Source organism: Streptomyces sp. NPDC051041, assembly GCF_044456065.1.
GTDB classification, from domain to species: Bacteria; Actinomycetota; Actinomycetes; order Streptomycetales; family Streptomycetaceae; genus Streptomyces; species Streptomyces glaucus.
Window position 1 is genome coordinate 156,886 of the sequence record NZ_JBITFM010000002.1, and the last position, 54,215, is coordinate 211,100.

A 54,215-nucleotide genomic window follows, 5' to 3' on the forward strand; every position below is an offset into this window, starting at 1 on the left:
TGGCCGTTCTGCCGGAGCAGGCCGACCACGCCCTGGCCGACGAATCCGCGGGCGCCCACCACGGCGATGGCCGGCCCGTCCTGCGCGTACGGTTCGGTGACCCGGTAGATGCCCTCGGCGGTGGCGCAGGCCCGGTAGGGGGAGCGGTCCTTGAGCAGGGCGTCGATGTCCTTGGCGGGGTCCATACGGGCGACAAGGGGTGCCAGCTGTTGTGGCGGCGGATACTGCACGATGATCGCCCGCGTACTCGGGTCCTGGCTGTAGTAGTCGAGGACGTCCGCGAAGTGTCCGATGCGCGCGCCGGGCGGCATGACGACGTGATCGGCACGGAACCCGAGGTGCTCGAAGGCCTTCACCTTCTGCTCGGCCGAGACCCGTGAGGCCTCCAGGCGCGTTTGCCACTCCGCGGGGTCCTCAGGCGAGGCAGTGAAGCGGATGATGGCCACTCGCATGCCGGTCGGTTCGACGGCCGGCCGGTAGTGCTGGTACAGCGAGCGGGCCTGCGCGAGCACATCCCTTCCGGAGACGAGCTCGGTCACCTCTGGTAACCCAGCCGTGTGAGGATCTCCGGCACCGGTGCCAAGGGGTGGCCCTTCAGCAGGGCCGTGACCTCTTGAGCCGTGACCGGCTCATGACCATGCAGGTTCTCCTGGTGGACGCCGCCGACCTCGGTGACGTCCATGCGTGTGAAGGTCTCCGGGCCGCCGGGATCGTAGGACGAGAAGTCACCGAAGTGTGCGATCCAGACCACGTGGCCCAGGTCCGGCGACAGATGTCGCCGCAGTACAGGAAGAGCGGCGTCCGCGACGCTGGGGAAATCCCCGGTGATGCCGCGGTCCGTAGGGTTGTCCGCCAGCTCGGACACGATGACCACGGTTTCCCGGGTGGCGGGGTCGTGGAAGGCGCGTAGGAGCGTGTGCGCCGGACCGGACCAGCGGTTCTGCCAGCGCAGCAGCCGGGTGAGCTGGGGAAGGGACATGTATTCCTCCGGGATCGGTCGGTCCGGGGCGTCACTTGGTGCGGAGCGCCGAGATCAGCAGTCCGCCGGTGTGGTGCGGGGTCAGGAAGACGCCCGTGTCCTTCAGGGTCAGGTCGGGGACGCGGGTGCCCTCGGGGAGGAGCCGGGGGGTGCCGGTGGACAGGTCGACCTCGGCCGTCCGCTCGTTGTCCCTGCGGGTGTCGTCGAGCGTGCCGTAGGCGGTGCCGCCGTCGGCGATCGACCAGATGTACACGCTCGCCTTGCGGTCGTCACCGGCGTCGAGGCAGAAGCCGCTGCGCTGCTGGAGATCGAAGGCGACGGTGCCGGCGGCGACGAAGCGGCCGTCGGGGGAGGCGACCGCCTCGCTTCCGCGCGGATCGTCGCAGACGACGCTGGTCTCCAGTTCGCCGGTGGAGGCGTCGTGCAGGGCGGTGAGGGAATGCAGGACGCTACCGGACTCGGCCTTCCACCGCGTGAAGAGGTGGCCGCCGGTGACGCCCACGAACTCGTTGCTGGCCGCGTCCTCCGGGTACTTGGCGCCGGGCGGGGCCGCGTCGCGGATGTCCCAGCCGCCGGGCATCGACACGGCGTCCTGGGAGTAGTCGGAGACGATCCAGCCCCGGTCGGTCCTGATGCGGCCGATGCTCTCGGCGCAGGCGTCCGCGCAGCGGTCGAGCGTGCCGTTGGTGACGTCCACGGCGACGGCCTTCTGGGCGGTGTCCTCCGCCTCCCAGTGGACCTCCAGGCCCGTGCCGAAGTCGGCCACCCGCAGGTACTCCCTGCCGGGCGCCAGCACCTCGACCGGGATGTCGATCTCGCGGGTGGGAGCCACCGCGCTGCCCGACGCGTCGGCCGGGAAGACCAGCAGGCGGACGGACTGCTCGCCCTTGCTGAGGGCGTCGCCGCCGGTTTCGCCGTGGGCCCACAGCACGACGTACTCACGGCCGTCCTGGACGGTCGTCGCCACCGACGGCAGCTGCACCGAGTGCCCCAGCAGGCCGTTGCCCTCCAGGGGGGCGGGCGGCTCCCAGGGCCGGCTCGTGAAGCGGACCGTGCCGGTGGAGGCGTCCCGCACCTGGACGACGTACCCGTCCTCGGCGGTGTCCACATAGGCGACCGTGTCGCTGCGGGTGCCGACGGCCACCAGGGGCTGCGCCGAGTAGTTCTCCGGCATCCAGTCCAGCGTGTGCTGCCAGCCCCGCTCCGGGTCGTAGGCGGAGGGGACCGTCAGCAGCACCGACGGGCCCTTCGGACCGGGGGAGGCCTCGGCGGAGGGGGTGGCGGAGCGCCCCTTGCCGCCGTCCTCGGCGTCCGGGGAACCGCCCCCGCCGCAGCCGGCCAGCACCAGCGCCGTCAGCGCGATACTCACCACGGATCTCGTCCTGCGCATGTCCCGCACGTCCTCTCGGTGGATCAGTACGGCTCCACCACCGGGATCGCCTTGTCCCGGTGGGAGCCCTCCTTGCAGCCGGCGAACGGCCCGGCGGGGTCGCGCAGTTCGCTCAGCGCCGGGGCCAGGTGATCACGGTGCCATACGGAGGGACCGGTCGCGCCCGCCAGCGGATCGGTCAGCTCCTGCCAGGCGAGCCACAGGGCGTGCAGCCGGGCCACCGCCTCCAGGTGTTCCCACCAGCGCGGACACCAGGGCGCGCCGGAGTGGGTCTCCCGGCCGTACACGGGCAGCAGCAGCGAGTGCACCCAGGTCACCAGCATCCGCAGCTGCTCCTCGTACGCGTCGCCGTCCAGGTACAGGATGAACAGCGGCGCCTGCGGGGCGGGCGGGGCCTGCTCGGGAAGGGGTTCGGACATCAGTGGATGCTCTCCTTGCCGGCGGCGCGTGAGGTGATCGCCTGGATCTCGGCCTGGGCGGCGGACCGGATGCGGTCGGCGTCCGGCTCCTGGTACCAGGGCCGCAGCCGCAGCAGGGCCGGCTTGATGCCGGTTGCCAGCAGCAGGGCGGTGCCCTTGGGCAGGGCTCGGATGCGGTCGGCGGGCAGGATGCGTTCGAGCCGGTAGGACGTCGAGCGGGACCGGCCGTCCTTGCTGCGGGAGTAGCTGACCGTGCTCACATCGTGCTCGCCGACCAGCCGGGAGACCTTCTCGACGAAGTCGGCGTCGTCCAGGCCCGCGCCGAGCAGCTTGATCGTGGCGGCGCCCCACAGCGCGTCCATGCCCGGCTCGCCCCACACCCGTACGCCCTGGCGGTAACTCTGCAGCAGGGTCACGACGTTGATGCCGCGTGAGCCGAAGTGGCTGTAGAGGTCGGGCAGGTCGGAGATCCGGCAGACGTTGGCGGCCTCGTCGAGCACGGCCGTCATGGGCGGGTCGAGCCGGCCGCCCATCCGTTCGGCGGCGACGACACCCGCGCGCAGCACCGAGTCGGCGGCGGCCGCGATCACTCCGGCCGCCGAGCCGCCCCCGTCCTTGGAGAGCAGATAGAGGGTGTCGCGGCTGAGCACATGCGTCTCGGGCCGGAACTGCGGCAGCCGCGGGTCGGGGCTGACCCAGGCCGAGATCCGCGGGTCCAGCAGACAGGCCACGCACTGGCGGGCGGTCTCGTAGATGCCGTCCCGTGTCTCGACCGCGCCCTGGACGGTGCCGCGCAACTGGTCGGCCAGCGCGGTCATGCCCGCGTCGCGCAGCAGGTCGATCGGGGTGCGGTCGGCCGGGTCGGCCAGCCACGCCAGCACCTCGTCGATGCGCCGGCCGCCCCGGCTGGCGGCGTGGAACAGGGCGGTCAGGGTGTTCTGCGCCGCCGAGATCCAGAAGTCCCGCTTGGAGGCGTCGTCGTTGACCGCCCCCACGAAGTGGCCGGCGAGCCGCCGGGCGCCCTCGATGGTGGACGCGTCGGCGAGCATGTCCCACCACATCGCGCGTGGGGTGTGCGCGATGCCCTGCGGGTCGAACGTCCACACCCTGCCGTGGCGTTCGCGCTCGGCCCGGGTGACGCTGTAGACGTCGGCCTTGTTGGAGGTCAGCAGCACGCTGCCGCGGGCACGCAGCACACGCGGCACCGCGATGCCGGTGGACTTGCCGGCCCGCGGGGCCATCAGATGCAGCTCGACGTCCTCGTAGCTGGAGCGCAGCTCGGGGCCGCCCGGCTCCAGGTTCCCCAGCAGATTGCCGGTGTCGTCCGGGTCGAGCCGGCCCGTCCTCGGCAGTGAGGGCCGCAGCTCGCGGGCCCGGGCGGCGGCGCCCTTGGGCAGCAGCGCGGCCAGCTCCCGGCGCCCGGCCAGACCGGTGGTGGAGGTCCTGGTGAACGCCCTGCGCACCAGCATGATCAGGGCGACCACCAGGGCGACGCACACCCCGAGGACCACGGCCATCCCGGCCAGCACCGCCCCGGCGGGGGCCTCCGGCCACAGCGCGGCCGGTCCCTCCCGGGTCAGGGTCACAAAGCTCGACAGGGCGAACGGCGGCGGGTTCCAGCCGCCCCCGGCGACCGCCGCGCCCAGCGAGCCGCCCAGCCAGGCCGCGCAGCACACCACCCCGGCGAGGGCCGCCACGGCCACGATGAGCCAGGGCAGGACGTCGTCGGGACCCAGGGGACCTGAGCGTTTGCGGGGAGCGGTCATCGTGGTTCCCCCGGTTGTCTCGGCACGATCTGCTCGGTGCCGGTCCAGCGGGTGTTGGTGTTGTGCAGTGCCCGCTCGGTGTCGGTGATGGCGACCTTGATGGGGATGCCCGGCCGGCCACCGACCTTGATGAGGAACCGGCCCCGGCCCGGGGGTTCGTCGCTGTCGCCGGTGCCGGCCCAGCCGGGTGGGGACGACCAGGACGACACCAGCTCGATCTCCCGCTCCGACATGTTGACGATCTTGCCCAGTTCCTGCATCTCGGCGCGGGGCAGTCCGGCGCACACCACCATGCCCGCCCGCTCGACGAAGCCGCGCGCCTTGGCCCGGTCGGCCTCGGTGCCGAGCGCCTCCGCGTCCTTCAGGGTGTGGGTGATCTTGGCGTCGCCGAGGCCCAGGGAGCGGTTGAGCCGGGTGAGGGCGTCGATCCGCTCCACGATGCCGGAGGCGGCCCGCAGCGGACGCCACAGCTCGTCCAGGACGGTGAAGAACCAGCGCTGCGGGCCGAGCCCGGCGTCCGCCAGGGCGTGCGCGGCGGCGACCGTGCCGAGCCCGTCGGACCAGGCGGCGAGCATCGCCGCCGCGGTGAGCTGGGTGTCCGCCTCACCGATCCGGGAGATGTCGACGCACACGGCGGGCGAGCTGGGGTCGATCCGGGTCGACGTCTCGGCGGCGAAGGTGTCGCCGAGCGGCCCGTCGAGCACGCCCAGCAGGGAGCGGTGCAGCGGGTCCACCGCCTGCTGGTAGCGGACCCGGTCACCGCGGTCCAGAGTGACCGCCCGCACCCGGTCCGGGCCCTCGTCGAGCACCTTCAGCAGATCCGGCAGCAGCGGGGGCCGGCCCGGCTTGGTGCGGTCGTTGAGGTGGTGCAGACAGGCGGACAGCACCGACTGCTCATGGTCGTCCATCGGCCGTCCGCGCACGATCGTGACCAGCGCCGCGACCATGTTCAGCACACGCCCGTGCGCCTCGGCGGCCAGCACCCGGCCGGCCTCGCCGCCGATCCGCACCGCGGCCTCGCCCATCGCGCCGGGGTCGAGCACGTTGATGCCGCCGACGCCGCGGCCGATGGAGATGACCTGCCCGCCCAGCGCCCGCACGGTGTCCGCGTAGTCGGGCTTGAGGTCGCCGAGCACCAGCGGCACGATGCCGGTCGCGGCCATGCCGATCAGCATCCGGTTGACCAGGGTGGACTTGCCGAGGCCGGGCATGCCGAGCATGAACAGCGACGGGTTGGAGATGTAACGGGCCCGGGTGAACCAGGAGATGGGATCCCCGCACACCGTCGCGCCGGTGTGCAGATGCTGCCCGAGGGGCACGCCCGTCATCGGCGCGCCCGAACCGGCCGCGAACGGCCACAGGCCGCAGGCCTGCACGGTGGTGGCACGCCACATGGACGGCGGGTCCAGATACCCGACCTGGCCTCCGCCCGGGCCGGGCCAGCCCCGCGCCGGTACGACGGGTTCGCGCGGCGGTCGGGCGGCCGGCCGCTGTCGCCTGCTCACAGGGTCTCCCTGAGCTGGTAGGGGATGAGGGTGTACTCCCACGGCAGCAGGCCGACCGGCAGCGTGCAGGTGAACGCCGACGCCTGCATACGGTCCGCGGGGCGCATCAGGATGCGGGAGGACGCCTGGAGGTTGCGCACGGTGATGGAGGCGTCCTGGAGTTCCTCCTCGTTGTCGACGGTGACCGTCACCATCAGGGAGAACTCCACGAGACCGGCGCCGGCGGCCTCCTCGGCCGCGGTCTGCTCGGCCGCGCGGACCTCCGAGGAGGCACGGGCCTGGACCAGGCCCCGGCGGGAACCGGCCATGAAGTGCGCCGCCCTGCGGTCGGCCTCCACGATCCGCGCCGAGGTCGCCGGGTCGATGGGCCGGTAGACCAGCGACACCCGCTTGCGACGCGTGCCGTGCGCGGGCTCCAGCAGGCCGCGCAGCACGCTGGACCGCACGGTGCCGCGCGGCGCGAGGGTCAGCATCCAGGTGCGGGACACCCCGGAGTCGTGCTTGTAGGCGTCGACCGTCTCCACGGCGGCGGCCGGGCCGCAGTCCTCCCAGTCCAGGCCGGTGCTCGCGTGCTGGGCGCGGACGGACAGCACATCGGGCGCGATGGCCGGGTCGTACGCCACCCGGACGATCTCGGCGATGCGCTCCGCGGACAGCGGGGAGGCCGAGCCGCCGCCGGCCGCGACCAGGCCGGACAGCAGACCCGGCAGGCGCATGGACAGGTCGGTGATGACGTCCTCGGGAGCACGCCGCGGACCGGGCCCGGTGCCGTAGGTGAGGGCGATGTAGGTGTGCATCTCGGAGGACGCGGAGGGGTAGCGCTGCACGACCTCCTCCATCACCGCGCGCGCCGCGGCGGGGGCGTCCGGCACGATGCGGGGCAGCACCTCGGCGGCGAGGCGGGTGCCGGTGTCCGGGGCGGTCTCGACGACCACCTGGGCGCCGCGCAGCCCCGGCTCGTGCGACAGCCGGGCCAGCCAGTCGCCCCAGGCGGCGACCCAGATGTCGACCTGCTCGGGGTCGACCAGCGAACCGCCGTCGGGCTCACAGGTGAGCACGATGGTGTAGAGGTTGCGGCCGGGGTGGTGCAGCACCCCGAAAGGGCGGTCGTAGGCGTCCCGGCCTTCCCGCATCTTCACCCGGGAGAGCAGCCCGGGCGGGTGGAACCGGCCGCCGGGACGCCGCGACAGCGGGCCGGAGACATAGGTGTGCGAGCCGTTGGCCCTGCGCTTGATCCAGCCGATCCGGACGGCCAGCAGCTGGTACACGTTGCGGCCGTCCACGGTGCGCAGGGCCAGCGGGCCGAGGAACAGCGCCAGCGGGACGAGGACGACGACGGCCGCGGCGAGGGACACCAGCGAGGCGAGCAGAACGACCACGAGTCCGCCGAAGGCGACAACGGTACCGAGCAGCCCGAGCGGGCCGAGGCCGGGACGGCGGGGCCGCCGCCAGTTCCCGTACGTGGGACGCGTCATGGCGTCGGTGGACATGGGTTTCCTTTCCGGAGGAGGTCAGAGGCTTCGTCCGGGGCCGGGAGGCCGGCGCGGGACGGGCGGCGCGGCAGTGGCCGGCCGGGGACCGGCGGGCTGGGCCGCGATCCGGCCGGGAGGTGCCGAGCGCAGCCGCCCGGCCTCCGAGATCCGGATGACGGTGTCGTCCTGCCGGAAGGCCGGCGCCTGCGCGAGCGGGTTGCGCGTGGCGGCGTCCTGGGCGAACGCGCCCCGGTCGGAGGTGATCAGCGCGGTGACGAGGCCCTTGTCGGCGAGGCGCTCGGCGTTCTCCCGGCCGATGGAGTAGCCGCGGCCGGAGCTGCCCTGCGCGTACAGGTCGCGGATCATGCCCTCGGGCGCCATCCGGCCGCCGTAGGCGTCCAGGCCCTGCTCGTAGCGGATACGGCCGCTCTCCCAGCGGGCGGCGTTCTGCGCCAGGCACTGCTCCAGAGGGACCTCGACGGACAGGACCACGCGCTGGGCGTAGCCGTCGCGCCGGAGGTCGGACAGCAGCCGGGTGTTCTTGTCGAGGTTCTTCAGGGTGGCGTCGTAGAGGAGGTTGTAGCCCTCGCGGCGTGCCCAGACCTCGAACTGGTCCTGGAGATAAGCGGACTCGCGATGTGTCAGCGAGGCCATCTCCGACGGGGCCAGCTCCCGGCCGAACGGCAGGGCCATGGCCCGGGCGTCCAGTCGGGGCAGTCCGCCGTGCTCGAACAGGGCCACCTTGAACTGGTCCGGGTCGAGGACCACATAGCGGTCGAGGTCCACTCCGTGCGCGCGGGCGAGTGCCCGGCCCAGGTCGGTGTCCTGGCCCTGCCACCGGGCGAGACCGGCCTGGGCGCCGCCCTTGCCCGCGCCGGGCGCGCCGGCGGTGAGCAGGACGGCGTGCCCGTCGCGGGGGTGGTCGCGGTACTGGTCCTTGAACTGCTCCAGGATCGCCCGGTGGAGCTGTTCCCGCTCCCTGGTCCACAGGCCGTCGCGGAAGTGGACGCTGCGGGTGTCCCGCGGGCCGGGGGCGAGGTCGCCCCCGGGAGCGATACGGCGTTGCAGCTCCTGGTAGAGCTGCTGGTATTCGCCGGTCATCCGCGGCGGGCCGTGTGACGGCGGTGGATCTCCTCCAGGTCCTCCCTGGTGATGTCCCCGAGGAGGGCTGCGCCGGCCACGACGTCGTAGGTGTTGTCCTGGTGCGACGGCTCGATGTGCCCCTCCTCCCAGTCCGACTCCTCGAAGTCCCAGGCGGCGACGGTCTCGATCATCTCCTCGCGGGGGATCTCGCCGGCGGCGTAGCGCCGGAGGTACTCGCGCAGGGAACGCTGCTCGGACATGGATCTTCCTCTCCTCGGCAGGGTGGGAGGCCGGGGCATGAGCCCCTCACCCACCGGTTCCTACTGGTTGTGGCCCTTGTTGCCGTCGTTGTCGTCGAGGGAGTTGGTCACTTCGTTCGCGGCGGCCAGACCGGCCTGGGCGACCGTCGCCGCGGCCTGGACGGCGATCGTCGCACCGGCGGTGGCCCCGGCGGCGCCCGCGGAGGCCGCACCACCGGCTGCCCCCGCACCGCCCGTGCCGCCCGGGGGCGAGCCGGCACCCGTGGAGGGCGAGCCGGCCGGCGCCTGGTAACCGCCGCCCCGGCTGCCTCCGCCTCCGCCACCGCCCCCGCCGGACAATCCACCGCTCGCGATGTTGATGGCGCCGGTGGCGATGTTGTTCGCGACGTTCATGGCGACTGTGCCGCCCGAAGTGCCGCCCAGTGCGGCGGTCGCCGGGACGACCAGTTTCAGCAGGGCGGGAAGCGCGAACACCGACAGCACGAGTATGCCCATGCCGGCTATGGACTTCTCGAGTTTGTCGCCGCTCTCGTCCTGGGTCATGGCCGTGGCCGAGTAGATGATCAGTGCGGCCGCCGGCTTGTAGAGCATCCAGGCGACGAGCCAGCCGAGGTGCTTCCTCCACCATCCCTCGCCCCAGCCCAGCATCGAGGACGCGGCCGCGATGGGAAGGGTGCCGATCAGCATGATGAGCACGCCGAGGCGGAGGTACATGAGAATGATCTGGACAAAACTCGCCAGCATGATCAGCAGACCGAAGATCAAGATCAGGCCGGGGCTGGCGAGGGTCGTGAACCCGAGGACCGTCTCGGCGGTCTCACCCAGGTTCGCCTTCTCGTACACCTCTTGCGCATAGGCGTCCGAAGCCCGGTACAGCTGGTTGGCCAGCAGGGGGGCGAGGGCGGAGACGAGGATGACCTTCCACAGCCCCATGAACGCCTGCTGCATGGGCTGACCCTTGCGTTCGTAGGCCATCTTGGCCGCCGCGATGAGGAGCGAGGCTACGGCCACGTAGCCGACGATCCAGTCGGTCTCGGCGAGGATGGTATGGAGCCCGGTTTCCCCCTTGGGGTCGAGAGTGCTTTCGCTTCCGGCCTTCAGCCAGACGCCGTTGAGCGCCTTCAGCACCGCGGAGGCGGCCGAGCCGATGGCATTCGCGAAGGCCCCGACCGCCGAGTCCGCTACCGCCTGACCCGCGCCTCGGGTGGCATCGCCTATACATCCGCCGAGATCGGTGGCGCAGTCGAGTATGTCGCCAGGGCCGGGCAGCTCACGAAGCATCCGGAGCTCCCCAGACCGTGAACCCCTCCAGACCGCCCACGGCGGTGGCCGTCTCCAGGAGGGACCCCGAAAGCGTCGGCCGGAGCTTCCAGTCGCCTTCGTCCCAGACGACGGTCACCGTGCCGGCACCGTAACCCCCTTGCGGAACCTGCATCACGAGCATCACGGTGGCCTGCTCCTCGGAGTAGGAGACGATCGAGTAGCCGGCGTAGGTGCCCCTGCTGCCGGGCGGAGCCTTGACCACCGAGTCGTCGGGTTGTTGTGAACGCTTGCGGATGTACGCGTCCCTGGCCGGCCCGGCAGGCATCTGACGGTCCACGACGTCCCGCCAGTTGGTGTCGTCGAACTGGTTGGGGATGATATGGGCCGCCATGACGGCACCCATGGGAGTGTGTGCGAAGCAGGACCATCCGGGTCCGTCGAACTTCAACGGGCCCGCGGTGGCCGACACCGGGACAAGCGAAGAGTTCAGTTGGCGCCACTGGATGTCGGCCGGCGGTTCCGGGCGGGTGTTCTGGTCGCTGTCGTCCGTACGGCAGCCGGCCGGCCGCTGCTCGCCGGTGTCCTGCGGGGCCTCGGCCGTCTCGTCACCGGTCGCCGGCGAGCGCTCCGCGGACTGCCGGGCCGCAGGCGCCCCGTTGTCGTTCCCTTCGCTGGACAGGACGGCGATGCCCCCGATCAGGGCCATCGCGATCAGGAACGCGGCCGAGATCTGCCAGCCCCGCTGCTGCCAGAAGGGCTTCTCCCACTCTCCGCTTGTCCCTCGTGACCGGCCGGAGGCCATCATGATTCGGGCTCCTTCCGGTTCAGGCGAAGACGAAGGTCACAAGGGGGCCCGCGGTGGCCACCAGGACACAGCCGCCGAGCACCATGCCCAGTCGGCCCATGTGCTCCGAGCCTTCGCCGCGGCGCATGGAGATCGCCATCATGGCGCCGGTGATCAGCACGCCGGCCACACCGGCCGCCGTGCCCACCCATGCCACGATGCCGAGGACGTCGTTGACCTTGTCGGCCAGCTCGGGGGGCGCATTCCTCCCCGGCTGCGGCACGGGATCGGCCAGGAAGTAGTCACGCGCCTTGCTGAACATCTCGTCTCCCCGATTTCGATCGGCTCGTCCGCCGACGGCCTGCTGTGTGGTGGTGCGTTTCGCATGCAACGGCCGGTGCGGCTGCGGCCGTTGATCCTGGTGCGATCATGTTTCCAGTCGCCACTGACACCAAGACATATGGCCGGCTGGGGCCCGGTCGGTGGCATGTTCGTGACGTTTGCTGCGAAGCCGTGTCATGGGCCGTTCAGCGCAGCAGGAACTTCACGAGGGGTCCCGCGGTGGCCCCGATGATGCACGCCCCCATGACGGTGGCGAACTGCACCAGATGCTCGTCGCCCTGTCCGGACCGCAACGAGATCGCCATCCGCGTCCCGACGATCAGCAGCCCGAACACCGCGGCGGCCGTGACCAGCCAGGCGATGTATCCCAGGACCGTGTTCAACGGGTCGGTCACGTTTCGGCCGACGGCCAACATCATGTTCAACTCTTGCTCTCCGGCGGTTGGTTCGTCTCACTGGTCAGTCGGCTCAGCGACGCCGTCTCGCGCGGCGGCGGGACGGTGAGGTCACCGATGCGCCACCCGGGCACCCACGGCACTCGGTGGACCTCGACCACCGAGGAGATCACCTTGACGCGCCGGGTGAGGTCGCGCGGCAGCCGCCCCGGCGCGTCGGCGACCAGCACCGCCCCGGCGACCTCCACTCCGGCCGGGTGCTCACCCGTCCTGATCCTGTCCAGCGCTCTGGACAGAGCCTGCAGCCCCGCGGCGTGCGTGCGGGCGACCAGGAGCACCGAATCCGGCTCGCCGTGTTCCGGCCGAGGCCACTCCCGCCCCAGGTCGACGCCGCCGAAGACGGCCGCCAGGGTGGAGGTGCCCGCCCCTCCGTGCGCACCGACCCAGGCCAACTGCCGTGGCGGCTGAGGTGCTCGATCCGGTCGTGGGGAGGGCGGGGGCGGCGCCGGGCCGACCGGCCCACGCGTCCAGACCTCGGGCCCAGCGGGCACGTGAGATTCCATGCGTGTCCTCCCCCCGGGACGTGTACGCCGCTGATCCTTACTCAGAATCCAACTCCGGTAACTTACCGCGAGTCCCTGGGGCACGTTTGTGACACTGCCGTGACGCGTGCACCTCACTCACGCACAACACTCAACCGGGCAACGGGATCTGCGATGCGACTCTGAGGGGAGCGGATGTCCAACAACGGGGGAGGCGCCCTGCCTTGGGTGATAGGCGGCGCCATCGCGGCCGTCTTCACACCAGTGATCCTCTTCGTCGGAGTGAGCGGAGGCTCCGCCGGTGCGGAGCCTCCGGCTCCCGGCACCGGAGCGCTCGACCCCGGTTCCGTGCCGCCCGAGTACCTGACCTGGGTGCTCAAGGCCGGTTCCATGTGCTCCCAGGTCACGGCACCCGTCATCGCGGCGCAGATCGAGGCGGAGTCCAACTGGGGCCCCGACCGGGTCTCCCCGGTCGGGGCCCAGGGCCTGTCGCAGTTCATGCCCGGCACCTGGCGGACCTGGGGCCGCGACGACGACGGCAACGGACGCGCCTCGCCGTTCGACCCCGGCGACGCGATCATGGCCCAGGGCCGCTACGACTGCTACCTCGCGGGGGAGGTAACCCGCTACAAGAACCAGGGCCGCGCCAGCGGACCCACCCTGGACCTGACCCTCGCCGCCTACAACGCCGGCCCCGGCGCGGTCGAGCAGTACGGAGGCGTGCCTCCCTACCAGGAGACACAGGGCTACGTCGCCAGGATCAAGTCCCTGATACCGAAGTACGAGAGCGTCGACGCCCCGGGCGGTGGCGGCGGACAGCTCCCCGCGGGCAAGCAGATGGCGATGCCGCTCGCGGGCAACCCGCCGGTCACGTCACCGTACGGCTGGCGCATGCACCCGACGCTGCACGTGCGCAAGCTCCACACGGGCATCGACTTCGGGGCGGCGTCGGGGACCCCGGTCCTCGCCGCCCGGGCCGGCACGGTCACCTTCGCCGGCTGGCAGAAGGGATACGGCAACCGTGTGGAGATCTCGCACGGAACCATCGACGGCAAGCGGATCGTGACGACGTACAACCACCAGTCCGCGATCCGCGTGTCCGTGGGACAGAAGGTCCAGGTCGGGACGACCGTCGGACTGGTCGGCTCGACCGGCTACTCCACCGGCGCGCACCTGCACTTCGAGGTCGAGCAGAACGGCGAGTACGTCGACCCGGCGCCCTGGCTGGGGATCGGCTGATGAGAGGGACGGCGATGACGACCAGGAACAGGGCCGTCGCGGTGCTGCTCACCTCCGCGACCGGGCTGGCCCTGCTGGCGGGCTGCGGCCTGCGCGACTACCGGGAGGACCCCCCGGGCGGCGACGGCGGCACGCCCGCCGCGTCCTCCTTCACCCCCAAGGCCCCGCTTCCCCCGGGCAGAGCGCTCGACGCCGACGCCCGCGTGCCGGCCCCGCCCCGGGTGGACGAGTCGGACGCCACCGCCGTGGCCGAGGCCTGGGCCGGGACCGCCTACAGCCACGACACCGCCTACGACACCAGCCCGCACGACGCGGCGCTGCGGGCCGCCCGCTTCCTCACGCCCCAGCGCGCGGCGGCGCTGCGCGAGTACCGGCCGGTGAGCGGCCCGGGCGACCAGTGGAACACCTGGGCCGGCCACCGCGCCTGGACCACCGTCGACGTGGCGGCGGACCTGGACGGCGACGCGCCGCCCGACGCCGCGCGGGAGGCGTACCGCGGGCTGTTCGTCGAGGGAGAGGCCCACGGGCGGGACGGCTGGCAGGGCGAGGGCCCACGGGTCAACGTCTTCGTGAAGCTCACCCGCGTCGGGCCGGGCCGGCCCTGGCGGGTCGCCGACGTCACCGTGGTCGAGGCGGCCGTCCCGCCCAGCGCCTCGCCCTCGGCCACCGCACCGGACAGCAACGAGTGAGGAACCGATGTCCCCCTTCAGCAGGCGCCGGCGGAAGACCGGGCCCGTGCCTCCCGCCCCGGCGCCGATCGATGTCCGTGTCACGGCCGACGGCACCGCGGAGGTGGGCGGCATGCCCGTCGTCGCGGGCGAGGGAGAGCAGCCCCAGGACGCCGTCCTCGACTACCTCCACCGGCTCGCCCTGGCGACCGGCCACGCCGTCCGCGCCTCGGTCCGCGACGAACGCATCCGGTACGTCACCGCGATCCAGGTCCACCTGGACGGCTCCAGCCGGTTCACCTCGCCTCCGATCCCCCTGCCTCCGGCCGGCCCCGGCCCCCTGGGCACGGCGGGCGTGCCGGAGCCGTGGGGCGAGACGGAGCCGCCGGCACGGGTGCCGGCGGCGGGGACCGCGGTATCCGCCCCGGACGCTGGCGCAACGGCACGGACTCCCGCCCGCCCGGAGCGCCGACCGGAGCCCGGGCCGACACCGGACCACCGCCCGACGACGGGCCCGGCGAAGACGCGGGCCGGGGCAGGGGCGGAGGCTGCTGCCCGTCCTGAGCCGCAGCCCGGGTCCGGGTCGGGCGCAGCGGCTCCGGTGCGGGAGCCGGGTGAGGCGCCTGCGGTGCGGCTCCCGGACTCCCCGGGTGAGGGGGAGGCCGCCGCGCGTCCCGAGCCGGAGCAGCCCGGGGCGCATACGGACCAGGGTCCGGGGGCCGCCCCGCCCCGGCCGGCCGTGCCTGGCTCCGAACCGGCCACGCAGGTGCTGTTCGCACGGCAGGTCCCGCCCGTCCCGCCCGCCCTGTCGGTGCTGCCCGCCGTGTCGGTCCCGGCGGCCGGCCCGGCCTCGTCGGACGAGCCGGGCGCACCTGCCGCGCGGGTCCCGTCCACGCCATCGGCCGGACCTGGCGAGCCGGGCCAGGCCCCCGCGCCCCTTCCTCCGGCAACCGGCCCCGCCCCGGCCAGGCCCGAACCCCCCACCCTCGCCCTCGCGCGCGACGCCGCCCCGGCCGCCGCCACTCCGCAGGCGCCCCCCGTGAGCCCCTCCCTCCTCGCCGAGCCCGTCGCCCGTATCAACGAGGCCCTCAGCCGCGGCCGTATCGAGTTCGCCGCCTCGCTGGCGCAGCAGAGCATCGCGGACGCGTCGGCGCGGTTCGGGCACGAGCACCCCGAGGTGCTGCGGCTGCGGGAGCTGGGCGCGTACGTGGCGTACCGGGCGAACGACGGCGCCCGGGCGTTCCGGGCGTCGATGGAGGCGGCCCGCGTGTGGTGGCGCAGGAAGGACCCGCAGGCCCTTCAGAACGTGCTCAACGCGGCGGCGGCCTGGCGCCTCGTGACCGACCCCGCGCAGGGGCTGCTGCTCGGCGAGGAGCTGATCGGCCTCTGGGAGGAGATCGTCGGCGAGCTGCCGGGCAGCGACGACGGCCATCTCGCGGGCGCCCGGGCCCGGATGGAGCGCCTGGCCCAGCGCGCCGGGAGGTCCGCCGGCTGAGCGCCGGTCCCGGGCGGGCGGGGGAGACCCCGTGCCCGCCCGGGACCGGCCCTGCCGCCGGGCGGGACGCCCCGGCCGGGACGCACGGTGGAAGCACGACCGGACCCGGTGGGTCGCACAGCCGGTCGCTCGGGCGGTCGCACACTCGATTCGCGCGGCCGGTCCCACGATCGGACATGCCCCGGTCGGCAGCCGGTCGCACCCTTGGTCGACACCGGTCACCCCCCCGGTCCCGCAGCCGCCCGCACGACGGCAAGCCAGGCTGCGACTGTCCACCGGCCCGCCCGTGGGACCACTCCCGGCGCGAGCCCACCGCACCCCGGACCCCGCGCCCCCGCCCCCGGAGGGCCCCCGCGCGGAGCCCCCGGGCATTTGTTTTGACCCAGATCCATGCTGTAGGTACGCTCAGACCTTGTGCCTGGGGTGTGCCCTGGCTCCGGTGCGTGCCTTCAACCGCATAGGGAGCCGTGACCGGCCACCGTAATCCGTGCCCTTTTCGCCCCTGCGGCGGGAGCCCGCACGATTCGACACACCCGACCGCGTGGGTCGGCGACGTTCCAGGTTAGCTGTACCCATCGGCACACAGAAACCGGAGAAGTAGTGCCTACGATCCAGCAGCTGGTCCGCAAGGGCCGGCAGGACAAGGTCGAGAAGAACAAGACGCCCGCACTCGAGGGTTCCCCTCAGCGTCGCGGCGTCTGCACGCGTGTGTTCACGACCACCCCGAAGAAGCCGAACTCGGCCCTGCGCAAGGTCGCGCGTGTGCGTCTGACCAGCGGGATCGAGGTCACGGCCTACATTCCGGGTGAGGGACACAACCTGCAGGAGCACTCCATCGTGCTCGTGCGCGGCGGCCGTGTGAAGGACCTGCCGGGTGTTCGTTACAAGATCATCCGTGGCTCCCTCGACACCCAGGGTGTCAAGAACCGCAAGCAGGCCCGCAGCCGTTACGGCGCCAAGAAGGAGAAGTAAGAATGCCTCGTAAGGGCCCCGCCCCGAAGCGCCCGGTCATCATCGACCCGGTCTACGGCTCTCCTCTGGTGACCAGCCTGATCAACAAGGTGCTGCTGAACGGCAAGCGCTCCACCGCCGAGCGCATCGTCTACGGCGCCATGGAGGGCCTGCGCGACAAGACCGGCAACGACCCGGTCATCACGCTCAAGCGCGCTCTGGAGAACATCAAGCCGACCCTCGAGGTCAAGTCCCGCCGTGTCGGTGGCGCCACCTACCAGGTCCCGGTCGAGGTCAAGCCCGGCCGTGCCAACACCCTGGCGCTGCGCTGGCTCGTCGGTTACGCCCGCGCTCGTCGTGAGAAGACCATGACCGAGCGTCTGCTCAACGAGCTCCTCGACGCCAGCAACGGCCTCGGCGCCGCTGTGAAGAAGCGCGAGGACACGCACAAGATGGCCGAGTCCAACAAGGCCTTCGCGCACTACCGCTGGTAGTCGGAACCCCTTCGAGAACCGAGAGAAGACTGAAGCCTTATGGCTACCACTTCGCTTGACCTGGCCAGGGTGCGGAACATCGGCATCATGGCCCACATCGACGCGGGCAAGACGACCACCACCGAGCGGATCCTGTTCTACACCGGTGTGTCCTACAAGATCGGTGAGGTCCACGACGGCGCTGCCACCATGGACTGGATGGAGCAGGAGCAGGAGCGTGGCATCACGATCACCTCTGCTGCCACCACCTGCCACTGGTCGCTGGACGACGTCGACCACACCATCAACATCATCGACACGCCGGGTCACGTCGACTTCACCGTCGAGGTGGAGCGCTCCCTGCGCGTGCTCGACGGTGCCGTGACGGTGTTCGACGGCGTCGCCGGCGTCGAGCCGCAGTCCGAGACGGTGTGGCGTCAGGCGGACCGCTACGGCGTTCCGCGCATCTGCTTCGTCAACAAGCTCGACCGCACCGGTGCCGAGTTCCACCGCTGCGTCGACATGATCAGCGACCGCCTGGGCGCGCAGCCGCTCGTCATGCAGCTGCCGATCGGCGCCGAGGCCGACTTCAAGGGCGTCGTGGACCTGGTCCGCATGAAGGCCCTGGTCTGGTCCGCGGAAGCGACCAAGGGCGAGATGTACGACGTCGTCGACATCCCGGCCACGCACACCGAGGCCGCCGAGGAGTGGCGCGGCAAGCTGCTCGAGGCCGTCGCCGAGAACGACGAGGAGATGATGGAGCTGTACCTGGAGGGCGAGGAGCCCTCCGAGGAGCAGCTGTACGCGGCGATCCGCCGCATCACCATCGCCTCCGGCAAGGGCCAGGGCACCACGGTGACCCCGGTCTTCTGCGGCACCGCCTTCAAGAACAAGGGCGTCCAGCCCCTGCTCGACGCGGTCGTGCGCTACCTGCCGTCCCCGGTCGACATCGAGGCCATCGAGGGCCACGACGTCAAGGACCCGGAGACGGTCATCACGCGCAAGCCGTCCGACGAGGAGCCGCTCGCCGCGCTGGCGTTCAAGATCATGAGCGACCCGCACCTCGGCAAGCTCACCTTCGTCCGCGTGTACTCCGGCCGCCTGGAGTCCGGCACCTCGGTGCTGAACTCCGTCAAGGGCAAGAAGGAGCGCATCGGCAAGATCTACCGCATGCACGCCAACAAGCGTGAGGAGATCGACTCGGTGGGCGCCGGCGACATCGTCGCCGTCATGGGTCTGAAGCAGACCACCACCGGCGAGACGCTCTGCGACGACAAGGCCCCGGTGATCCTGGAGTCCATGGACTTCCCGGCGCCGGTCATCCAGGTCGCCATCGAGCCGAAGTCGAAGGGCGACCAGGAGAAGCTGGGCGTCGCGATCCAGCGCCTGGCCGAGGAGGACCCGTCCTTCCAGGTCCACTCCGACGAGGAGACCGGCCAGACCATCATCGGCGGCATGGGCGAGCTGCACCTCGAGGTGCTGGTCGACCGTATGCGCCGTGAGTTCAAGGTCGAGGCCAACGTCGGCAAGCCGCAGGTCGCGTACCGCGAGACGATCCGCAAGTCGGTCGAGAAGGTCGAGTACACCCACAAGAAGCAGACCGGTGGTACCGGTCAGTTCGGTAGGGTCATCATCTCGGTCGAGCCGATCGAGGGCAGCGACACCTCGTACGAGTTCGTGAACCAGGTGACCGGTGGTCGCATCCCGAAGGAGTACATCCCCTCGGTCGACGCCGGCTGCCAGGAGGCGATGCAGTTCGGCATCCTCGCGGGCTACGAGATGACCGGTGTCCGGGTCACCCTGCTCGACGGTGCCTACCACGAGGTCGACTCCTCCGAGCTCGCCTTCAAGATCGCCGGTTCGCAGGCCTTCAAGGAGGCCGCGCGCAAGGCCAGCCCCGTTCTCCTGGAGCCGATGATGGCCGTCGAGGTCACCACGCCCGAGGACTACATGGGCGACGTCATCGGCGACATCAACTCCCGCCGTGGCCAGATCCAGGCCATGGAGGAGCGGGCCGGTGCCCGCGTCGTGAAGGGCCTCGTGCCCCTGTCGGAGATGTTCGGCTACGTCGGAGACCTCCGCAGCAAGACGTCGGGTCGCGCAAGCTACTCGATGCAGTTCGACTCCTACGCCGAGGTTCCGCGGAACGTCGCCGAGGAGATCATCGCGAAGGCCAAGGGCGAGTAACGGACCCCGTCCGAACGCCGTAGGCTTGACTCCGGAGCCTCGTGGGGCAAACACCCGCAATCGTGGGGGTTTGCCCCGGGGATCCGGGCCATCCAGCAAAGATCACCTGGCGCCGATGAAGTAAGGCGTACAGAACCACTCCACAGGAGGACCCCAGTGGCGAAGGCGAAGTTCGAGCGGACTAAGCCGCACGTCAACATCGGCACCATCGGTCACATCGACCACGGTAAGACGACCCTCACGGCCGCCATTACCAAGGTGCTGCACGACGCGTACCCGGACCTGAACGAGGCCACCCCGTTCGACAACATCGACAAGGCGCCCGAGGAGCGCCAGCGCGGTATCACCATCTCCATCGCGCACGTCGAGTACCAGACCGAGGCGCGTCACTACGCCCACGTCGACTGCCCGGGTCACGCGGACTACATCAAGAACATGATCACCGGTGCCGCGCAGATGGACGGCGCGATCCTGGTGGTCGCCGCCACCGACGGCCCGATGCCGCAGACCAAGGAGCACGTGCTCCTGGCCCGCCAGGTCGGCGTTCCGTACATCGTGGTCGCCCTGAACAAGGCCGACATGGTGGACGACGAGGAGATCCTGGAGCTCGTCGAGCTCGAGGTCCGTGAGCTCCTCACCGAGTACGAGTTCCCGGGCGACGACGTCCCGGTCGTCAAGGTCTCCGCTCTGAAGGCGCTCGAGGGCGACAAGGAGTGGACGCAGTCCGTCCTGGACCTCATGAACGCCGTCGACACCGCCATCCCGGAGCCGGAGCGCGACGTCGACAAGCCGTTCCTGATGCCGATCGAGGACGTCTTCACCATCACCGGTCGCGGTACGGTCGTCACCGGCCGTATCGAGCGCGGTGTCCTCAAGGTGAACGAGGAAGTCGAGATCATCGGCATCAAGCAGGAGAAGACCAAGACCACGGTCACCGGCATCGAGATGTTCCGGAAGCTCCTCGACGAGGGCCAGGCCGGTGAGAACGTCGGTCTGCTCCTCCGCGGCATCAAGCGCGAGGACGTCGAGCGCGGCCAGGTCATCATCAAGCCGGGCTCGGTCACCCCGCACACCGAGTTCGAGGCGCAGGCCTACATCCTCTCCAAGGACGAGGGTGGCCGCCACACGCCGTTCTTCAACAACTACCGTCCGCAGTTCTACTTCCGTACGACGGACGTGACCGGCGTCGTGACCCTCCCCGAGGGCACCGAGATGGTCATGCCGGGTGACAACACCGAGATGAAGGTGGAGCTCATCCAGCCCGTCGCCATGGAGGAGGGCCTGAAGTTCGCCATCCGCGAGGGTGGCCGCACGGTGGGCGCCGGCCAGGTCACCAAGATCCTGAAGTAAGTTCCGCTTGCTTTGAGGGTCGCCTGACCTCACAGGCCTGGGAGGGCCCGTACGACTCCGGTCGTACGGGCCCTCTCGTGTTTCCGCGTGCCGGGGTGAGGGCGCGTGCGGGCGCGGATGCCCGCGCGGGGTCCGGGTGCGGTGCCCGCGCGGGCTGCTCGTACGGGCGCCGTCGGTGCGGGTGTCCCGGGCGGGCGCGCGGCCGTACCGCCGCGGGCGGGGACGAGGGCCGGGCGGAGGACGGGGGGTGAGGGACGAGGGGCGGAGACGGCGACGCCCCCGGCTCGTGGGGAGCCGGGGGCGTCGGTGTGGGGGGATGTGGGGGGTGGAGCGTGGGGGTCAGGGGGTCAGCCGACCGTCCACTTCTGGTTGGCGCCGCCGGTGCACGTCCAGATCTGGAGCGGGGTGCCGTCGGCCGCCGAGTTGCCCTTGGCGTCCAGGCACTTGTCCGCGCCGACGTTGACGAGGTCGCGCGCGGCCGTGTGCACCCACTGCTGGGCCCTGGTGCCGTTGCAGGTGTAGAGCTGGACCGCGGCTCCGTCGGCGGTGGATCCGCCGCGCACGTCGAGGCACTTGCCGAGGGCGCGTACGGTGCCGTCGCCGCCGAGGGTCCACTTCTGGGCGTCGACGCCGGTGCAGTCGTGGAGCTGGATGGGCGTGCCGTCGGCCGTCGAGGCGCCGGCGACGTCGACGCACATGCCGCCGATGCCCCTGATGGCGCCGGTCTTCGAGGCGCCCCCGCCGCCGGAGCCGTCGGAGGCCGAGACGCGGACGTAGTCCACGGTCATCGTCTGCGGGAACCGCGTGTTCGCGTCCGGGCTGCCGGGCCAGTTGCCGCCGACGGCGAGGTTGAGGATCAGGAAGAACGGGTGGTCGTAGACCCACTTCTTGCCGCCCAGGTCGGCCGGGGTGCGGGTCTGGTAGGTCTGCCCGTCGACGGACCAGGTGATCTTCTCGGGGCTCCAGTCCACGGCGAAGACGTGGAAGTCGTCGGCGAAGGCCCGGCCGCCCGGGAGCGTGTACGCCGCGCCTATGCCGCCGCCGCCGGAGTAGCCGGGGCCGTGCAGGGTGCCGTGGACGACGCCGGGCTCGTAGCCGACGTTCTCCATGATGTCGATCTCGCCGCTGTTCGGCCATCCGACGCTGCCCAGGTCGTTCCCGAGCATCCAGAACGCGGGCCACATGCCCTGGCCCCGCGGCACCTTGATCCGGGCCTCGAAGTGGCCGTAGGCCTGCGTGAAGGTCCTGGCGGTGTTGAGCCGGGCGGAGGTGTACTGGCAGGCGCCGTACCAGCACTGGAGCCCGGGGTCGGTGTTCTTGCGCGCGGTGATGACGAGGTTGCCGTTGCCGTCGAGGGCGACGTTGTCCCTGCTGTTCGTGTAGTACTGCAGCTCGTTGTTGCCGTTGCCGGAGCCGCCGGTCTCCACGGTCCACTTGGCCGGGTCCGGCGCGCTGCCGGCGGCGCCGTTGAACTCGTCGGACCAGGTCACTGCGGTGGGGGCGGCGGTCGCGGCGTCGGCCTCGTGGGCGGACGGGCCCGCCGTGGTCAGGGCGAGCGCGGCGGCGGAGGCGCAGACCAGCGGGACGAGCCGGCCGAGCGACCACCGGCGTGCGCGATGAGCAGCCATGGCTGAACACACCTTGTCTGTGGGGTTGGTCGTGGGGGGTTCCCCCGGGGTGCCGGGGAGCGGTCGAGGCTGTCGACCGTGGGGGGATGCTACGGACGGCTCAGCGCGCGGCCAACTGCCCGATTGATCCCTCAACTGCCTGTGACCTGGGCGGACTTGGGCGGCACGGGCTGATCGACGGATCGCTTAATGCGTGTTTAAGGCGGCCTTAATCCCGGCCTCGGCAACCCGGGGCGACGCCTGTGCCGCGACCGCGCCCCGCCCCGTCCGCGTCCGCCGCTCCGGCCGCGTCCGCCGCTCCGGCCGCGTCCCGGACCCCGGAGCTTCCGGGACGCGGCCGGACGGCCGGCAATCGCCCGGAGCGCGTGGGCCGGCTCTCCCGCGCACGGCTCAGGAAGGCGGCCGCCCGGCGGCACGCGCCCGCTCCCGGTCGTATACGGCAGCGGGCGCCCCGGTGCGGCGCGATGCCGCCGTCCTGACGCGGGACGGCGGGGCCGTCACCCGTGGCGTGCCCGGTTCCCCGCCCGTCCTCAGGGCCTGTCGGCCCGCGGTCCGCCGTCCCGCGTCCCGTGCTCCGGGTCTCGGATGGCGGACGGATGCGTGAGCTCTTGCCTTTCCGGTTTACACAGGGGTAACACTGGAAAGTCGGCCGCTTCCGGGCACTCGCTCCCGGCGGCCGCTGTCCTGCGCGCGGCAATGGCGCCGAGCGCCCCCCACCGGACCGTTCCCGGTGTCCGCCCGCGCCAGAAAGGGATTCCGTGGCCACACGACCCGACCCCAGGACCATGCTCGACCGGCTGCGCGCCGAGGTCGAGCGCCGCAACCCGGCGGAGCCGGAGTTCCACCAGGCCGCACGCGAGGTGCTGGAGACGCTGGCGCCGGTGCTCGCGGCACGGCCCGAGTACGCGGAGCCCGGACTCGTCGAGCGGCTCGTCGAGCCGGAGCGGCAGATCATCTTCCGGGTGCCGTGGCAGGACGACACCGGCCGGGTGCACGTCAACCGCGGCTTCCGGATCGAGTTCAACAGCGCCCTCGGCCCGTACAAGGGCGGCCTGCGCTTCCACCCCTCCGTGAACCTCGGGATCATCAAGTTCCTCGGGTTCGAGCAGATCTTCAAGAACGCGCTGACCGGGCTCGGCATCGGCGGCGGCAAGGGCGGCAGCGACTTCGACCCGCAGGGGCGCAGCGACGCGGAGGTCATGCGCTTCTGCCAGTCCTTCATGACCGAGCTGCACCGGCACATCGGCGAGTACACCGACATCCCGGCCGGTGACATCGGCGTCGGCGCCCGCGAGATCGGCTACCTGTTCGGCCAGTACCGGCGGATCACCAACCGCTGGGAGGGCGGCGTGCTGACCGGCAAGAGCGCCGGCTGGGGCGGCTCGCTGATCCGCCCGGAGGCGACCGGGTACGGCAACGTGCTGTTCGCGGAGGCGATGCTGCGTGCCCGCGGCGAGGACCTGGAGGGGCAGACGGCGGTCGTCTCCGGCTCCGGCAACGTCGCGATCTACACCGTCCAGAAGCTGGCGGCCCTCGGCGCCAACCCGGTGACCTGCTCCGACTCCAGCGGCTACGTCGTCGACGAGAAGGGCATCGACGTGGAGCTGCTGCGCCAGGTCAAGGAGGTCGAACGCGGCCGGGTGAGCGACTACGCGGAGCGCCGGGGCGCCTCCGCCCGGTTCGTGCCCGGCGGGCGGGTCTGGGAGGTCCCGGCCGACGTCGCCCTGCCGTCCGCGACCCAGAACGAGCTGAACGCCGCCGACGCCGCGATCCTCATCCGCAACGGCGTGAAGGCGGTCTCCGAGGGCGCGAACATGCCCACGACGCCGGAGGCCGTACAGCTGCTGCAGGAGGCCGGCGTCGCCTTCGGCCCCGGCAAGGCGGCCAACGCGGGCGGGGTCGCGGTCAGCGCCCTGGAGATGACGCAGAACGCCTCGCGCACGTCGTGGAAGGCCGACCAGGTCGAGAACGAGCTGGCCCGCATCATGACCGACATCCACACCACCTGCGCCGAGACCGCCGAGCGCTACGGCGCCCCCGGCGACTACGTGACCGGCGCGAACATCGCCGGCTTCGAGCGGGTGGCGGACGCGATGCTGGCGCAGGGCGTCATCTGACGGAATCCGAAGGGGGAGGCCGGGAAGGAGCCGCGGGACAAGGCCCTTCCCGGCCTCCCCGCGGTGTGCCGGGCGGGCACCGGGGCGGCGCCGGGCGCGGCGCTCGGGCGGCGGACGGGCGCTGGCCGGTCGCCGGGCGGCACCCGGGTGCGTTCGCTCCTGAAGCGGGCCCTGAGCGTCCTGGCGGACATCCCCGACGGTCCCGGGACGCCCGCCGACGCCGGGTTCCGGCGCAAACGGGCCGACATCCCCGACACCGACCCGCCCCCGTGTTTGACCCACCGCGCGCTCGGGGTAATCTCTCCGGCTCGATTGGCATCAAGGCTGCCCCATATGGCAGACTGTCCGAGTTGCTCGGTCGAGTGTTGATGCTGCGCGCCTCCCGCCGGGAGGACCGGAAGCGAGTCCCACAGTACTCGTCAACCCCGCGCGGGTTGGAAGTACGGGAATCTTCCGGGAAGCGTCGGCGCGGCGCCGGCCAGGCACCCGGTGGGTCCTTCGCCCCCGGCTCGCGGTTCCGGCAGGGCCGTGTGCAATCCCGCAGGGATGTTCCGACAAGGGACATCCATGTCAGCGAGAGTGCGACACGCCCGACCGCGTGGGTCGGAGGAACGAACGAGACGGCCGGGTTCCAGAGCTGTAGAAGAGACAGGACTACGAAGTAGCCATGGCGGGACAGAAGATCCGCATCCGGCTCAAGGCCTACGACCACGAGGTCATCGACTCCTCGGCGAAGAAGATCGTCGAGACGGTGACCCGCACTGGTGCGTCGGTCGCGGGCCCGGTGCCGCTGCCCACTGAGAAGAACGTGTACTGCGTCATCAAGTCGCCGCACAAGTACAAGGACTCGCGCGAGCACTTCGAGATGCGCACGCACAAGCGCCTGATCGACATCCTCGACCCGACCCCCAAGACCGTTGACTCTCTGATGCGACTCGACCTCCCGGCCGGTGTCGACATCGAGATCAAGCTCTGAGGCCGGTGATCTGAAGAGATGGCTAAGCAGATCAAGGGCATCCTGGGCGAGAAGCTCGGCATGACTCAGGTCTGGGACGAGAACAACCGCGTCGTCCCGGTGACCGTCGTCAAGGCCGGCCCGAACGTCGTCACCCAGGTCCGTACCAACGACGTCGACGGCTACGAGTCCGTCCAGATCGCCTTCGGCGAGATCGACCCGCGCAAGGTGAACAAGCCCCTCAAGGGCCACTTCGCCAAGGCCGACGTCACCCCCCGTCGTCACCTCGTCGAGATCCGCACCGCGGACGCCTCCGAGTACACGCTCGGCCAGGAGATCACCGCCGAGGTGTTCGAGGCCGGCGTGAAGGTCGACGTCACCGGCAAGAGCAAGGGCAAGGGCTTCGCCGGTGTCATGAAGCGCCACAACTTCGGTGGCCTCGGCGCCGGACACGGTACCCAGCGCAAGCACCGCTCGCCCGGTTCCATCGGTGGCTGCGCCACCCCGGGCCGCGTGTTCAAGGGCCTCCGCATGGCGGGTCGCATGGGCAACGAGCGGGTCACCACCCAGAACCTGACCGTCCACGCCGTTGACGCGGAGAAGGGTCTGCTGCTCATCAAGGGCGCGGTTCCCGGTCCGAACGGCGGCCTCGTCCTGGTCCGCACCGCGGCCAAGGGGGCCTGAGGTAACCGATGAGCACTGTTGACATCCTTTCGCCGGCGGGCGAGAAGGCCGGTACCGTCGAGCTCCCCGCGGAGATCTTCGGCGTTGAGAAGGTCAGCGTCCCGCTGATCCACCAGGTCGTCGTCGCGCAGCTGGCCGCTGCCCGCCAGGGCACCCACAAGACCAAGACTCGCGGCGAGGTCCGCGGCGGTGGCAAGAAGCCGTACCGCCAGAAGGGCACCGGTCGCGCCCGCCAGGGCTCGACCCGCGCGCCGCAGTTCGCCGGTGGTGGCGTCGTGCACGGTCCCGTGCCGCGCGACTACTCGCAGCGGACCCCGAAGAAGATGAAGGCCGCGGCCCTGCGCCACGCCCTCACCGACCGGGCCCGCCACAACCGCATCCACGTCGTCACCGGCGTGGTCGAGGGCGAGACCCCCTCCACGAAGGCCGCCAAGAGCCTGTTCGGCAAGCTCAGCGAGCGCAAGAACCTGCTGCTCGTCGCCGACCGCTCCGACGAGGCCGCGTGGCTGTCCGCCCGCAACCTGCCCCAGGTCCACATCCTGGAGCCGGGCCAGCTGAACACGTACGACGTTCTCGTCTCGGACGACGTGGTCTTCACCAAGGCCGCTTTCGAGTCCTTCGTCGCCGGCCCGCAGAAGGCCAACGACACCGAAGGGAGCGAGGCCTGATGGCTGCACGTCACCCCTCCATCGCCTCGAAGGCCGCCAAGAAGGCCAAGGAAGCGCGTCTGAAGAAGGCGCGTCGCCACGCCACCGAGGGCAAGAACACCGTCGAGACGCCGCTGAGCAAGTCGTACACGGACCCCCGTGACGTCCTGATCAAGCCGGTCGTCTCCGAGAAGAGCTACGCGCTCCTCGACGAGAACAAGTACACGTTCATCGTCGACCCGCGTGCCAACAAGACCCAGATCAAGGAGGCCGTCCAGGCGGTCTTCGAGGTCAAGGTCACCGGGGTCAACACGATCAACCGCCAGGGCAAGCGCAAGCGGACCCGCACCGGCTTCGGCCAGCGCGCGTCCACCAAGCGCGCGATCGTGACCCTCGCCGAGGGCGACCGTATCGACATCTTCGGCGGTCCGACCTCCTGACCGGAGGTCCGGATCGTCCGGAATCGGACGAGGACTGAGAAATGGGTATCCGCAAGTACAAGCCGACGACTCCTGGCCGTCGTGGCGCCAGCGTCGCCGACTTCGTCGAGGTCACGCGGTCCACGCCGGAGAAGTCGCTGGTTCGCCCGCTGCACAGCAAGGGCGGCCGTAACAATTCCGGTCGTGTGACCGTCCGCCACCAGGGCGGCGGCCACAAGCGCGCCTACCGCGTGATCGACTTCCGTCGTCACGACAAGGACGGCGTGCCGGCGAAGGTCGCGCACATCGAGTACGACCCCAACCGCACCGCGCGCATCGCGCTCCTGCACTACGCGGACGGCGAGAAGCGCTACATCCTCGCGCCGCGTGGCCTGAACCAGGGCGACCGCGTCGAGAACGGTCCCGGGGCCGACATCAAGCCGGGCAACAACCTGGCCCTGCGCAACATCCCGGTCGGTACCACGATCCACGCGATCGAGCTCCGCCCGGGCGGCGGCGCCAAGTTCGCCCGCTCCGCCGGCGCCTCCGTGCAGCTGCTCGCGAAGGAGGGCGCCTACGCCCACCTGCGCATGCCGTCCGGTGAGATCCGCCTGGTCGACGTCCGCTGCCGCGCCACCGTCGGCGAGGTCGGCAACGCCGAGCAGTCGAACATCAACTGGGGCAAGGCGGGCCGCAAGCGGTGGCTGGGCGTTCGCCCGACCGTCCGTGGTGTGGTCATGAACCCGGTCGACCACCCGCACGGTGGTGGTGAGGGCCGGACCTCCGGTGGCCGCCACCCGGTCTCCCCGTGGGGCAAGAAGGAAGGCCGTACTCGTTCGCCCAAGAAGGCGTCGAACAAGTACATCGTCCGCCGCCGCAAGACGAACAAGAAGCGCTAAGGACGGGTTGAGATGCCTCGTAGCTTGAAGAAGGGGCCCTTCGTCGACGACCACCTGATGAAGAAGGTGGACGCCCAGAACGAAGCCGGCACCAAGAACGTCATCAAGACCTGGTCCCGTCGCTCGATGATCGTCCCGGCCATGCTCGGCCACACGATCGCGGTGCACAACGGCAAGACCCACATCCCGGTGTTCGTCACCGAGTCGATGGTCGGCCACAAGCTCGGCGAGTTCTCGCCGACCCGCACCTTCCGGGGCCACGTCAAGGAAGACCGGAAGTCGAAGCGCCGCTAAGCGGATCGCATTCAGACACGCAAGTAACTGAAGGGACAACCATGGAAGCCAGGGCCCAGGCGCGGTACATCCGCGTCACGCCCATGAAGGCCCGCCGCGTGGTGGACCTCATCCGTGGCATGGACGCCACGGAGGCCCAGGCCGTCCTGCGATTCGCTCCGCAGGCAGCCTCCGTGCCGGTCGGCAAGGTGCTCGACAGCGCCATCGCCAACGCCGCGCACAACTACGACCACACCGACGTCGACAGCCTGTACGTCTCCGAGGCGTACGTCGACGAGGGCCCGACCCTGAAGCGGTTCCGGCCGCGCGCCCAGGGCCGCGCCTACCGGATCCGCAAGCGGACCAGCCACATCACTGTGGTCGTCAGCAGCAAGGAAGGAACCCGGTAATGGGCCAGAAGGTAAACCCGCACGGGTTCCGGCTCGGTGTCACCACCGACTTCAAGTCGCGCTGGTACGCCGACAAGCTCTACAAGGACTACGTCAAGGAAGACGTCGCCATCCGTCGGATGATGACGTCCGGCATGGAGCGCGCCGGCATCTCCAAGGTCGAGATCGAGCGCACCCGTGACCGCGTCCGCGTCGACATCCACACCGCGCGTCCGGGCATCGTCATCGGCCGCCGCGGCGCCGAGGCCGACCGCATCCGCGGCGACCTGGAGAAGCTGACCGGCAAGCAGGTCCAGCTGAACATCCTCGAGGTCAAGAACCCGGAGACGGACGCTCAGCTGGTGGCCCAGGCCGTCGCCGAGCAGCTGTCCTCCCGCGTCTCCTTCCGCCGCGCCATGCGCAAGAGCATGCAGTCGGCGATGAAGGCCGGCGCCAAGGGCATCAAGATCCAGTGCGGTGGCCGCCTCGGCGGCGCCGAGATGTCCCGCTCGGAGTTCTACCGCGAGGGCCGCGTGCCCCTGCACACGCTCCGCGCGAACGTGGACTACGGCTTCTTCGAGGCCAAGACGACCTTCGGCCGCATCGGCGTGAAGGTCTGGATCTACAAGGGCGACGTCAAGAACATCGCCGAGGTCCGCGCCGAGAACGCCGCCGCCCGTGCCGGCAACCGCCCGGCCCGCGGTGGCGCCGACCGCCCGGCCCGTGGTGGCCGCGGTGGCGAGCGGCGCGGTCGCAAGCCGCAGCAGGCTGCTGCCGAGGCCCCCAAGGCCGAGGCACCCGCAGCCGCCGCTCCGGCTGAGAGCACCGGAACGGAGGCCTGACCACCATGCTGATCCCCCGTAGGGTCAAGCACCGCAAGCAGCACCACCCGAAGCGCAACGGCATGTCCAAGGGTGGCACGCAGGTTGCGTTCGGCGAGTACGGCATCCAGGCGCTGACCCCGGCGTACGTCACGAACCGCCAGATCGAGGCGGCTCGTATCGCCATGACCCGTCACATCAAGCGTGGCGGCAAGGTCTGGATCAACATCTACCCGGACCGCCCGCTGACCAAGAAGCCCGCCGAGACCCGCATGGGTTCCGGTAAGGGTTCGCCGGAGTGGTGGGTCGCGAACGTCAAGCCCGGACGCGTCATGTTCGAGCTGTCGTACCCCAACGAGAAGATCGCCCGTGAGGCGCTGACCCGTGCGGCCCACAAGCTGCCGATGAAGTGCCGGATCGTCAAGCGCGAGGCAGGTGAAGCGTGATGTCGGCCGGTACCAAGGCGTCCGAGCTGCGCGAGCTGGGCAACGAGGAGCTGCTGAACAAGCTCCGCGAGGCCAAGGAAGAGCTGTTCAACCTCCGCTTCCAGGCGGCGACGGGCCAGCTCGAGAACCACGGCCGTCTGAAGGCGGTCCGCAAGGACATCGCCCGGATCTACACCCTCATGCGTGAGCGTGAGCTCGGCATCGAGCAGGTGGAGAACGCCTGATGAGCGAGAACAACGTGACTGAGCAGAACACCGAAGCGCGCGGCTTCCGCAAGACCCGCGAGGGCTACGTCGTCAGCGACAAGATGGACAAGACCGTCGTCGTCGCCGTCGAGGACCGCGTCAAGCACGCGCTGTACGGCAAGGTCATCCGCCGTACGAACAAGCTCAAGGCGCACGACGAGCAGAACGCCGCGGGTGTCGGCGACCGCGTCCTCCTGATGGAGACCCGGCCGCTGTCCGCGACCAAGCGCTGGCGCGTCGTCGAGATCCTCGAGAAGGCCAAGTAGGTAATTCGCGCAAGCGGATTCCAATAGATACGCCTGCGGGCAGACCCCGCAGGTCAGTTCCGCCAGGCTCCGGGGGCCGCTCAGCGAGCGGCCCCCGGGGAACCGGCAGACGATCAGGAGATAGACGTGATCCAGCAGGAGTCGCGACTGCGTGTCGCCGACAACACGGGTGCGAAGGAGATCCTCTGCATCCGTGTGCTCGGCGGCTCCGGTCGCCGCTACGCGGGTATCGGTGACGTCATCGTCGCCACCGTCAAGGACGCGATCCCCGGTGGCAACGTGAAGAAGGGTGACGTCGTCAAGGCGGTCATCGTTCGCACCGTCAAGGAGCGCCGCCGTCCGGACGGCTCGTACATCCGCTTCGACGAGAACGCCGCCGTCATCCTCAAGAACGACGGCGACCCTCGCGGCACCCGTATCTTCGGCCCCGTGGGCCGTGAGCTGCGCGAGAAGAAGTTCATGAAGATCATCTCCCTCGCGCCGGAGGTGCTGTGAGCATGAAGATCAAGAAGGGTGACCTGGTCCAGGTCATCACCGGCAAGGACAAGGGCAAGCAGGGCAAGGTCATTGCCGCTTTCCCGCGCGAGGAGCGTGTCCTGGTCGAGGGTGTCAACCGGGTCAAGAAGCACACGAAGGCCGGGCCGACCGCCCGCGGCTCGCAGGCCGGCGGCATCGTGACCACCGAGGCCCCCATCCACGTCAGCAACGTGATGCTGGTCGTGGAGAAGGACGGCCAGAAGGTCCCGACCCGCGTCGGCTACCGCTTCGACGAGGACGGCAACAAGATCCGCGTTGCCAAGCGGACGGGTGAGGACATCTGATGACGACCACCACCGTGACTCCGCGTCTGAAGCAGAAGTACAGGGACGAGATCGTCCAGAAGCTGCGTGACGAGTTCAAGTACGAGAACGTCATGCAGGTTCCGGGCCTCGTCAAGATCGTGGTCAACATGGGTGTGGGCGACGCCGCCCGCGACTCCAAGCTGATCGAGGGCGCCATCCGCGACCTCACCACGATCACCGGCCAGAAGCCGGCCGTCACCAAGGCCCGCAAGTCCATCGCGCAGTTCAAGCTGCGTGAGGGCCAGCCGATCGGTGCCCACGTCACGCTCCGTGGCGACCGCATGTGGGAGTTCCTGGACCGCACCCTGTCGCTCGCGCTGCCGCGCATCCGCGACTTCCGCGGCCTGTCCCCCAAGCAGTTCGACGGCCGTGGCAACTACACGTTCGGTCTCACGGAGCAGGTCATGTTCCACGAGATCGACCAGGACAAGATCGACCGCGTCCGGGGTATGGACATCACCGTGGTGACCACGGCGACCAACGACGAAGAGGGCCGTGCCCTTCTCCGTCACCTCGGCTTCCCGTTCAAGGAGGCGTGAGCGAGATGGCGAAGAAGGCTCTCATCGCGAAGGCTGCCCGCAAGCCCAAGTTCGGCGTGCGCGCGTACACCCGCTGCCAGCGCTGCGGCCGTCCGCACTCCGTGTACCGCAAGTTCGGCCTGTGCCGCGTGTGCCTCCGTGAGATGGCTCACCGTGGCGAGCTGCCGGGCGTGACCAAGAGCTCCTGGTAATCCGGTAGTTCCGGACTCCCAGGACTCTCGGTAGGCAAATGGGACGGCAGGCCGCCCACTCCCCATGGCTTAGGCTTGTGGGGTTGGGCACCTGCCGTGCCGTACGACTTACTACGCCGTAGGTCCACCGCGCCGCACCCGTCCCGTCTCGGATCGGGGAGAGGGATGGCGCACCAGGAAACCCCGGCGAGAGAGGCCGAAGGCCAATTCATGACCATGACTGATCCGATCGCAGACATGCTGACGCGTCTGCGGAACGCGAACGCGGCGTACCACGACTCCGTGTCGATGCCGCACTCCAAGATCAAGTCGCACATCGCGGAGATCCTCCAGCAGGAGGGCTTCATCACGGGCTGGCGCGTCGAGGACGCCGAGGTCGGCAAGAACCTCGTCCTGGAGCTGAAGTTCGGCCCCAACCGTGAGCGCTCCATCGCGGGCATCAAGCGGATCTCCAAGCCCGGTCTCCGGGTGTACGCGAAGTCCACCAACCTGCCGAAGGTCCTCGGCGGCCTGGGCGTGGCGATCATCTCCACGTCCCACGGTCTGCTGACCGACAAGCAGGCGCAGAAGAAGGGCGTGGGTGGGGAAGTCCTCGCCTACGTCTGGTAACTCGGGAACGGAGGAGAGACAGCAATGTCGCGTATCGGCAAGCTCCCCATCCCGGTTCCCGCCGGCGTGGACGTCACCATCGACGGCCGTACGGTCAAGGTCAAGGGCCCCAAGGGCGAACTGACCCACACCGTCGTCGCGCCGATCGAGATCGCTAAGGGCGAGGACGGCACCCTCCAGGTGACCCGCCCGAACGACGAGCGGCAGAGCAAGGCCCTGCACGGCCTGTCCCGCACGCTGGTGGCGAACATGATCACCGGTGTGACCCAGGGATACGTCAAGAAGCTCGAGATCAGCGGTGTCGGTTACCGCGTGACCGCCAAGGGCTCGAACCTCGAGTTCGCGCTCGGTTACAGCCACCCGATCACCGTCGAGGCCCCCGAGGGCATCACCTTCAAGGTGGAGACCCCGACCCGTTTCTCGGTCGAGGGCATCGACAAGCAGAAGGTCGGCGAGGTTGCGGCCAACATCCGCAAGCTGCGCAAGCCCGACCCGTACAAGGCCAAGGGCGTCAAGTACGAGGGCGAAGTCATCCGCCGCAAGGTCGGAAAGGCGGGTAAGTAAGCCATGGCATACGGGCAGAAGATCCTCAAGGGCGACGCCTACAAGCGTGCCGCTATCAAGCGTCGCCACATCCGGATCCGCAAGAAGGTCTCGGGTACCGCCGAGCGTCCCCGTCTGGTCGTGACCCGCTCCAACCGCCACATCGTGGCGCAGGTGATCGACGACCTGAAGGGCCACACCCTGGCGTCGGCGTCCACCCTGGACGCGTCGATCCGCGGTGGCGAGGACGACAAGTCCACGCAGGCCAAGAAGGTCGGCGCCCTGGTCGCCGAGCGTGCCAAGGCCGCCGGTGTCGAGGCCGTCGTGTTCGACCGTGGTGGCAACCAGTACGCCGGGCGCATCGCCGCCCTGGCCGACGCCGCCCGCGAGGCCGGGCTCAAGTTCTGAGCCAGGTTCCGTAGCTAGCGGAAACAGAGAGAGGTAATTCCAATGGCTGGACCCCAGCGCCGCGGAAGCGGTGCCGGTGGCGGCGAGCGGCGGGACCGGAAGGGCCGTGACGGCGGCGCTGCTGCCGCCGAGAAGACCGCGTACGTCGAGCGCGTCGTCGCGATCAACCGCGTCGCCAAGGTTGTGAAGGGTGGTCGTCGCTTCAGCTTCACCGCGCTGGTCGTGGTGGGCGACGGTGACGGCACCGTGGGTGTCGGATACGGCAAGGCCAAGGAGGTGCCGGCCGCCATCGCCAAGGGTGTCGAGGAGGCCAAGAAGCACTTCTTCAAGGTCCCCCGGATCCAGGGCACCATCCCGCACCCGATCCAGGGTGAGAAGGCCGCCGGCGTCGTGCTGCTCAAGCCGGCCTCGCCGGGTACCGGTGTGATCGCCGGTGGTCCGGTGCGCGCCGTGCTCGAGTGCGCCGGTATCCACGACGTGCTGTCGAAGTCGCTCGGCTCCGACAACGCCATCAACATCGTGCACGCGACCGTGGAGGCCCTGAAGGGCCTGCAGCGTCCCGAGGAGATCGCGGCCCGCCGCGGTCTGCCGCTGGAGGACGTCGCCCCCGCGGCCCTGCTGCGTGCGCGTGCCGGGGTGGGTGCGTAATCATGGCTCAGCTCAAGATCACGCAGGTCAAGTCCTACATCGGCAGCAAGCAGAACCACCGTGACACCCTGCGGTCGCTTGGTCTCAAGGGGATCAACACCGTGGTCGTCAAGGAGGACCGTCCCGAGTTCCGCGGCATGGTGCACACCGTCCGCCACCTCGTGACGGTCGAGGAGGTCGACTGATCATGGCGGAGAACAACCCGCTCAAGATCCACAACCTCCGTCCGGCCCCGGGCGCCAAGACCGCCAAGACCCGTGTCGGTCGTGGTGAGGCGTCGAAGGGTAAGACGGCCGGTCGTGGCACCAAGGGCACCAAGGCCCGCTACCAGGTTCCGGAGAGCTTCGAGGGCGGCCAGATGCCGCTGCACATGCGGCTCCCGAAGCTGAAGGGCTTCAAGAACCCGTTCAAGACCGAGTACCAGGTCGTGAACCTCGACAAGCTGGCCAAGCTCTACCCCGAGGGTGGCGAGGTCACGGTCGAGGACCTGGTGGCCAAGGGCGCCGTTCGCAGGAACAGCCTGGTCAAGGTCCTCGGCGAGGGCGAGATCTCCGTGGCGCTGACGGTGAAGGTCGACAAGGCCTCCGCCTCCGCCAAGGAGAAGATCGCCGCCGCCGGCGGCAGCGTCACCGAGCTCGTCTGACCCGTTCCAGGCGTCTCGATGGCTTGAACGATCCCAACCGGGGATGCCCACAAAAGGGGTATCCCCGGTTGGTCGTTCCTAGGGCGGCAGTCTCGCCGGTAAGGTGGCCTGCACTGCCCACTTTCCCCGGGTGTCCCATGCGGGGCACCCTGAGCGGCAGTAGACCGTTAGCCAGTCGTCCTTATCAGTCGAACCTCAAGACCGTCACCCTTGACGCAGTTGCGCGGGGGTCGCAGGAGGCACCGTGCTCACCGCGTTCGCCCGGGCGTTCAAGACGCCCGACCTGCGCAAGAAGCTGCTCTTCACGCTCGGCATCATCGTGGTCTACCGGATCGGTACGAACGTCCCGATCCCGGGCGTCGACTACAAGAACGTGCAGTACTGCATCGATCAGGCCAACGCCCAGCAGGGCCTGTTCGGTCTGGTCAACATGTTCAGCGGCGGCGCCTTGCTGCAGATCACGGTCTTCGCGCTCGGGATCATGCCGTACATCACGGCGAGCATCATCCTGCAGCTGCTGACCGTGGTGATCCCGCGCCTGGAAGCCCTCAAGAAGGAGGGTCAGGCCGGTACGGCGAAGATCACGCAGTACACCCGCTACCTCACCATCGCGCTCGCCATTCTGCAGGGCACCGGCCTGGTGGCCACCGCCCGCAGTGGTGCGCTCTTCTCCGGCTGCTCGGTGGCCGGCCAGATCGTGCCGGACCGCTCGATCTTCACCACCATCACGATGGTCATCGTCATGACCGCCGGCACGGCCGTCGTCATGTGGCTCGGTGAGCTGATCACCGACCGCGGCGTCGGCAACGGCATGTCGATCCTGATGTTCATCTCGATCGCCGCCACCTTCCCGTCCGCCCTGTGGGCCATCAAGAAGCAGGGCGACCTGGCGGGCGGCTGGATCGAGTTCGGCACCGTCATCGCCGTCGGCCTGGTCATGGTGGGCCTGGTCGTCTTCGTGGAGCAGGCTCAGCGCCGCATCCCCGTGCAGTACGCGAAGCGCATGATCGGCCGCCGGTCCTACGGCGGTACGTCCACGTACATCCCGCTCAAGGTCAACCAGGCGGGTGTCATCCCCGTCATCTTCGCGTCGTCGCTGCTCTACATCCCGGCCCTGGTCGCGCAGTTCTCCAGCGGAACCTCGGGGTGGAAGACCTGGATCGAGGCCCACCTCGTGAGGGGCGACCACCCGATCTACGTCACCCTGTACTTCCTGCTCATCGTTTTCTTCGCGTTCTTCTACGTGGCGATCTCCTTCAACCCCGAGGAAGTCGCGGACAACATGAAGAAGTATGGTGGCTTCATCCCGGGCATCCGGGCTGGCCGACCGACCGCTGAGTACCTCAGCTACGTACTCAACCGGATCACCTGGCCGGGTTCGCTGTATCTGGGGCTGATCGCTCTCGTACCGACGATGGCGTTGGTTGGTTTCGGGGCAAACCAGAACTTCCCGTTCGGCGGGACCAGCATCCTGATCATCGTGGGTGTCGGCCTCGAGACGGTGAAGCAGATCGAGAGCCAGCTCCAGCAGCGCAATTACGAAGGGTTCCTCCGCTGATGCGAATCGTCCTCGTCGGGCCGCCGGGTGCCGGTAAGGGAACGCAGGCCACGCGACTGGCCGAGAAGCTGCGCATCCCGCACATCTCCACGGGCGACCTGTTCCGCGCCAACATCAGCCGGCAGACGGAGCTGGGGAAGCTCGCGAAGTCCTACATGGACGCCGGCAACCTGGTGCCGGACGAGGTCACCATCGCGATGGCCAAGGACCGCATGGAGCAGCCGGACGCCGAGGGCGGCTTCCTGCTGGACGGCTTCCCGCGCAACGTCTCCCAGGCCGAGGCGCTCGACGAGCTCCTGCGGACCGAGGGCATCCGGCTGGACGCGGTGCTGGACCTGGAGGTCCCGGAGGAAGAGGTCGTCAAGCGGATCGCCGGGCGGCGGATCTGCCGCAAGGACTCCAGCCACGTCTTCCACGTGTCGTACAGCCCGCCGAAGCAGGAGGGCGTCTGCGACGTCTGCGGCGGCGAGCTCTACCAGCGGGACGACGACTCCGAGGAGACCGTGCGGACCCGGCTGGAGGTCTACCACACGCAGACCGAGCCGATCATCGACTACTACAAGGCGCAGGGGCTGGTCGTGACCATCTCCTCGCTGGGGCCGGTCGACGAGGTCACGGGCCGGGCCCTGGAGGCGCTCAAGCGCGACGAGGACGGCCGGTAGCCGTCCGTACGCAGCCGAGCCGCGGTTCCCTGTGAGGGAGCCGCGGCTGCTGTGTGGGGGCCGGCCGGCGCGGCCCCGTATCGTTGAAGGCGTTCGTACTCTTCCGGTCCAGAAAGGCCGCAGTCCCCATGGTGCAGATCAAGACGCCCGAGCAGATCGCCAAGATGCGTGCGGCGGGCCTGGTCGTCGCCGCCATCCACGCGGCCACGCGGGAGGCCGCCGTGCCGGGGGCCACGACGAAGGACCTGGACCAGGTCGCCCGCAAGGTGCTCGCCGAGCACAACGCCAAGCCGAACTTCCTCGGGTACGGCGGTTTCCCCGCGACGATCTGCACCTCCGTCAACGAGGTCGTCGTCCACGGCATCCCCTCCGACGACGTCGTCCTCAAGGACGGGGACATCATCTCCGTCGACTGCGGCGCGATCGTCGACGGCTGGCACGGCGACGCCGCCTACACGGCCTTCGTGGGCTCCGGCCACGCCCCGGAGCTGATCGAGCTCTCCCGGGTGACCGAGGAGTCGATGTGGGCCGGCATCGCGGCGATGAAGCAGGGCAACCGGCTCGTGGACATCTCCCGGGCCATCGAGACCTACATCCGCCGCCAGCCGAAGCCGGGCGGCGGCCGGTACGGGATCATCGAGGACTACGGCGGCCACGGCATCGGCACCGAGATGCACATGGACCCGCACCTGCTGAACTACGTCGACCGGCGCCGCGGCAAGGGCCCGAAGCTGGTCCCCGGCTTCTGCCTGGCCATCGAGCCGATGGTCTCCCTCGGCACGCCGAAGACGCGGGTGCTCCAGGACGACTGGACCGTCATCACCACCGACGGCACCTGGTCCTCGCACTGGGAGCACTCCGTGGCGCTGACCGAGCAGGGCCCGCTGGTCCTCACCGCGCCCGACGGGGGCCGGGCGAAGCTCGCCGAGTACGGCATCACGGCCGCCCCCGACCCCCTCGGCTGACGGCCCCGGCCCCCTCGGCCGGCACCTCCCGGCCCCGCCGGTTAACGCTCTTGGGAGCTGGGCAGACTTCCCCGATTCGTCTTTCCGGGTGCGCTGACGTAGACTGACTCGTCGGCTCTTGTGCACCCGCATGTTCGCATGCGCCCGTCAGGGAAGCGCGGGAGTCGATCAAGGTAGTCGATTCGAAGGGCGAAGCGTGGCCAAGAAACAAGGTGCCATCGAGATCGAGGGCACTGTCGTCGAGTCTCTGCCGAACGCCATGTTCAAGGTCGAGCTCCAGAACGGCCACCAGGTCCTGGCACACATCAGCGGCAAGATGCGTATGCACTACATCCGCATCCTCCCTGACGACCGGGTCGTGGTGGAGCTGTCTCCGTACGACCTGACGCGTGGCCGGATCGTCTACCGCTACAAGTAGATCTTGCCCGCACCTCGTCCTGCGGGGTGGTGGCACTGACCCGGAGAACCTCGATCCCATGAAGGTCAAGCCGAGCGTCAAGAAGATCTGCGACAAGTGCAGGGTGATCCGCCGTCACGGTCGGGTCATGGTCATCTGCGAGAACCCGCGCCACAAGCAGCGCCAGGGCTGACCGCACGACCGCACCCTCTGCGATTCGCAGAAATTCGCGCGACGCGAGCAACACATGTTCATACGCAGAGCCCAGACGGCCAGCCGTCTGACACCCCCGGTCGGAGGCCGGGGACCCGGTCCGTACCTGATACGGCGGTCGGGAACCGGTTCTGCGGAAGACCTCCGAAGATCAAACTGGAGCCATTGAATGGCACGCGTTTCCGGTGTTGACATCCCGCGCGAAAAGCGCGTGGAGGTCGCCCTTACGTATGTGTTCGGCATCGGCCGGACCCTTTCGAAGCAGACGCTGGCCGCGACCGGCGTGGACCCGAACACTCGCGTCCGTGACCTCTCCGAGGAGCAGCTGGTCGCGATCCGCGAGTACGTCGACAACAACATCAAGACCGAGGGTGACCTCCGTCGCGAGATCCAGGCCGACATCCGCCGCAAGGTCGAGATCGGCTCGTACCAGGGTCTGCGGCACCGCCGTGGTCTGCCCGTCCGCGGCCAGCGCACCAGCACCAACGCCCGCACCCGCAAGGGCCCGCGTCGCGCCATCGCCGGCAAGAAGAAGCCGGGCAAGAAGTAGTCCGCAGCGGACACCTGTCCACGGTCTTCGCTGTAGGACCGACCACCTCCCGAGGAGTTAGTAGATGCCCCCCAAGGGACGTCAGGGCGCTGCCAAGAAGGTGCGCCGCAAGGAAAAGAAGAACGTCGCTCACGGCCACGCGCACATCAAGAGCACGTTCAACAACACCATCGTTTCGATCACGGACCCGTCCGGCAACGTGATCTCCTGGGCCTCCGCCGGCCACGTCGGCTTCAAGGGCTCGCGGAAGTCCACGCCGTTCGCCGCGCAGATGGCCGCCGAGTCGGCCGCCCGCCGCGCCCAGGAGCACGGCATGCGCAAGGTCGACGTGTTCGTGAAGGGCCCGGGTTCCGGTCGTGAGACCGCGATCCGCTCCCTGCAGGCCACCGGCCTGGAGGTCGGCTCGATCCAGGACGTCACGCCGACCCCGCACAACGGCTGCCGTCCGCCGAAGCGCCGCCGCGTCTGACGCACGGCTCTTCGCCGCGGGATGTCCGGGCGGCACGGTCCCCACGGGTCGTGCCGCCCGTACCCTTGCAGTACCCGCACCTTCCCGGGTGCGGCTCTCAGGGTCGGGCGTCATATAGCGGGCGCCCCCAACTGAAGGATCTGATCCACACATGCTGATCGCTCAGCGTCCCTCGTTGACCGAAGAGGTCGTCGACGAGTTCCGCTCCCGGTTCGTGATCGAGCCGCTGGAGCCGGGCTTCGGCTACACCCTCGGCAACTCCCTCCGCCGCACCCTCCTGTCGTCGATCCCCGGTGCCGCCGTCACGAGCATCCGCATCGACGGCGTGCTGCACGAGTTCACCACCGTGCCGGGCGTCAAGGAGGACGTCACCGACCTGATCCTCAACATCAAGCAGCTGGTCGTCTCCTCGGAGCACGACGAGCCGGTCGTGATGTACCTGCGCAAGCAGGGCCCGGGTCTGGTCACCGCCGCCGACATCGCGCCGCCGGCCGGTGTCGAGGTGCACAACCCCGACCTCGTCCTCGCCACGCTCAACGGCAAGGGCAAGCTGGAGATGGAGCTGACCGTCGAGCGCGGTCGCGGCTACGTCTCCGCCGTGCAGAACAAGCAGGTGGGTCAGGAGATCGGGCGCATCCCGGTCGACTCGATCTACTCGCCGGTGCTCAAGGTCACCTACAAGGTCGAGGCGACCCGTGTCGAGCAGCGCACCGACTTCGACAAGCTGATCGTCGACGTCGAGACCAAGCAGGCCATGCGTCCGCGCGACGCGATGGCCTCGGCCGGCAAGACCCTGGTCGAGCTGTTCGGTCTCGCCCGCGAGCTGAACATCGACGCCGAGGGCATCGACATGGGCCCGTCCCCGACGGACGCCGCCCTGGCCGCCGACCTGGCGCTGCCGATCGAGGAGCTGGAGCTCACGGTCCGCTCCTACAACTGCCTCAAGCGCGAGGGCATCCACTCCGTGGGCGAGCTCGTGGCGCGCTCCGAGGCCGACCTGCTCGACATCCGCAACTTCGGTGCGAAGTCGATCGACGAGGTCAAGGCGAAGCTGGCCGGCATGGGCCTGGCGCTCAAGGACAGCCCGCCCGGATTCGACCCGACCGCCGCGGCGGACGCGTTCGGCGCCGACGACGACGCGGACGCCGGGTTCGTGGAGACCGAGCAGTACTGAGAGCCCGGGCCTTCCGGCCCGTACTCGGGCGCGGGTGCGCCGCGGCTCGTCGCGCCCGCGCGGCGGAGCCGCATATCGAATGCAGCCCCGCGCCCCTTCCGGACCGGCCCCTTCGGGGCGTCGTCCGGATCTCCGACAGGCAACCGCCTGCTCGGATACTGACTCCGGTACCTGATACGGCCGGGGCAGACACACAGGAGAAGAATCATGCCGAAGCCCACCAAGGGTGCCCGCCTGGGCGGCAGCGCCGCGCACGAGAAGCTGCTCCTCGCGAACCTCGCGAAGTCGCTCTTCGAGCACGGCAAGATCACCACCACCGAGGCGAAGGCCCGCCGCCTGCGCCCGTACGCCGAGCGTCTGATCACCAAGGCGAAGAAGGGCGACCTTCACAACCGCCGCCAGGTGCTCCAGGTCATCACGGACAAGAGCATCGTCCACACGCTCTTCACCGAGATCGGCCCGCGCTACGAGAACCGTCCGGGTGGCTACACCCGCATCACCAAGATCGGTAACCGTCGCGGCGACAACGCGCCCATGGCGGTCATCGAGCTGGTCGAGGCGCTGACGGTGCAGCAGACGGCGGTCGGCGAGGCCGAGGCCGCGACCAAGCGCGCGGTCAAGGAGGCCGACGAGGCCAAGGCCGAGGAGACCAAGGCCGAGGGGACCGAGGCCGAGGACGCCAAGGCCGAGGAGACCCCGGCGGAGGAGTCCAAGGATGAGGAGTCCAAGGACGAGGAGTCCAAGGACGCCTGAGGCACTGCCGAAGCGCTGAAGCGGGTCCGTCCTTCGGGGCGGGCCCGCTTTCGCGTACCTGAGAGGATCTGAGGGTGAGCGACGAAGTACAGCCCGGACACGTCCGCATCCGCCTCGACCTGTCCTACGACGGCACCGACTTCCACGGCTGGGCCAGGCAGGCCGGCGGCCGGCGGACCGTGCAGGGCGAGATCGAGGACGCGCTGCGGACCGTCACCCGGTCCGGGGGCACGACCTACGAGCTGACCGTGGCCGGGCGGACCGACGCCGGCGTGCACGCGCGCGGGCAGGTGGCGCACGTCGACCTGCCGCGCGAGGTGTGGGCCGAGCACAGCCGGAAGCTGCTCAAGCGGCTCGCCGGCCGGCTGCCGAAGGACGTGCGGGTGTGGGCCCTCAGGGAGGCGCCGCCCGGCTTCGACGCCCGCTTCTCGGCGATCTGGCGGCGCTACGCCTACCGGGTCACCGACAATCCCGGCGGGGTCGACCCGCTGCTGCGCAACCACGTGCTGTGGCACGACTGGCCGCTCGACGTCGACGCGATGAACGAGGCCGCGCAACGGCTGCTCGGGGAGCACGACTTCGCCGCCTACTGCAAGAAGCGGGAGGGGGCCACGACCATCCGGACCCTCCAGGAGCTGAGCCTGGTGCGCGGGGACGACGGGATCGTCACCGCGACCGTGCGGGCCGACGCCTTCTGCCACAACATGGTGCGCTCGCTGATCGGGGCGCTGCTGTTCGTGGGGGACGGGCACCGCCCGCCGGACTGGCCGGGGAAGGTGCTGGCGGCCGGCGTACGGGACTCGGCCGTGCACGTGGTGCGGCCGCACGGGCTGACGCTGGAGGAGGTCGGCTATCCGGCGGACGAGCTGCTGGCGGAGCGGAGCCGGCAGGCCCGGAACAAGCGGTCGCTGCCCGGGGCCAGGTGCTGCTGAGCCGCCCGGGCCGGGTGCCGCCGAGCCGTCCGGCGGAACGGGGCCGGTGCGCCGCGCCGGTCAGTCGTGCGCCCACGCGGAGAGCAGTCCGGTGATCGCGTCCGCGGCCTCGTCGGCGTCGCGTCCGTCGCCGCGGGCGTGCGGGGCGAGTTCCAGGTGGACGAAGGTCGCGTGCTGCCGCTGGGCCGCACGCCCCTGGACGTTGCTCCGGCCCTCCAGGGGACAGCGGTCCGACCAGCCCCGGCAGACCCGCAGTCCGTCGGCCTCCATGCGGTCGGCCAGGGCGACGACCTCGCCGGGCGCGCTCTGCGCGGCGCCGGTGGAGACCACGGCGTCGTAGGGCCGGCGGTCGGAGGAGTCGTCGAAGCCGTGCAGCTGGATGCCGGGCACCCCGCGCCGCTGCAGTTCCGCCACGACGGTGTGGAACGCGCTGTCCTCCCGGTGGGCGACGTCGGCGGCGCCGTCGTCGCCGGCCCGGCGGTGGGCGCCGGCCAGCACCAGGGCGCCGCCCGGGGCGTCCTCCAGCAGCCGCACGCCGAGGTCCTCGGTGTTCCGGTCGGACCGGGGGTGCGGCACCTGGGCGCTCCAGCGGACGTCCGCGTCCGCGTTCAGGTAGAGCCGGCCCCAGTGGGCGCTGTCGCCCGGCCCGGTGGCCGCGACCTCGTCGTAGCGGCGGCCGGAGGCGGTGTCGGTGAGCCGGGTGACGCCCAGGCCGAGCGGGGCGAGCAGCTCCTCGGCCCGGCGGAAGTCGCCCTCCAGCAGGCGGCCGACGCCCCGGGCCAGCCGCTCGCGCCCGTCGTCGTCGGGCGCGGTGTAGGGGCCGTCCTCCTGGAACGTGGCCGTGTACCCGAGGACGCGGCTGCGCAGATCGACCAGTTCCCGGGCCGAGGGCGCCGGCCTCTCCGGCTCCTGGTGCGTTCCCGACTGGCAACCGAACAGAGCCAGCGCCAAACCCGCCTGAGCGAGAACGCGAATGAAACGTGACCGCCTTGTAATGGAAAAGTCAGAGTCAGTTGTGTGACGCATGTGAGCATGGCTCGGTGACATTCCGTAAGTCTCTCCGTATGGGTGGTATGCCGGCGGTTCTGGGGGTGGCCGCCGCTCTGACCGTCTCGTGCGGTTCGGAAGCGGTGCAGCCGCAGGCCGGACCGGGCGGCCGGTCCTTCACCGTGGCCGCGGCCGGGGACGTGCTCCTCCACCCCGAGCTGGTCGAGCAGGCGGCCGAGGACGCCGAGAAGACCGGCAAGGGAGAGGCCGGGCTCGACTTCGGGCCGCTGCTCGCCGGGGTGAAGCCGGTCATCGGCAAGGCGGACCTGGCGATCTGTCACATGGAGACTCCCGTCGGGAAGCCCGAGGGCCCCTTCCAGGGGTACCCGGAGTTCCTGGTGCCACCGCAGGTTCTGACGGCGCTGAAGGACGTGGGCTACGACACCTGCTCGACGGCCTCCAACCACACCTTCGACCACGGTTTCAAGGCCGTGAAGCGCACGCTGGACGCCATGGACGAGGCGGGCCTCGGGCACACCGGCTCGGCGCGCACGCCCGAGGAAGCAGAACAGATCAACATCCGGGACGTCAACGGCGTCAAGGTGGCCCATCTCTCCTACTCGTGGGAGTCCTTCGTCCACCCGGTGCCCGAGAAGCAGCGCTGGGCGTTCAACGGGACGGACGCCTCGGCCATCAAGCGGGCCGAGGCCCGGGCCCGGGACGAGGGCGCCGAGGTGGTCATCCTCTCCATCCACTGGGGCGCGGAGTACTACAACGAGCCGGGCGTCGCGCAGCTGCGGCTGGCGCAGTGGCTCACCGAGGAAACCGGCATCGACCTCGTGCTCGGGCACCACGCCCACGTGGTCCAGCCCATCCAGAAGGTGAACGGCACCTGGGTCGCCTACAGCCTCGGCAACCAGGTCGCCCGGCACTCCTCGCCCCAGGGCGTCACGGAGGAGGGGACCATCGGCTGGTTCGAGTTCCGCGAGGCGGCCGACGGCTGGGACGTCACCGCCCGCTACCGCACCACGCTGGTGGACATCCCGCCGGAGACCGAGCCCGGCGAGCGGCTGCCCCGGGGCGTGGTCGAGGACCACCGGCTGGTGGACGTCCAGCACCAGCTCGACCACCCGGACGGCCTGTCCGAGGAGCGGCTCGCCCGCTACCGGCTGGCCGCCGACCGCACCCGCGGCTTCCTCTACAACCGGGGCGCCCCCGGCGGCGACGGGCTGCGGCCGCTGTCGCTGGAGCCGTGACCGGCACGGCCGTCCCCGCGCGGAGGTGACCGGGGCCACAGTCCCTCCCGTGCGCCGGGGATACAACCCTGGCGTCATTCATCAGTCTTTCAAGTGACGGCGTCACACGGCCGCGGCAGCGGTGCTTCCTGCGGACGCTGAGCCTTTCGAAGCGACCAAGGAAGAACACCCGTGACATCGAGCCCTGCCGCGCATCCCGGGCACGGACGGCGGCGCAGCCGCAAGCGGGCGGACATGCCGCTCCTGGGGGGCATCCGCCCGCCGATCGCGGTGCTGTGCGTGCTGATCCTCGCCCTGGCCGGTCTGACGGCGAAGGTGCTCGGCCCCGGCGGCGAGCCCGTCGTCCCGGAGGCGGTGCTCTCCTCCCAGCGGCACTTCGCCGAGGACGGCGCCATCGCCCTGCGCGCCTCGATCGACGAACGGATCACCGACCTGCGCCGCACCGCCGCCGCGCTGAACGCGGGCGCGCCGGCCGAGCCGGAGCGCGTCCTGTCCGACCTGGGCAAGACCTACCAGAAGTGGACCGGCACCACGATCCTGGACCTGGAGAGCGGGGACGTGCTCGCCGCGCGTGGCGAGAGGATCCCGCTCGCCTGGCTGGACGAGGAGGTCCTCACCGGCGAGCAGGCGCTGCTCCCGCGCATGGTGCGGCTGGAGACCGGCGACGTCCGGCTGATGACGATGGTCGTCCTCGACTGGAAGGACCGGCCGCAGCAGCTGCTGATCGCCTCCAACAGCCTCGCCGTCCCCGCCATCAACCTGGGCCCGTTCCGCACCATGGCGGTCGTGGCCCGGGACGGCGAGGTCCTGGCCACGGCCGGCTTCGAGGAGTCCGAGGCGCTGAACTCGGACAAGCAGCGCGAGGAACTCGTCTTCCTCGAGAAGCAGATGTCCCGCCTGTCCGACCAGGCGGCCGAACGGACCGAGCAGCACCCCGTCAGCGCCAGGGAGCCCGGCTCCCGCGGCTACCCCGGCGTCAGCGGAACCCTGCTGGGCGACGACTACAACGGCCGGATCACCACGGCCGGGTACGCCTCCCTGGCCTCCTCCGACCCCGAGGAGAAGAAGAGCGTCGCCGCCGGCCTCGGACTCACGGTCGTGGCCATGCTGCCGGTGGTCCAGCAGCAGGGCACCGTCGGGCCGGACCGGGAGCTGTACGGGCTGATCGCGGCCGGGGCCCTGGTCGTGCTCGGCCTGCTCGCCGTGGCCCTGCTGTGGATGAGCGTGCAGCGCCCGCTGCTGCGGCTGTTCCTGGAGTCCCGCCGGCTCGCCCGCGGCGACCTGACCCGGCCCGTCGCCGTGCCCCGCTCGGGCGAGGCCGCCCGCATCGGCTCGGCCCTGGAGCGGCTGCGCGGCCAGCTGGGCGGCCCGGGCCACGAGCCCGCCGCCGGACCGAGCGGCCGGATGCGGTTCGGGCTGCGGGTGCCGCTCGCGGTGACCGCCGTCCTGCTGCTGCTGTGGTGCGTGCCCGTCGGCTGGCTGCTGAACCGCACCGACGACTCGGTCAGCGTGCCGGCCACCATGGTCAACGACCAGCGCGACCGCACCGACCTGGTCGCCGACCGGGTCCGCCGGGCGCTGAACGAGGCGCAGGCCGACCTGGTCTCCACCTCCCGCCTGATCGACCCCGACGACCCCGGCGCCAGCACCGCCCTGCTGGCGGACGCGCTGCGCGAGCACACCCGCTACCAGGCGCTGTACGTCGTCGACGAGGACGGCGAGGTCGTCGCCCGGGCCGGGGAGGACCCCCACGCCTGGGACCGCGACGCCGACGAGCCGCTGGTCCGGGTGTCCGGCGAGGGCGAGAGGAAGCCGGTGGTCCAGGCCGCCGCGCCCGTCCCGGAGCACCGGGGCGTCACCCTCGTCGGCGAGGTGCGGGTGGAGTTCCTCAACTCGCTGCTGAAGCGGCCCGGCCTCGGCGAGGTCCGGGTGGTCGACGCCGACGCGCGGACCCTGGCCGGCAGCGACGGCTTCCTCGCCTTCGAGGAACTGCCCGACGACGCGCTGCCCCACCTGGTCCGCGCGGGCAACGTGCGGGTGGGCGCCGGGCCCGTCGAGAACGGCCTGCTCATCCGGGACGGCGGCAGCGTCACCGTGGCCGCCGCGGCTCCCTTCTCCGGCGGCGGCGTCGCCTCCGACATCGGCTGGACCGTCGTCAGCTGGCAGAACGCCAAGCACTTCCAGATCACCCCGTACGAACGCGAGGACCGCAGCGTGCTCGCCGGCCTGCTCGGCCTCGCCGCGATCGTGGTCTGCCTGGGCTGGATCCACCTGGTCGTCGCCCGGCCGCTGCGGGCCCTGGCGGCCAGTGCCGAGAAGCTCGCGGACGGAGACCTCAAGACCGTGCTGTACCCCCGCTACCAGGACGAGGTCGGCGCCGTCGTGCGCAGCCTCGAACTGATCCGGCAGCAGTTGCAGGCCCGCCGGCAGAACCAGCCGCGCCGGCCCGCCGAGTCCCGGCTCGGCGCCGGAGGAAGGTGACCTGAGCCGTGCTCTACCTGTACTTCGTCCTGCTGACCGGCAGTGTGTTCCTGCTCGTCGCGGGCATCGTCGAGCAGCGCCGGCACTACGCCGCGCTGCACTCCATCCCCTCGCGGGTGCTGGTCAACGGCATCCGCGGCAAGTCCTCCATCACCCGGCTGTGCGCGGGCGCGCTGCGCGGCGGCGACCTGGTGACCGTGGCCAAGACGACCGGGACGGCGGCGCGGTTCATCCACCCGGACGCCACCGAGGAGCCGGTCTACCGCAAGTTCGGCATCGCCAACGTGGTGGAGCAGATCGGCATCGTCCGGCGCGCGGCCACCTACCGGCCCGACGCCCTGGTGATCGAGTGCATGGCCGTCATGCCGGCCCTGCAGGAGGTCAACCAGAGCAAGCTGATCCGCTCGACGATCGGCGTGCTGTGCAACGTCCGCGAGGACCACCTCGCCGAGATGGGCCCCACCCTGGACGACGTGGCCCGCTCGCTGTGCCGCTCGATGCCCGAGAACGGCATCTGCGTCACCGCCGAGAAGGAGCGCTTCCACATCCTCCAGGAGGAGGCGGACGCCCGTAACTGCCGGCTGGTCTACGCCGACCCGGAGACGGTCACCGACGAGGAGCTGCGCGGCTTCAGCTGGTTCACCTTCAAGGAGAACGTCGCGATCGCCCTGGTCGTCGCCGAGCTGCTCGGCGTGGAGCGGAAGGTCGCGCTGCAGGGCATGTACGACGCGCCGCCGGACCCCGGCGTGCTGTCCGTGGAGCGCTATGTCACCGAGGAGGGCAAGCGGCTGGCCTTCGCCAACGTCTTCGCGGCCAACGACCCCGAGTCGACGCTGATGAACATCAACCAGCTGCTCGACCTCGGGGCCATCAGCCGCCCGCTGAACGTCGTGATCAACTGCCGTCCGGACCGCGTCGAGCGCAACGGGCAGATGGGCGAGATCGTCCCCGACCTGAAGCCGGACAACGTCTTCGTCATCGGGCACCCCTCGAAGAGCGCCATCGACGCCATCCCCGCCCAGTGGCGGGACCGAGCGGTCGACCTGGGCGGCGAGCGGCGCCCGGCGGAGGAGTTCATGCCCGCCCTGCTCGGCCGGATGGCCGACGGGTCCTCCCTGGTCGCCATCGGCAACATCCACGGCCAGGGCGAGGAACTCCTGGAGTACCTGGCCGAACTCCCCGCGGACGAGAGCGGCGCCGGGCAGCCGGCACCCGGCCCGGCCGCCGCGGCGCCGGCCCAGCCGCCGCGTCTGGACCCGTTCGCCTCGTACCCGGTGGCGTACGAGGAGCGCTACCAGGCGTCGCAGACCCAGGAGATCCCGGTGATCGGCGCCCCCGCCCGGGCGGCCGGCCCGCACCAGCGGTACGGGCAGCCGGACCAGCACCGGCAGTACCAGCAGGACCAGTACCAGCAACAGCAGCAGGGCCGGCAGTACCAGCAGGGCCAGTACCAGCCGCAGGACCAGTACCAGCAGTACGGGCAGCAGCAGGACCGGTACCAGCAGTACGGCCAGCAGCAGGACCGGTACCAGCAGTACGCCGACGCGCCGCCGTCCGCGCAGGCGCAGCCGTACGCGCCGCCGCAGCCGTACGCCCCCGGCCGGCAGGACCCGCCGTACCACGACGAGCCGCACGACGGCCCCTTCGCCGGGCCCCGGCACCCGACCACCGAGGGCGGCGGACCGCCCCCGCGCGCCTGACCCCGCGGGCCGACCGCCTCGCCCACCCGCCGTACACCCGCCCGGAGACCCCGTTGACCACCGCCGCCCTGACCCCCGAGATGGCCGCCCTGGGCATCGCCATAGGACTGTTCTTCTCGCTGCTGTGCTACCTGACCACCAATCTGTCCCCGGGCGGAATGATCACGCCGGGCTGGCTCGCCCTCACCCTGATCGAGGACCTCCAGCGCGCGGCCATGGTGGTGGGCGTCACCGCCCTGACCTACGCGGGCACCAAGGTCATGCAGCGGCTGGTGATCCTGTACGGCAAGCGGCTGTTCGCCGCGGTGGTGCTGCTGGGCGTGCTGCTCCAGGCCACGGTGATGATCCTGCTCTCGATCGAGTTCCCGCTGCTGTACGGCAACCAGACCCTCGGGTTCATCGTGCCCGGCCTGATCGCCTACCAGATGGTGCGCCAGCCCAAGGGCGCGACCCTGCTGGCCACGGGCACGGTCTCGCTCATGGCCTACATCGTCGTCGCCGCCGGCCTGCTGCTCGGCGTCATGCCCACCGTCTGAGAAGCCGCCCGAGAAGGCAGCCGAGAAGAACCGAGGAGTAACCGATGGCAGGGAAGAGGAAGTCGCGGCCCGTCGTCTCGGGCCTGGTGGTGCTGGCGCTGGTCGGGACCTCCGGCTACCTCACCATGGAACTGCGCGCCCAGGAGGCGCCCGGTGTCACGGAGGTGCGCAACGTCGGCGTCCTGAACGGCAACCGCGGCTCCGGCGGCGGGTCCGACGACAAGGGCGAGGTGAGCTGGTCCCGGCTGGAGAACCCCGCCCGCTCGGTGCTGCGCGGGGCCGACGGCCAGATCAAGGCCGTGTTCACCGACGGGGCCCGCACCGCGACCCTGACCGGGCCGGCCCGCACCTTCGAGGAGCCGGCCTCCACCTCCTCCAAGGTCTCCACCACCGACTGGGTGCGGCTCCTGCCCGAGCCCTGGAAAAAGGGGGCGGAGAAGGAGAAGTGGTTCACGGACTGGTACGCCGAGCACAAGGACAGCAAGGAGGACGACCTGTTCGCCTTCGCCTTCCAGTACGTGGCGGGCGCCCCCGACAAGAAGGACGAGCAGGGCGTCGTCTACGCCGGCGACGCCAACTTCGGGCCGCTGAACACCACCGGCGCCGAGGGCGGCGACCTGCGCCTGGAGCAGTCCGACTTCTACGACTACCTCGGCCTCGCGTACCCCTTCCGGGACGGCACCGTGGGGACGCCGGAGAGCATGCGCGCCAAGTCCCTGGACTGCTCGGGCTTCATCCGCATGGTGCTCGGCTACCGCGCGCGCTACCCGCTGATGTCCTCGGACGCCTCCGGCGACGGCCTGCCGCGCACCGCCAACGGCATGGCCCGCTCGAAGGAGGGCGTCGACGTCCTGCCGCTGACCGGCGTCTCGGCGGACGACCGGCCGTCCGCCATCGACCAGCTCCAGCCGGGCGACCTGGTCTTCTTCAAGCTCGACACGCGCACCAAGGAGCGGCTGGACCACGTGGGCATGGTCCTCGGCTACGACACCGAGGGCCACCTGATCTTCGTCTCCAGCCGGGAGGAGGTCAACGGCCCGACCATCGGCGACGTGGGCGGCGTCTCCCGGCTGGACGGCAACGGCTACTACGCGAAGACGCTGCGCAGCGCCAAGCGGCTGTGACCCCCGGGCGCGGCGGCCCCGCGGCGGGCTATCCGTGCGCCGCCGCCGACGCCTGGGCCTCGCCCCGGCGGCGGATCTGCCGGAACGTGAACTCGGCCAGGTCGTCGCCGGTGGCGAACACCGCCGTGTCCTTGGTGGTCACGTCCTTGCCGCTGGTGAAGCCGGCGAGCGTGAAGTAGGCGTAGCGGCCGTAGGAGTTGGTCGTCGAGCGGCAGACGGCGCCGTTGCAGAAGTCCCGCACGCCGCCGCCGGACAGGGCCTTGACGATGCTCTTGGCGTCGGCCTGGCCCTTGGCCCGGGCCGCCCGGGCCTCGGTGTCGAAGACGGCCACGCCGACCGTCACCGCGACGCCGTCCCTGGTGTAGGTGACGCGCATCAGACGGGTGCAGCCGTTGTCGGCGAGGACCTTCGGCAGGGTGTTGCGGGCCGCCGACGCGCAGTTCTCCGTGTCGGCCGTCGGGCCCTTCTTGTACACGGTCTCGCCCATGGTGAGCTGCGTGCCCGGGAAGAGGACGTCCGGGGCGAGGGGGGCCGTGTCCTTCTTCGCGCTGGCGACGAAGTCCTTCGGGTCCAGCGGCGGCGGGGCGCTCGTCGGGGCGAACGACGGCGCCTTGTCCGTCGCGCTCGGGATGTCGGCGGCCGAGGGCAGCCGGGAGGCCGCGTCCGACGCCCCGCCGGAGTCGCTCGCGGACACCACGGCCACGGCGACGGCGGCTCCTACGGCCACGGTGGCCAGCGCGCCGCCGCCGATGAACAGCAGTCGGCGCCGCTTGTTGCGGGCCTCCGACGCCTCAGCGAGCGCGGCCCAGTCCGGGCTCTGGCTGTCGTCGCTGTTCCAGGGCTGCTGAGAGTGCGGTTTCCAGGGATCCCACTGGGATGAAGGTCCCCCCTGCCCAAAGCTCATGGGGCGCATCTTAGACGGGGCGGGCGGCGCGCTGGTCCGCTCCTGCGGGCCCCGGGACGCCTAGCGTTCCTCCAGTGGAAAAGGTCAAAAGCGACATCTTCGGGTGGTTGGTGCGGCCGGCCGGCCGGCACCTGTGGGCGGCGCTCGCCGCGGTGCTGGCCGCTTCGGCCGCGCGTACGGTGCGCCGGACCGCGCACGGCGGCATGGACAACGCGATCGTCGTCCGGGCCGCGCGGACCTGGCTGGCCGGGGGCGCCCCGTACGACGACCCGCACTTCCTGTATCTGCCGAGCGCGGTGCTGGCCGCGGCCCCGCAGGCGCTGCTGCCGCCGGAGGCGCTGCGGCTGCTGGTGCCGCCGGCCGTGACCGGCGGCCTCGCGCTGGGCTGGGCGCTGGCGCTGCGCGTGCACGGCGTGCCGCCGGGCAGCCGCTTCGCCGCCCTCGGCCTGATCGGCCTGGCGGCGGGCTGCGCGCCGTTCGGGCATCTGGTGATGCTCGGCAACTGGACGGTGACGGCGGTGGTGGCGCTGCCGCTGTGCCTGCTGCTGGCGGTCCGGGGCCGGTGGACGGCGGCCGGCCTGGTCGTCGGCGCCGCCGTGGCGCTCAAGCCGCTGCTCGCCCCGCTGGCGCTGCTGTTCCTGTTCGCGCGCCGCTGGCGGGCGCTGGGGGCGATGCTGCTGGTGCCGGTCCTCGCCTCGGCCGGGGCGGCGCTGCTGCTGCCGGACCCGGCGGGCTTCTTCACCCGCACCCTGCCGTTCCTGCTGAACGGCGACGACGACTTCGTACGGCTCTACGAGATCTCCCCGGCGGCGGTGCTGCCGCGGCTGGGGGTGCCGGGGGCGCTGTCCGGGGCGGTCGCGCTGCTCGCGGCGGCGGGCGGCGTGCTGTGCGCGTACCGGCGCTGGCGCCGGGCCGACGCCGGCCCGCTGCGGCTGGTGGAGACGGCGGTCTGCCTGATGCTGTCGGCGTTCCTCGTCTCGCGCCCGTCGTACAACCACTATCTGCTGGTGGTGCTGCCGCTGCTGCTCGCCGGACTGCCGCACCGGGGCTCGGCGGCCCGGCGGCCCTGGTTCTGGCTCGCCCTGGTGCCGCAGCTGCCGGGGCTGACCTGGCCCTATCTGGAGTCGGGGCGGCGCCGGGCCTTCAAGGACGCCGTCACGCTGTGCGTCCTCGCGGGGACGGTCGCCCGGCACTGCGCGCGCCGCCGGCCGGTCCGCGGGGCCGGTGTCCGCGGCGCCGCGCCGGAGGGCGGGGCCGCCACGGCGCGGGTGGGCGGCGATCCCTCGTTTTGACCCCCACCGGGGACCCCGGTATTCTGCTTTTTCGTTGTGTATTGGCTTGCTCATTCTCACGGGACGGGCCCTTACACCGGTCCACCGGGCCGATGACCAGCGACCAGCACGCGGTTTGCGTCACCGCTGTGCGGTCTAGGCTGTCGTGATCGTTTCGGTGACCTTGTCTAGGACCATTCACTCGAAGCGAAGGCTACGAACCGTGCGTACGTACAGCCCCAAGCCCGGCGATGTGACGCGCCAGTGGCACGTCATCGACGCTCAGGACGTCGTCCTGGGCCGTCTCGCCAGCACTGCCGCCACCCTTCTGCGGGGCAAGCACAAGCCGATCTACGCGCCGCACGTCGACGCTGGTGACTTCGTCATCATCATCAACGCCGACAAGGTGCACCTGTCCGGCAACAAGCGGACCCAGAAGCTGGCGTACCGGCACTCCGGCTACCCGGGCGGTCTGCGCTCCGTCCGCTACGACGACCTGCTCGACAAGAACCCCGAGAAGGCCATCGAGAAGGCCGTCAAGGGCATGCTGCCCAAGAACTCCCTGGGCCGTCAGATGCTCTCGAAGCTGAAGGTCTACAAGGGTGACCAGCACCCGCACGGCGCGCAGCAGCCGCAGCCGTACGAGATCACCCAGGTCGCGCAGTAAGTCCGGCCACCCCCTAAGACTGAAGAGAATCTGAGGAGAATCGTGGCCGAGACCACTGCCGAGCAGCCGCTCGAAGAGCTTGACATCGACAGCTACACCACCGAGTCCGAGGTGCCCGTCGAGGGCGAGTACACCTCGGAGTCCCTCGCCTCCCGCTTCGGCGAGCCCCAGCCGGCCGCCGGCCTGGGCCGCCGCAAGGAGGCCATCGCCCGGGTCCGGATCGTTCCGGGCACCGGCAAGTGGAAGATCAACGGTCGCACCCTCGAGGACTACTTCCCGAACAAGGTGCACCAGCAGGAAGTGAACGAGCCCTTCAAGGTGCTCGAGCTCGAGGGCCGTTACGACGTCATCGCCCGCATCTCCGGCGGCGGTGTCTCCGGTCAGGCCGGTGCGCTCCGTCTCGGTGTCGCCCGTGCGCTGAACGAGGCCGACGTCGACAACAACCGCGGCCCGCTGAAGAAGGCCGGCTTCCTGCGCCGCGACGCCCGCGCGGTCGAGCGGAAGAAGGCCGGTCTGAAGAAGGCCCGCAAGGCCCCGCAGTACAGCAAGCGCTAAGCGCAGCTGCCTGCTCGTACTCCGAACGCCCCGGCGGCACGCCACTGTGCCGTCGGGGCGTTCGTTTTCTCATCGGCGTGGGCGTATAACGACACAAGGCGCTCAAAGGCTGGTGTGCTTGTGTGATCTGACGCCGGGCGTCGCGTGTCATCGCGCGTCCGGGACGCGGAAGCAGCGTGCGCGGGCCGCACCGGCACCGCTTCCGCAACTGACGCTTCCTCAGGAGGACAAGTGGGACGACTCTTCGGCACGGACGGCGTGCGCGGTGTCGCCAACGCGGACCTGA

At 70.5% G+C, this 54,215-nt stretch carries 65 protein-coding genes (1 of these 65 running past the window's edge); 48 read left to right on the plus strand and 17 right to left on the minus strand.

The window, feature by feature from the left end; all coding sequences use genetic code 11:
* The 14 genes from ACIBAI_RS03955 to ACIBAI_RS04020 form a co-directional block, all read right to left on the minus strand.
* The coding region (locus ACIBAI_RS03955; RefSeq protein WP_399030845.1) for a tetrahydrofolate dehydrogenase/cyclohydrolase catalytic domain-containing protein at window positions 1-539 on the minus strand (539 nt) is incomplete at its 3' end.
* Window positions 536-979, minus strand: coding sequence for a hypothetical protein (locus ACIBAI_RS03960; protein WP_399030846.1), 444 nt, complete (start codon window positions 977-979; stop codon window positions 536-538). The genes ACIBAI_RS03960 and ACIBAI_RS03955, both read right to left, overlap by 4 nt.
* A 31-nt stretch (window positions 980-1,010) precedes the next feature.
* Window positions 1,011-2,369, minus strand: a complete 1,359-nt coding sequence (locus ACIBAI_RS03965) for a hypothetical protein (RefSeq protein WP_399030847.1) — start codon at window positions 2,367-2,369, stop codon at window positions 1,011-1,013.
* Window positions 2,370-2,392: 23 nt separating this feature from the next.
* Entirely contained in the window at window positions 2,393-2,788 is a 396-nt protein-coding gene (locus ACIBAI_RS03970; protein ID WP_399030848.1) for a DUF4913 domain-containing protein, read from the minus strand.
* Window positions 2,788-4,554 (minus strand): TraM recognition domain-containing protein, encoded by a 1,767-nt coding sequence (locus ACIBAI_RS03975; RefSeq protein ID WP_399030849.1) that lies wholly within the window; start codon window positions 4,552-4,554, stop codon window positions 2,788-2,790. Before ACIBAI_RS03975 ends, ACIBAI_RS03970 begins: the two co-directional genes overlap by 1 nt.
* Window positions 4,551-6,059, minus strand: a complete 1,509-nt coding sequence (locus ACIBAI_RS03980) for an ATP/GTP-binding protein (protein WP_399030850.1) — start codon at window positions 6,057-6,059, stop codon at window positions 4,551-4,553. The genes ACIBAI_RS03975 and ACIBAI_RS03980 overlap by 4 nt, the downstream gene beginning before the upstream one ends.
* A complete protein-coding gene (locus ACIBAI_RS03985) occupies window positions 6,056-7,549 on the minus strand; it encodes an SCO6880 family protein (protein ID WP_399030851.1) in 1,494 nt (497 codons plus the stop codon). The genes ACIBAI_RS03980 and ACIBAI_RS03985 overlap by 4 nt, the downstream gene beginning before the upstream one ends.
* A 21-nt stretch (window positions 7,550-7,570) precedes the next feature.
* Complete coding sequence (locus tag ACIBAI_RS03990) at window positions 7,571-8,632, minus strand: zeta toxin family protein (protein WP_399030852.1); 1,062 nt, start codon at window positions 8,630-8,632, stop codon at window positions 7,571-7,573.
* Window positions 8,629-8,874, minus strand: a complete 246-nt coding sequence (locus ACIBAI_RS03995) for a hypothetical protein (RefSeq protein ID WP_399030853.1) — start codon at window positions 8,872-8,874, stop codon at window positions 8,629-8,631. Before ACIBAI_RS03995 ends, ACIBAI_RS03990 begins: the two co-directional genes overlap by 4 nt.
* Window positions 8,875-8,934: 60 nt before the next feature.
* Window positions 8,935-10,155, minus strand: a complete 1,221-nt coding sequence (locus tag ACIBAI_RS04000; RefSeq protein WP_399030854.1) for a hypothetical protein — start codon at window positions 10,153-10,155, stop codon at window positions 8,935-8,937.
* Window positions 10,145-10,942: a hypothetical protein gene (locus ACIBAI_RS04005; protein ID WP_399030855.1), complete on the minus strand. Its 798-nt coding sequence runs from the start codon at window positions 10,940-10,942 to the stop codon at window positions 10,145-10,147. The genes ACIBAI_RS04000 and ACIBAI_RS04005 overlap by 11 nt, the downstream gene beginning before the upstream one ends.
* Before the next feature lie 19 nt (window positions 10,943-10,961).
* A complete protein-coding gene (locus ACIBAI_RS04010; protein WP_399030856.1) occupies window positions 10,962-11,243 on the minus strand; it encodes a hypothetical protein in 282 nt (93 codons plus the stop codon).
* Window positions 11,244-11,448: 205 nt separating this feature from the next.
* Window positions 11,449-11,682 carry a hypothetical protein gene (locus tag ACIBAI_RS04015; RefSeq protein WP_399030857.1) on the minus strand — a complete coding sequence of 78 codons (234 nt, stop codon included), beginning with the start codon at window positions 11,680-11,682 and terminating at the stop codon, window positions 11,449-11,451.
* 2 nt (window positions 11,683-11,684) lie between these two features.
* Window positions 11,685-12,110: a DUF6668 family protein gene (locus ACIBAI_RS04020; RefSeq protein ID WP_399030858.1), complete on the minus strand. Its 426-nt coding sequence runs from the start codon at window positions 12,108-12,110 to the stop codon at window positions 11,685-11,687.
* A gap of 285 nt (window positions 12,111-12,395) precedes the next feature.
* Between ACIBAI_RS04020 and ACIBAI_RS04025 the strand changes: the two genes are divergently transcribed.
* The 7 genes from ACIBAI_RS04025 (at window position 12,396) to tuf (ending at window position 20,563) form a co-directional block, all read left to right on the plus strand.
* Window positions 12,396-13,439 (plus strand): peptidoglycan DD-metalloendopeptidase family protein, encoded by a 1,044-nt coding sequence (locus tag ACIBAI_RS04025; RefSeq protein WP_399030859.1) that lies wholly within the window; start codon window positions 12,396-12,398, stop codon window positions 13,437-13,439.
* 14 nt (window positions 13,440-13,453) lie between these two features.
* On the plus strand, window positions 13,454-14,128 hold the full coding sequence (locus ACIBAI_RS04030) for a hypothetical protein (RefSeq protein WP_399030860.1): 675 nt from the start codon (window positions 13,454-13,456) through the stop codon (window positions 14,126-14,128).
* A gap of 1,018 nt (window positions 14,129-15,146) precedes the next feature.
* A complete protein-coding gene (locus ACIBAI_RS04035) occupies window positions 15,147-15,602 on the plus strand; it encodes a hypothetical protein (protein ID WP_399030861.1) in 456 nt (151 codons plus the stop codon).
* A 600-nt stretch (window positions 15,603-16,202) separates the two neighbouring features.
* Window positions 16,203-16,574, plus strand: coding sequence for a 30S ribosomal protein S12 (rpsL, locus tag ACIBAI_RS04040; RefSeq protein ID WP_003948652.1), 372 nt, complete (start codon window positions 16,203-16,205; stop codon window positions 16,572-16,574).
* Window positions 16,575-16,576: 2 nt separating this feature from the next.
* Complete coding sequence (gene rpsG, locus ACIBAI_RS04045) at window positions 16,577-17,047, plus strand: 30S ribosomal protein S7 (RefSeq protein ID WP_028420788.1); 471 nt, start codon at window positions 16,577-16,579, stop codon at window positions 17,045-17,047.
* A 39-nt stretch (window positions 17,048-17,086) separates the two neighbouring features.
* A complete protein-coding gene (gene fusA / locus ACIBAI_RS04050; RefSeq protein WP_399030862.1) occupies window positions 17,087-19,213 on the plus strand; it encodes an elongation factor G in 2,127 nt (708 codons plus the stop codon).
* 156 nt (window positions 19,214-19,369) lie between these two features.
* On the plus strand, window positions 19,370-20,563 hold the full coding sequence (tuf, locus tag ACIBAI_RS04055; RefSeq protein ID WP_344599551.1) for an elongation factor Tu: 1,194 nt from the start codon (window positions 19,370-19,372) through the stop codon (window positions 20,561-20,563).
* A 347-nt stretch (window positions 20,564-20,910) separates the two neighbouring features.
* Here tuf and ACIBAI_RS04060 read toward each other — a convergent pair whose 3' ends face one another.
* Window positions 20,911-22,191: a family 16 glycosylhydrolase gene (locus tag ACIBAI_RS04060; protein WP_399030863.1), complete on the minus strand. Its 1,281-nt coding sequence runs from the start codon at window positions 22,189-22,191 to the stop codon at window positions 20,911-20,913.
* A 785-nt stretch (window positions 22,192-22,976) separates the two neighbouring features.
* On the opposite strand from ACIBAI_RS04060, the gene gdhA reads away from it, so the two are divergent.
* From gdhA to truA, 32 genes are all read left to right on the plus strand, one after another.
* On the plus strand, window positions 22,977-24,308 hold the full coding sequence (gene gdhA, locus ACIBAI_RS04065; RefSeq protein WP_399031360.1) for an NADP-specific glutamate dehydrogenase: 1,332 nt from the start codon (window positions 22,977-22,979) through the stop codon (window positions 24,306-24,308).
* Between the two features lie 667 nt (window positions 24,309-24,975).
* The gene (gene rpsJ, locus ACIBAI_RS04070; RefSeq protein ID WP_003948644.1) at window positions 24,976-25,284 is read left to right on the plus strand and encodes a 30S ribosomal protein S10; all 309 of its coding nucleotides are present in this window, start codon (window positions 24,976-24,978) and stop codon (window positions 25,282-25,284) included.
* 18 nt (window positions 25,285-25,302) lie between these two features.
* Window positions 25,303-25,947 (plus strand): 50S ribosomal protein L3, encoded by a 645-nt coding sequence (gene rplC, locus ACIBAI_RS04075; RefSeq protein WP_103781446.1) that lies wholly within the window; start codon window positions 25,303-25,305, stop codon window positions 25,945-25,947.
* A gap of 8 nt (window positions 25,948-25,955) precedes the next feature.
* Window positions 25,956-26,615, plus strand: a complete 660-nt coding sequence (gene rplD / locus ACIBAI_RS04080; RefSeq protein WP_344599546.1) for a 50S ribosomal protein L4 — start codon at window positions 25,956-25,958, stop codon at window positions 26,613-26,615.
* A complete protein-coding gene (rplW, locus tag ACIBAI_RS04085) occupies window positions 26,615-27,034 on the plus strand; it encodes a 50S ribosomal protein L23 (protein ID WP_344599545.1) in 420 nt (139 codons plus the stop codon). Before rplD ends, rplW begins: the two co-directional genes overlap by 1 nt.
* Before the next feature lie 41 nt (window positions 27,035-27,075).
* On the plus strand, window positions 27,076-27,912 hold the full coding sequence (rplB, locus tag ACIBAI_RS04090) for a 50S ribosomal protein L2 (RefSeq protein ID WP_399030864.1): 837 nt from the start codon (window positions 27,076-27,078) through the stop codon (window positions 27,910-27,912).
* Window positions 27,913-27,924: 12 nt separating this feature from the next.
* Window positions 27,925-28,206, plus strand: coding sequence for a 30S ribosomal protein S19 (rpsS, locus tag ACIBAI_RS04095; protein WP_006130777.1), 282 nt, complete (start codon window positions 27,925-27,927; stop codon window positions 28,204-28,206).
* Window positions 28,207-28,247: 41 nt separating this feature from the next.
* Window positions 28,248-28,595 carry a 50S ribosomal protein L22 gene (gene rplV, locus ACIBAI_RS04100; protein WP_159668538.1) on the plus strand — a complete coding sequence of 116 codons (348 nt, stop codon included), beginning with the start codon at window positions 28,248-28,250 and terminating at the stop codon, window positions 28,593-28,595.
* Window positions 28,595-29,416 (plus strand): 30S ribosomal protein S3, encoded by an 822-nt coding sequence (gene rpsC / locus ACIBAI_RS04105; protein ID WP_344599543.1) that lies wholly within the window; start codon window positions 28,595-28,597, stop codon window positions 29,414-29,416. Before rplV ends, rpsC begins: the two co-directional genes overlap by 1 nt.
* A gap of 5 nt (window positions 29,417-29,421) precedes the next feature.
* Window positions 29,422-29,841, plus strand: coding sequence for a 50S ribosomal protein L16 (gene rplP, locus ACIBAI_RS04110; RefSeq protein ID WP_029380975.1), 420 nt, complete (start codon window positions 29,422-29,424; stop codon window positions 29,839-29,841).
* On the plus strand, window positions 29,841-30,065 hold the full coding sequence (gene rpmC, locus ACIBAI_RS04115) for a 50S ribosomal protein L29 (RefSeq protein ID WP_029380976.1): 225 nt from the start codon (window positions 29,841-29,843) through the stop codon (window positions 30,063-30,065). The genes rplP and rpmC overlap by 1 nt, the downstream gene beginning before the upstream one ends.
* Window positions 30,065-30,352, plus strand: a complete 288-nt coding sequence (gene rpsQ, locus ACIBAI_RS04120) for a 30S ribosomal protein S17 (protein WP_028420769.1) — start codon at window positions 30,065-30,067, stop codon at window positions 30,350-30,352. The genes rpmC and rpsQ overlap by 1 nt, the downstream gene beginning before the upstream one ends.
* 126 nt (window positions 30,353-30,478) lie before the next feature.
* Window positions 30,479-30,847: a 50S ribosomal protein L14 gene (gene rplN / locus ACIBAI_RS04125; protein WP_003998823.1), complete on the plus strand. Its 369-nt coding sequence runs from the start codon at window positions 30,479-30,481 to the stop codon at window positions 30,845-30,847.
* 2 nt (window positions 30,848-30,849) lie between these two features.
* A complete protein-coding gene (gene rplX, locus ACIBAI_RS04130) occupies window positions 30,850-31,173 on the plus strand; it encodes a 50S ribosomal protein L24 (RefSeq protein WP_344599542.1) in 324 nt (107 codons plus the stop codon).
* Complete coding sequence (gene rplE / locus ACIBAI_RS04135) at window positions 31,173-31,733, plus strand: 50S ribosomal protein L5 (RefSeq protein WP_344599541.1); 561 nt, start codon at window positions 31,173-31,175, stop codon at window positions 31,731-31,733. The genes rplX and rplE overlap by 1 nt, the downstream gene beginning before the upstream one ends.
* Window positions 31,734-31,738: 5 nt before the next feature.
* Window positions 31,739-31,924 (plus strand): type Z 30S ribosomal protein S14, encoded by a 186-nt coding sequence (locus ACIBAI_RS04140; protein ID WP_003956452.1) that lies wholly within the window; start codon window positions 31,739-31,741, stop codon window positions 31,922-31,924.
* Window positions 31,925-32,134: 210 nt separating this feature from the next.
* Entirely contained in the window at window positions 32,135-32,533 is a 399-nt protein-coding gene (gene rpsH / locus ACIBAI_RS04145; protein WP_344599540.1) for a 30S ribosomal protein S8, read from the plus strand.
* 24 nt (window positions 32,534-32,557) lie between these two features.
* On the plus strand, window positions 32,558-33,097 hold the full coding sequence (gene rplF / locus ACIBAI_RS04150) for a 50S ribosomal protein L6 (RefSeq protein WP_366841124.1): 540 nt from the start codon (window positions 32,558-32,560) through the stop codon (window positions 33,095-33,097).
* Between the two features lie 3 nt (window positions 33,098-33,100).
* Window positions 33,101-33,484, plus strand: coding sequence for a 50S ribosomal protein L18 (rplR, locus tag ACIBAI_RS04155; protein ID WP_344599538.1), 384 nt, complete (start codon window positions 33,101-33,103; stop codon window positions 33,482-33,484).
* Between the two features lie 42 nt (window positions 33,485-33,526).
* Window positions 33,527-34,132 carry a 30S ribosomal protein S5 gene (gene rpsE / locus ACIBAI_RS04160; protein WP_014674381.1) on the plus strand — a complete coding sequence of 202 codons (606 nt, stop codon included), beginning with the start codon at window positions 33,527-33,529 and terminating at the stop codon, window positions 34,130-34,132.
* A gap of 2 nt (window positions 34,133-34,134) precedes the next feature.
* Window positions 34,135-34,317: a 50S ribosomal protein L30 gene (gene rpmD / locus ACIBAI_RS04165; RefSeq protein ID WP_003998814.1), complete on the plus strand. Its 183-nt coding sequence runs from the start codon at window positions 34,135-34,137 to the stop codon at window positions 34,315-34,317.
* 2 nt (window positions 34,318-34,319) lie between these two features.
* Complete coding sequence (gene rplO / locus ACIBAI_RS04170; RefSeq protein WP_344599537.1) at window positions 34,320-34,775, plus strand: 50S ribosomal protein L15; 456 nt, start codon at window positions 34,320-34,322, stop codon at window positions 34,773-34,775.
* 244 nt (window positions 34,776-35,019) lie between these two features.
* Window positions 35,020-36,333, plus strand: a complete 1,314-nt coding sequence (gene secY, locus ACIBAI_RS04175; protein WP_399030865.1) for a preprotein translocase subunit SecY — start codon at window positions 35,020-35,022, stop codon at window positions 36,331-36,333.
* Window positions 36,333-36,995, plus strand: a complete 663-nt coding sequence (locus ACIBAI_RS04180) for an adenylate kinase (protein ID WP_344599535.1) — start codon at window positions 36,333-36,335, stop codon at window positions 36,993-36,995. The genes secY and ACIBAI_RS04180 overlap by 1 nt, the downstream gene beginning before the upstream one ends.
* A 128-nt stretch (window positions 36,996-37,123) precedes the next feature.
* Entirely contained in the window at window positions 37,124-37,960 is an 837-nt protein-coding gene (map, locus tag ACIBAI_RS04185; RefSeq protein WP_399030866.1) for a type I methionyl aminopeptidase, read from the plus strand.
* A 196-nt stretch (window positions 37,961-38,156) separates the two neighbouring features.
* Window positions 38,157-38,378, plus strand: coding sequence for a translation initiation factor IF-1 (gene infA / locus ACIBAI_RS04190; protein WP_003948620.1), 222 nt, complete (start codon window positions 38,157-38,159; stop codon window positions 38,376-38,378).
* A gap of 58 nt (window positions 38,379-38,436) precedes the next feature.
* Window positions 38,437-38,550, plus strand: coding sequence for a 50S ribosomal protein L36 (gene rpmJ, locus ACIBAI_RS04195; RefSeq protein ID WP_003998809.1), 114 nt, complete (start codon window positions 38,437-38,439; stop codon window positions 38,548-38,550).
* Window positions 38,551-38,739: 189 nt separating this feature from the next.
* Window positions 38,740-39,120, plus strand: coding sequence for a 30S ribosomal protein S13 (rpsM, locus tag ACIBAI_RS04200; RefSeq protein WP_344599533.1), 381 nt, complete (start codon window positions 38,740-38,742; stop codon window positions 39,118-39,120).
* A gap of 64 nt (window positions 39,121-39,184) precedes the next feature.
* Window positions 39,185-39,589, plus strand: coding sequence for a 30S ribosomal protein S11 (rpsK, locus tag ACIBAI_RS04205; protein ID WP_003956432.1), 405 nt, complete (start codon window positions 39,185-39,187; stop codon window positions 39,587-39,589).
* A 151-nt stretch (window positions 39,590-39,740) separates the two neighbouring features.
* Complete coding sequence (locus tag ACIBAI_RS04210; RefSeq protein ID WP_003966937.1) at window positions 39,741-40,763, plus strand: DNA-directed RNA polymerase subunit alpha; 1,023 nt, start codon at window positions 39,741-39,743, stop codon at window positions 40,761-40,763.
* Window positions 40,764-40,970: 207 nt separating this feature from the next.
* Window positions 40,971-41,516, plus strand: a complete 546-nt coding sequence (gene rplQ, locus ACIBAI_RS04215) for a 50S ribosomal protein L17 (protein WP_399030867.1) — start codon at window positions 40,971-40,973, stop codon at window positions 41,514-41,516.
* A gap of 74 nt (window positions 41,517-41,590) precedes the next feature.
* Window positions 41,591-42,448, plus strand: a complete 858-nt coding sequence (gene truA, locus ACIBAI_RS04220) for a tRNA pseudouridine(38-40) synthase TruA (protein WP_399030868.1) — start codon at window positions 41,591-41,593, stop codon at window positions 42,446-42,448.
* 60 nt (window positions 42,449-42,508) lie between these two features.
* Here the strand turns inward: truA and ACIBAI_RS04225 are convergent, their stop codons facing one another.
* On the minus strand, window positions 42,509-43,399 hold the full coding sequence (locus ACIBAI_RS04225) for a hypothetical protein (RefSeq protein ID WP_399030869.1): 891 nt from the start codon (window positions 43,397-43,399) through the stop codon (window positions 42,509-42,511).
* 122 nt (window positions 43,400-43,521) lie between these two features.
* Here ACIBAI_RS04225 and ACIBAI_RS04230 point away from each other — a divergent pair, with 122 nt between their 5' ends.
* The 5 genes from ACIBAI_RS04230 to ACIBAI_RS04250 all read left to right on the plus strand — a co-directional run bounded on the left by ACIBAI_RS04230 (window position 43,522) and on the right by ACIBAI_RS04250 (window position 50,532).
* Window positions 43,522-44,691, plus strand: a complete 1,170-nt coding sequence (locus tag ACIBAI_RS04230) for a CapA family protein (RefSeq protein WP_399030870.1) — start codon at window positions 43,522-43,524, stop codon at window positions 44,689-44,691.
* A gap of 234 nt (window positions 44,692-44,925) precedes the next feature.
* A complete protein-coding gene (locus ACIBAI_RS04235; protein WP_399031361.1) occupies window positions 44,926-47,172 on the plus strand; it encodes a HAMP domain-containing protein in 2,247 nt (748 codons plus the stop codon).
* A gap of 8 nt (window positions 47,173-47,180) precedes the next feature.
* The gene (gene pgsB, locus ACIBAI_RS04240) at window positions 47,181-48,872 is read left to right on the plus strand and encodes a poly-gamma-glutamate synthase PgsB (protein ID WP_399030871.1); all 1,692 of its coding nucleotides are present in this window, start codon (window positions 47,181-47,183) and stop codon (window positions 48,870-48,872) included.
* Between the two features lie 53 nt (window positions 48,873-48,925).
* Complete coding sequence (locus ACIBAI_RS04245) at window positions 48,926-49,408, plus strand: poly-gamma-glutamate biosynthesis protein PgsC/CapC (protein ID WP_344599528.1); 483 nt, start codon at window positions 48,926-48,928, stop codon at window positions 49,406-49,408.
* A 44-nt stretch (window positions 49,409-49,452) separates the two neighbouring features.
* The gene (locus ACIBAI_RS04250; RefSeq protein ID WP_399030872.1) at window positions 49,453-50,532 is read left to right on the plus strand and encodes a C40 family peptidase; all 1,080 of its coding nucleotides are present in this window, start codon (window positions 49,453-49,455) and stop codon (window positions 50,530-50,532) included.
* A 28-nt stretch (window positions 50,533-50,560) separates the two neighbouring features.
* Here the strand turns inward: ACIBAI_RS04250 and ACIBAI_RS04255 are convergent, their stop codons facing one another.
* Entirely contained in the window at window positions 50,561-51,436 is an 876-nt protein-coding gene (locus ACIBAI_RS04255) for a hypothetical protein (protein ID WP_399030873.1), read from the minus strand.
* Window positions 51,437-51,510: 74 nt separating this feature from the next.
* Between ACIBAI_RS04255 and ACIBAI_RS04260 the strand changes: the two genes are divergently transcribed.
* From ACIBAI_RS04260 to glmM, 4 genes are all read left to right on the plus strand, one after another.
* Window positions 51,511-52,728 carry a glycosyltransferase family 87 protein gene (locus ACIBAI_RS04260; RefSeq protein WP_399030874.1) on the plus strand — a complete coding sequence of 406 codons (1,218 nt, stop codon included), beginning with the start codon at window positions 51,511-51,513 and terminating at the stop codon, window positions 52,726-52,728.
* Between the two features lie 202 nt (window positions 52,729-52,930).
* Window positions 52,931-53,374 (plus strand): 50S ribosomal protein L13, encoded by a 444-nt coding sequence (gene rplM, locus ACIBAI_RS04265; protein WP_344599524.1) that lies wholly within the window; start codon window positions 52,931-52,933, stop codon window positions 53,372-53,374.
* 42 nt (window positions 53,375-53,416) lie between these two features.
* Window positions 53,417-53,929 (plus strand): 30S ribosomal protein S9, encoded by a 513-nt coding sequence (gene rpsI / locus ACIBAI_RS04270; RefSeq protein WP_344599523.1) that lies wholly within the window; start codon window positions 53,417-53,419, stop codon window positions 53,927-53,929.
* Window positions 53,930-54,160: 231 nt separating this feature from the next.
* Window positions 54,161-54,215, plus strand: partial view of a phosphoglucosamine mutase gene (glmM, locus tag ACIBAI_RS04275; RefSeq protein WP_399030875.1) — the beginning only. 1,304 nt of this gene lie beyond the right edge of the window; the window shows 55 of its 1,359 coding nt (coding positions 1-55); it begins with the start codon at window positions 54,161-54,163; its stop codon lies off the right edge, out of view.

Bases quoted from the DNA above. Each gene is read 5' to 3' on its own strand.
- ACIBAI_RS03960 (WP_399030846.1), bottom strand. From the start codon at position 979: ATGTCCCTTCCCCAGCTCACCCGGCTGCTGCGCTGGCAGAACCGCTGG.
- ACIBAI_RS03965 (WP_399030847.1), bottom strand. From the start codon at position 2,369: ATGCGCAGGACGAGATCCGTGGTGAGTATCGCGCTGACGGCGCTGGTG.
- ACIBAI_RS03970 (WP_399030848.1), bottom strand. From the start codon at position 2,788: ATGTCCGAACCCCTTCCCGAGCAGGCCCCGCCCGCCCCGCAGGCGCCG.
- ACIBAI_RS03975 (WP_399030849.1), bottom strand. From the start codon at position 4,554: ATGACCGCTCCCCGCAAACGCTCAGGTCCCCTGGGTCCCGACGACGTC.
- ACIBAI_RS03985 (WP_399030851.1), bottom strand. From the start codon at position 7,549: ATGTCCACCGACGCCATGACGCGTCCCACGTACGGGAACTGGCGGCGG.
- ACIBAI_RS03990 (WP_399030852.1), bottom strand. From the start codon at position 8,632: ATGACCGGCGAATACCAGCAGCTCTACCAGGAGCTGCAACGCCGTATC.
- ACIBAI_RS03995 (WP_399030853.1), bottom strand. From the start codon at position 8,874: ATGTCCGAGCAGCGTTCCCTGCGCGAGTACCTCCGGCGCTACGCCGCC.
- ACIBAI_RS04000 (WP_399030854.1), bottom strand. From the start codon at position 10,155: ATGCTTCGTGAGCTGCCCGGCCCTGGCGACATACTCGACTGCGCCACC.
- ACIBAI_RS04005 (WP_399030855.1), bottom strand. From the start codon at position 10,942: ATGATGGCCTCCGGCCGGTCACGAGGGACAAGCGGAGAGTGGGAGAAG.
- ACIBAI_RS04010 (WP_399030856.1), bottom strand. From the start codon at position 11,243: ATGTTCAGCAAGGCGCGTGACTACTTCCTGGCCGATCCCGTGCCGCAG.
- ACIBAI_RS04015 (WP_399030857.1), bottom strand. From the start codon at position 11,682: ATGATGTTGGCCGTCGGCCGAAACGTGACCGACCCGTTGAACACGGTC.
- ACIBAI_RS04025 (WP_399030859.1), top strand. From the start codon at position 12,396: ATGTCCAACAACGGGGGAGGCGCCCTGCCTTGGGTGATAGGCGGCGCC.
- ACIBAI_RS04030 (WP_399030860.1), top strand. From the start codon at position 13,454: ATGACGACCAGGAACAGGGCCGTCGCGGTGCTGCTCACCTCCGCGACC.
- rpsG (WP_028420788.1), top strand. From the start codon at position 16,577: ATGCCTCGTAAGGGCCCCGCCCCGAAGCGCCCGGTCATCATCGACCCG.
- fusA (WP_399030862.1), top strand. From the start codon at position 17,087: ATGGCTACCACTTCGCTTGACCTGGCCAGGGTGCGGAACATCGGCATC.
- ACIBAI_RS04060 (WP_399030863.1), bottom strand. From the start codon at position 22,191: ATGGCTGCTCATCGCGCACGCCGGTGGTCGCTCGGCCGGCTCGTCCCG.
- gdhA (WP_399031360.1), top strand. From the start codon at position 22,977: ATGCTCGACCGGCTGCGCGCCGAGGTCGAGCGCCGCAACCCGGCGGAG.
- rpsJ (WP_003948644.1), top strand. From the start codon at position 24,976: ATGGCGGGACAGAAGATCCGCATCCGGCTCAAGGCCTACGACCACGAG.
- rplC (WP_103781446.1), top strand. From the start codon at position 25,303: ATGGCTAAGCAGATCAAGGGCATCCTGGGCGAGAAGCTCGGCATGACT.
- rplD (WP_344599546.1), top strand. From the start codon at position 25,956: ATGAGCACTGTTGACATCCTTTCGCCGGCGGGCGAGAAGGCCGGTACC.
- rplW (WP_344599545.1), top strand. From the start codon at position 26,615: ATGGCTGCACGTCACCCCTCCATCGCCTCGAAGGCCGCCAAGAAGGCC.
- rplB (WP_399030864.1), top strand. From the start codon at position 27,076: ATGGGTATCCGCAAGTACAAGCCGACGACTCCTGGCCGTCGTGGCGCC.
- rpsS (WP_006130777.1), top strand. From the start codon at position 27,925: ATGCCTCGTAGCTTGAAGAAGGGGCCCTTCGTCGACGACCACCTGATG.
- rplV (WP_159668538.1), top strand. From the start codon at position 28,248: ATGGAAGCCAGGGCCCAGGCGCGGTACATCCGCGTCACGCCCATGAAG.
- rpsC (WP_344599543.1), top strand. From the start codon at position 28,595: ATGGGCCAGAAGGTAAACCCGCACGGGTTCCGGCTCGGTGTCACCACC.
- rplP (WP_029380975.1), top strand. From the start codon at position 29,422: ATGCTGATCCCCCGTAGGGTCAAGCACCGCAAGCAGCACCACCCGAAG.
- rpmC (WP_029380976.1), top strand. From the start codon at position 29,841: ATGTCGGCCGGTACCAAGGCGTCCGAGCTGCGCGAGCTGGGCAACGAG.
- rpsQ (WP_028420769.1), top strand. From the start codon at position 30,065: ATGAGCGAGAACAACGTGACTGAGCAGAACACCGAAGCGCGCGGCTTC.
- rplX (WP_344599542.1), top strand. From the start codon at position 30,850: ATGAAGATCAAGAAGGGTGACCTGGTCCAGGTCATCACCGGCAAGGAC.
- rplE (WP_344599541.1), top strand. From the start codon at position 31,173: ATGACGACCACCACCGTGACTCCGCGTCTGAAGCAGAAGTACAGGGAC.
- ACIBAI_RS04140 (WP_003956452.1), top strand. From the start codon at position 31,739: ATGGCGAAGAAGGCTCTCATCGCGAAGGCTGCCCGCAAGCCCAAGTTC.
- rpsH (WP_344599540.1), top strand. From the start codon at position 32,135: ATGACCATGACTGATCCGATCGCAGACATGCTGACGCGTCTGCGGAAC.
- rplF (WP_366841124.1), top strand. From the start codon at position 32,558: ATGTCGCGTATCGGCAAGCTCCCCATCCCGGTTCCCGCCGGCGTGGAC.
- rplR (WP_344599538.1), top strand. From the start codon at position 33,101: ATGGCATACGGGCAGAAGATCCTCAAGGGCGACGCCTACAAGCGTGCC.
- rpsE (WP_014674381.1), top strand. From the start codon at position 33,527: ATGGCTGGACCCCAGCGCCGCGGAAGCGGTGCCGGTGGCGGCGAGCGG.
- rpmD (WP_003998814.1), top strand. From the start codon at position 34,135: ATGGCTCAGCTCAAGATCACGCAGGTCAAGTCCTACATCGGCAGCAAG.
- rplO (WP_344599537.1), top strand. From the start codon at position 34,320: ATGGCGGAGAACAACCCGCTCAAGATCCACAACCTCCGTCCGGCCCCG.
- ACIBAI_RS04180 (WP_344599535.1), top strand. From the start codon at position 36,333: ATGCGAATCGTCCTCGTCGGGCCGCCGGGTGCCGGTAAGGGAACGCAG.
- map (WP_399030866.1), top strand. From the start codon at position 37,124: ATGGTGCAGATCAAGACGCCCGAGCAGATCGCCAAGATGCGTGCGGCG.
- rpmJ (WP_003998809.1), top strand. From the start codon at position 38,437: ATGAAGGTCAAGCCGAGCGTCAAGAAGATCTGCGACAAGTGCAGGGTG.
- rpsM (WP_344599533.1), top strand. From the start codon at position 38,740: ATGGCACGCGTTTCCGGTGTTGACATCCCGCGCGAAAAGCGCGTGGAG.
- rpsK (WP_003956432.1), top strand. From the start codon at position 39,185: ATGCCCCCCAAGGGACGTCAGGGCGCTGCCAAGAAGGTGCGCCGCAAG.
- ACIBAI_RS04210 (WP_003966937.1), top strand. From the start codon at position 39,741: ATGCTGATCGCTCAGCGTCCCTCGTTGACCGAAGAGGTCGTCGACGAG.
- rplQ (WP_399030867.1), top strand. From the start codon at position 40,971: ATGCCGAAGCCCACCAAGGGTGCCCGCCTGGGCGGCAGCGCCGCGCAC.
- ACIBAI_RS04230 (WP_399030870.1), top strand. From the start codon at position 43,522: ATGCCGGCGGTTCTGGGGGTGGCCGCCGCTCTGACCGTCTCGTGCGGT.
- ACIBAI_RS04235 (WP_399031361.1), top strand. From the start codon at position 44,926: ATGCCGCTCCTGGGGGGCATCCGCCCGCCGATCGCGGTGCTGTGCGTG.
- ACIBAI_RS04250 (WP_399030872.1), top strand. From the start codon at position 49,453: ATGGCAGGGAAGAGGAAGTCGCGGCCCGTCGTCTCGGGCCTGGTGGTG.
- ACIBAI_RS04255 (WP_399030873.1), bottom strand. From the start codon at position 51,436: ATGAGCTTTGGGCAGGGGGGACCTTCATCCCAGTGGGATCCCTGGAAA.